Origin of the sequence: Pseudoalteromonas sp. TB41, assembly GCF_000497975.1 — a bacterium.
In the GTDB taxonomy this organism is placed as follows: Bacteria; Pseudomonadota; Gammaproteobacteria; order Enterobacterales; family Alteromonadaceae; genus Pseudoalteromonas; species Pseudoalteromonas tetraodonis.
In genome coordinates this window covers 1-57,671 of sequence record NZ_AUTH01000078.1, presented here as the reverse complement: position 1 = coordinate 57,671, position 57,671 = coordinate 1, and the positions used below count along the sequence as shown (strand labels likewise).

Genomic DNA, 57,671 nt, shown 5'->3' with positions numbered 1-57,671 from the left:
GCTAATAGTAGCTGTATCTATTTTGGCACCAATGGCCACACTCGCAACTTGTGCTGATTCAGCAAATACTTTTTGCTCAGCCGGTTTTTCACTGGCCGTTTCGGTTTCAGGCGTTTGGTTATCTGTTGCAGCCATGGCTGCTTCTTCAGGCTCAGCAGTGAGCGTTGGCTCTACTTCTTGCTCAATAATACTTTGTTGAACTTCAGGCTCTGATGTTACTTGTTCGGTAATAGGAGCTGGTTTTTGCTCATCTGGGGAAAGGATTTTAGGTGCTGCAATTGCGACACTGCTCAGCAGCTCCTCATCAGCATCTGTTGCGTTTTCACTCTCTGCTGATGCTGCAGTATCATCGCTTAACGACACAATTGCTGTTTGTTGCTCAGTAGAATCGAACTGCTCATTAGGATGCTGCGCCCCTTGATCAGCATTCACAGCGCTAGACAGGCCGTAAATAACCGCTGCAGAGGTCATAATCACCAACATAGAAATACTCACAATCCGACGCCAATGCCACTCATAGCTCACGCTGGGTTCGCTAACCTGTGGTTCACGTTTTACATTTGCTGTTATTACTATTTTTTGACTCATTTTGACCCTCAGCGGCTCCTAAACTAACTTAAGCGAGAAATTAACCATTGGCGCACAGCTTGTAACTCTTGTGTACAAACCTGATGCCCCATAGGGTATTCTTGCCAACTCACATCCATGTTATGCGTTGATAATACTTCAAACGCACTTCTACCCGCGCTATGCGGTACAACGTCATCTTGGCTCCCATGAGCCATAAATATATTTAGCTGTGTTTGCTTTGCTTCATCAGCCAATTTATGTGGCACACACATATAGGTTGATAGTGCCATAACGCCAGCAAGCTTTTGCTCTAAACGCGGGGCTAAATGTAGCGATATGACGCCACCTTGTGAAAATCCCGCTAAAATAATTTTGTTCGCCGGTATGCCGTTAGCCATTTCTTGCGTTATTAATTGCTCAACTTTTGCTGCAGACTCCCTAACCCCTTGTTCATCTGCACGTTTGTCTAAATCCATCGATTTAATGTCATACCATGAGCGCATCTGCATACCGCCGTTAATAGTAACGGCCTGCATAGGCGCATGCGGAAATACAAAACGCACACCTAGTTCACTGGGTAAATCGAGCTGTGGCGCTACTGGGGCAAAACCGTCACCAGAATCACCCAAACCATGTAGCCAAATAACCGTGGCTTTATGCGTTCCCTGAGCTGGGTATTGAACAAACTCTAAACTCATAGCGATGATTGCCACTTAATTTCTTGACCCGCTTGACGTGTTGACGCTTCATTGATGAAACTCCAAAACTCTGCGCCTGAGCGGTTATCAATCCATTGACCATCACGCATTTCAAAATGGTGACCGTTAAATTTTGTTGCCACCCACACTTGATGCAACGGTGCTTGCTTATTAATCACAATTTTACTGCGATCTGGAAAAATAATTTCTAAAATACCTTGAGCCGATTCATAATCTAAATCTGCTTCACAATCATCAACTTGTTCTTCAATTGTGAACATAAGAGCTTCTGCTAACTGGTGATATTCGTGATCAGTCATCGTTAATTTCCTTTGCAGGCAAGACGCCTAAATAATGGGTGCATGTTTGTACAGCTAGTGTAACAGGAATAAAATCATCCGCGAATAGCTGCATTTTTTAGATATTCTGTTACTCTGCGATTATAAAGCCAGCAACCGTATTAATCTAATGAAAGCGACATATACCTTACAATTAAAACAACTATTAATCAGCACCGTTTTGTTGTGTGCGTTAGCTGGCTGTGGTCAAAGCGGCCCGCTGTACTTACCAGAGCAGCCTACTGAACAAAATCAGCCAACAGACACCCCCAACAAGCAAACACCTATTGAGCAAAAACAGGAGCAGTAAATGGATTTTTTTAATTATAAAAACAACCAACTATTTGCTGAAGATGTCAGCGTAGCAACGATTGCACAGCACTATGGTACACCGTGTTATGTGTATTCAAGAGCGACGTTTGAACGCCATTATTTAGCGTTTGCCAATGCAGCTCAAGATCATAAAAGCCTAGTGTGCTACGCCGTTAAAGCAAATTCAAATATTGCAGTATTAAATATACTGGCGCGACTTGGTGCGGGTTTTGACATTGTTTCAAAAGGCGAGCTCGCGCGGGTCATCAAAGCGGGAGGCGCAGCCAATAAAGTGGTGTTTTCTGGGGTTGCTAAAACCGCTGACGAAATTGCTTATGCGTTAGAATTAGGTATTAAATGTTTTAACGTTGAATCAATCTCAGAGCTTGAGCGCATTTCAGAAGTAGCGTGTGAGCTTAATCTAGACGCGCCAATTTCTATTCGTGTTAATCCTGATATTGATGCTAAAACACACCCGTATATTTCTACTGGCCTAAAAGAAAACAAATTTGGCATTGGTATCGAAACCGCGTTAAGTGTGTACCAACATGCTGCGTCGTTACCTGGCTTAAATATAGTTGGGGTTGATTGTCACATTGGCTCACAGCTGACACAAACCAAACCGTTTTTAGAGGCGCTTGATAAACTACTGGCATTAATTGATGAGTTAAAAAATGCAGGTATTGAGTTAAGCCATTTAGATATTGGTGGAGGCCTTGGCGTAACCTACGACGACGAACAGCCTCCCCACCCGAGTGAGTATGCAGCACAAGTAACACAGCGCCTTACTAATTATCGCCACCTTGAACTGATTTTTGAACCAGGGCGAGCTATTGCCGCCAACGCTGGGATTTTAGTGACTCAGGTTGAGTTTATTAAGCAAAATCAAGACAAGTACTTTGCGATTGTTGATGCGGGTATGAACGACATGTTGCGCCCATCACTTTATCAAGCGTGGCAAAAAATTATTCCTGTCTCGGTGCGTGATGACGAAACACCTACCCACAACTATGATGTGGTTGGGCCGGTGTGTGAAACCGGTGACTTTTTAGGTAAAGACCGCCCTCTAGCACTCAAACAAGGTGACTTATTAGTGCAGCGAAGCGCTGGAGCATACGGCTTTACAATGAGTTCAAATTATAACTCACGCCCACGGGTTGCCGAAATAATGGTAGATGGTGAGCAACATCATCTTATTCGCGAACGCGAAACCATCGAGAGCCTGTACCAAGGTGAGAAAATTTTACCATAAACATTTTTGTTACCTAGCTGCTCTGTGGCATGATTAGCGCAGAGCAAAACCGAATTAGAGCGCTATGTTAGTTAATTTTTCCAAAATGCACGGCTTAGGTAACGACTTTGTTGTGATTGATAATATTACACAAAACGTTTTTTTATCCCGTGATCAAATCAAAAAGCTGGCCGATCGCCATTTCGGCATTGGGTTTGACCAATTACTGATGGTTGAAGCCCCTTACTCACCCGATCTCGATTTTCACTATCGGATTTTTAATGCCGACGGCCACGAAGTAGAACAATGTGGTAACGGCGCCCGTTGCTTTGCCCGCTTTGTGCGCATGAAAGGCTTAACCAATAAACATAAAATTAGCGTTTCAACTAAATCTGGTAACCTCACCCTGTATATTGAAAAAGACGGCCAAGTAACGGTTAACATGGGACACCCTAATTTTGAGCCGAGTAAAATCCCGCTTAAAGCAACCAAACGTGAGCTGACTTATATTATTCGTGCAGAAGAACATACCGTTTTTAGCGGTGCTGTTTCTATGGGTAACCCGCATTGCGTCATGGAAGTAGACGACATTGAAACGGCACAAGTGAGTACCCTTGGCCCGTTGCTTGAAAATCATGAACGTTTTCCACAGCGCGCAAATATTGGCTTTATGCAGGTTATTTCTCAAGAACACATTAAACTCAGAGTGTGGGAACGTGGTGTAAGCGAAACACTTGCTTGTGGTACCGGTGCGTGTGCCGCTATGGTGATTGGCTTTATTCAAAACAAGCTCACCAGCACAGTGCAAGTTGATTTACCCGGCGGTAGCTTACAAGTTCGCTGGAGTGGCGAAGGCCACCCTGTGCGTATGACAGGCCCCGCTGAACATGTATTTGATGGGCAAGTTGCACTATGAGTGAATTAACTAAACAGCAAGTAATAGATTACTTACAACAGCACCCTGATTTTTTAATAAATCAACCTGCGCTATTAGCGCAACTTGAGTTACAACAGCAAGTTCAGGGTGCGACTTCGTTAGTACATATTCAGCAACGTCAACTACGTGAACATAATACTCAGTTAAAACATCAAATCGAGACGATGACCAAGCATGCCACGCAAAATGAACTCGTGTACCGCTTGTTCAGTCAATGCCATCGTCAGCTTTGGAGCAATTACGACTTTAATACTTTGGCAAGTAACTTACGCAACATTATTTGCATGAGCCCGACTATTAATGAGTGCAAACTCGTAAGATACGACAGCGCGTTTGAGGGCTTAGTAAAGCATAGATTGTCAGATAGTAATCATTATTTAGGGCGGGTAAATCAGCAAGAGCGCGACTTACTCTTTAACGATGATACCCAATCGACCGCCCTGTATTTAATTGGCGAACCCACTAACCCCTACGCAATTTTGGCTTTTGGCAGCCACGATGAGAACCACTTTGAGCCCTCACAAGATAACTTATTTGTGTTAGATTTTGTACGCTCATTACAAATACGGTTACTGGAACTGGCATGAGCGACGACACGCCAAATATTAGCGACTTAAGCGATAGCTGGCGTACACCCATTACATTATTTAGTGATTACTTAAAATTTGAACGCCAGTATTCAGCGCACACCGTCAATCAATATGTTAGCCAATTAGGTTTTGCCGCCTTGTATTTTAATAAGCTATGCGACAATTGGTTTGCCGTACAAAGTGAGCACATTCGCCGTTACAGCATGGCGCTGCGCGCTAAGCAACTGAGCGGCAGAACAATCAGCTTAAAGCTAAGCTGCATTCGAAGTTTATATAAGTTTTTAAAAGCAAAAAATATTACTGAGCAACCGCATTACCATAACCCCGCGCAAGGGATAAAAGGCCCTAAATTTGCCAAGCCTTTACCTAAAAATCTTGATGTTGACCAAATGGCACGTTTACTCGAAATCCCCGATGACGATCCACTTGCCATTCGAGATAAAGCCATGATGGAACTCATGTATTCATCAGGTCTGCGCATTAGCGAGTTAGTTGGTGCTAACATGCAGGATATAAACGCCCGTAATGGTGAAATACTGGTACGTGGTAAAGGTGCAAAAGAACGGCTAATACCGGTTGGCTCTAAGGCCCTTGAGGCATTAAAGAAATGGCTCGCGGTTCGGCCGCTATTTATGGGCGCAGACGAACACGCGGTATTTTTAAGTAGTAAAAAAAACCGTATCTCTGTGCGCCAAGTCCGTTTGCGAATGCAAGAATGGGGCATTAAACAAGGTATAAGCTCACAAGTGCATCCGCATAAATTACGCCACTCATTTGCGTCGCATATTTTAGAATCGTCTGGCGATTTACGAGCAGTACAGGAGCTATTAGGCCACAGTAGTTTATCTGCAACCCAAGTTTATACTCATTTAGATTTTCAGCACTTGGCTAAGGTGTACGACAACACCCATCCACGAGCTAAAAAACGAACCGATTAGGGTAATAACCATGATCCGATTTAATCGCGCAATTTCTCCTTTTTCTGTACTAAGCTTTGACTTAGACGACACCTTATACGACAACCGCCCAATCATAACCGCAGCCGTTCAGGCGCAAATTGATTATTTAAATGCGCTGCCAGGCTATAAAAAACAGGGGCCACAGTTTTGGCAACAATGCCGTGAGCGAGTTGTTCAACACCAACCTGAACTCATTGATAACGTCACTCAGTGGCGTAAACATACCCTACGCTTAGTTTTGTCTGAGCTTGGTTTTAAAGACGATGAAGTAGAGCATCATGCACACAGTGCTTATCAAGCATTTGCTGATGCGCGCAGTAATATTGAAGTGAGCGAAGACGTACTAACATTGCTTGATAAACTAAGCCAGCACTACAAATTAATTGCCATTACTAACGGTAATGTAGAGGTTGAGCGTTTTAATTTAAAAGATAAGTTTGAACTGGTGCTGCAAGCTGGCCTGCACGGTAAAGCTAAACCACATACGACCTTATTTGATCAAGCTGCAACACATTTGCGTATTAACAACAGTGAAATTTTACACATAGGTGACAGCCTTGATAGCGATGTGCAAGGTGCTAATAACGCTGGCTGCCAGTCTGTGTGGTTAAATAATCAAGCACAAGCCTATGCCTACAAAGGACTTGCTGATATTGAAATAACCAACATTCATGCGTTAACCCACTTAATTGGTAAATAAACTATGCTTGTTTTATTGGCTCAATTGAATATAAATCAATCATAAGATAGGTTAGGGGTAATTACTTAACAATATCTTATAATAACAAGGACAGCGTATGACGCTTACAAACTACTTAACAACGCTCGCGAATGAGCCTAAAAGCATTGCTTTTGCTGATACTATGGCCGTTATTGATGAGCATTATACTTTTACTGCATGCAGCTTTAGTAACCATGGGTTGTTGAGCTCTGCGAGTGAGAATAACGGTTCATGCAAGATTTTTGCATTTGCAAAGCTCAATGGTCTTAGTAAGCAAAATACATTAGATTGTTTTGGGGCATTTTATCGCGAAGATGTGCTAAACAACCCAGATGCAGACGATCACATGAATATTCGCACCTTTATGTTAGCGCCTGAAGCTACCCCATTTTTAGGTGTTACCTTTGATGGTACGCCATTAACAGCAAAAAAATAACGCTCCAATCAGCGTTATTCAGCCACTATTAGCGGTTTTTCCATAAAGTAACGAGTGCCATTAAGTGGGTAATAATCAAGTTGATATTTAACTTGGTAACCCCGTTTTTCATAAAAAGGTTTGGCTTGAAAGTCTAAGGTGTCAAGCTGAGCCTGAACGGCACCCATTTCAATTGCTGCATTTTCAAGTGATGTTAATAACGAATCAGCCAAGCCATTGCCTCGTACCGATTCATCGCACCATAACCAGCTTATTAGCAACCAGTTACCAAACACATGACCGCTTATGCCTGCAACTAACTCACCTTGTTTATCGAGATATTTAAAGCCAAGAGGTTGACGCTGTGCGTCGAAGTGCTGAGCATTAAACTCAAGCATGTGCGCGCGCAGTGCTTGATTTAATTGCTCAGAATTATCGGGATGTAATAGGTACATTGGATGATTCCAAATAGACCTATATTAGCAAATACCTGATATTAAAACAGGTTGTTTTGCCCAAAGGGCACTTCGAGCATATTACTGGAAATTTTTTCCGGTTGACCACACATTTCATCATAAGCACTGGTGTGCCTTAGCATCATTTGTGCATAGGCGATATCTTCAAAGCGTTTTTGAATATGTAATGGGCTTAGTGCCTTCACAAATTCACCATTACTTTCTTGTACATAGTATTCAACATTATTAATGACAACAGACACTTGGTACAAGGCCATTTCCAGTGAATGAACAACCACTTTTTGTAATGGCTGATGCTTTTTTAGTTCTGAAAATTGAATACCCATAGTAACCTACCTACTGTTAAATTAACTGTCCAAGTAATCAATACGCAGCTTTGCTATAATCGCGATCAATATTTTTTAATTACACGGCATTATGGATACAAAAATTCGACTTGCTAAATACATTGCTCATGCCGGTATTTGCTCACGAAAACAAGCGTCGCGCTTGATTGATGAAGGCGTTGTCATCGTTAATAATCGCCCCGCTAATCATATTGATCATGTGGACGAAAACGACCGTGTTATCGTTAATGGCCACGCCATTAAAGGCCCAGCCGATTTAGTGTACTTTGCCTATCACAAACCGGTAGGGATTGACTGTAAACTCAATCATCACGACCCCAGCAGCCTTATCCATCACCTGCCTCAACTTACCCGTGTTTACCCTATTGGCCGCCTTGATAAAGATTCTCGTGGTTTAATTATCTTGACCAACGACGGAGACTTTTGTAATCAACTGATTCATCCAGACTTTCATCAACCCAAACGCTACTTAGTCACTGTGAATAAACCATTAGACGCGCATTTTTGTGAAAAAATGGCAGCAGGCGTCCCCGTTGATAAGCAAATAACACGACCTTGTGAAGCAGTTAAAATAGCGAGTAATCAATTTAGTATTGTTTTAAAACAAGGGCTCAACAGGCAAATACGTAAAATGGCGCATTACTGTGGCTACACAGTCATTGATTTATACCGCGTACAGATCAGTGAATTATTATTAGATAATTTAAACCTCCCAGAAAACCACTTTATAAAAATTAACAAAAACGATATTTTAAGCCAATAAGCTCACATTAATCCCCTTCCTTTAGCGTGATTAAAAAACAAAAAATAAACTTGCAAAAATAGATTACAGGTGTAGTCTTAAATAAAAGATTACACTTGTAGGCAATAAAATGATCGAATTATCAAAAGCAGAATTTGAAGTGCTGGATGCACTCTGGATTAACTACCCCGCCACAGCCAGCCAAATTATTGAGCGTTTAAGTGACGATAAACAATGGCACGAAAAAACCATTAAAACCTTATTGGGTCGTTTAGTAAAAAAAGGCGCGCTTAGCTTTGAAAAAGACGGCCGCCAATATATTTATACGCCATGTATTGCCCGTGCTGATTATACTTTAAAAGAGAGTAAGAACTTCATAGAGCGCTTTTTTAGTGGTCGTATTGCCCCTTTGGTAAGTGGCTTCGCTAAATCGGAGCAACTCTCTCAGCAAGATATAAACGAGCTTAAAAAAGTCATTGATGACTGGGAAAAGAATCAAAAGTAAGGAGTTAGCATGGCGATTCAAATAGGATTTAATTGGCTCATTGAGCAGCAGCTATTATTAAGTCTGTTGTTTGCAGGGTTTGTTTTACTGGAGCGCTTTGGCTTAAAAACCCTTGGTTCACGCTTTGTGTATAAATTAGCTTGGTTAATACCTGTATCAGTTCTGTTGGCTAATTTACCTAGTGCAATTAAGCCACTGCAAAATAGCGGCATTAGTTACCATTTAATCACGCCTAATCAATCACTTACAAACAGCTTGAGTGTTAGTTGGGCGCTACTGTATGTCATTATTACCACGGTCTTATTAATTGCCGCTGTTGTTACCCATACCCGATTTGTTAAAGGCCTACAGCTCACTGAATTAGCGAACTTTAAGCAGGTAATAACCGGAGTAAAAACTTATACCAGTGCTCAGGTGGCTACGCCCATGGTCATTGGTGTTTTTAATAGCAAACTGGTATTGCCGCACAATTATAATACTCAGTTTGATAATACTACTCTGGCGCTTATTCTAGAGCACGAAAACGTGCATATAAAGCGCAAAGACAACCTTATAAATGTGCTGCTATTACTGGCTACAATTTTATTGTGGTTTAACCCTCTGGCTTGGATGGCTTACGCAAGCTGTAGACGTTTGCAGGAGCTAACTTGTGATGAACGGGTACTAAGCAATAAAACCACACAGCAACAAATTTTATACAGCAAAGCCTTAATAAACTGCGCTGCCAATGCGCCAGCGGGTCTGATGGCTTATTCACACTACGGAGATAAAAAAACCATGTTACAACGACTTACTAATATCAAACATAACGGCGCACATTCGCGCCTAGCAAAAGGAAGCGTGTTACTTATCGCTGCGAGCTTGCTCAGCGGCTTAGCTGTAGCAAAGCAACCTGAAGCATCAGCTAAAAAAGAAACATCTATCGCTCCCGTAATGCGAATCGAACCGCTTTACCCAAAACAAGCGGCGGAACAAGGCATTAGCGGTTCAGTGGTATTAAAATACGACATAACCCCAGCAGGCAAAACAGCTAACATTACTGTTGTAAAAGCTGAACCAGAAGCAGTCTTTAACAAAGAAGCAAAAAGAGCACTGATGCAATGGCAATATACACCTTCATCAATGGGACAACAAAACGTACTAATACAACTTGATTTTGCACTCAACAGTACAGTTAAAAAAAGTGATTTAATAGAGCGAGTTAACATATCGCATTAATGGGAATAGGTGCTTAAGACTATAAAGCAAGCACCCTTTTAGGCTGCTTGCTTTGTGGTTTTTGCTTATTCTCGTTATAAACTGACGGCGATCATGCCAATAGCGGTGCCTATTCCCACCAGCCAAGTGATCGAGCGAATAATATCGAGGTTTAAATAATAAAAAGTACAAAATAAAATACGCGCTACAATATGCGTCATCGCTAAAGTTTCGGTTACGGCATTAACATTGTTTGTGCCTAATACAGCAGCCAAAGCAACGGCAAAAACTGCTAACGATTCAAACAGTTTTGATGAGCAGCCAGCGCCCGTGCTCCGAGTCCTGTAAGTTGTGTTTGTTGTTGCCGCGGATGTTTATTATCGTAACCACCGAGCTTATTCATTTCTATAATAGCTGGGATTCTCGCAACATAAGGCATAGTCACTGCCATTAAGGCGCAAACCAATAAAGTCGTCATTATAATTCTCAAGTTATTATTTATGACCCAAAATAACACAGCAAATAGAAAAAAGCCGCCAAATATAAATAACCTGAGCTCTGGCGGCTAGCAGTAACACCCCTCACACTATAGCCGATTTAAGCAGTGCGTCACTGTGGCAAATTGTCGCAGGTGATGAATATTCATTATGCCTTTTTGATGGTCGCTTTAATGCCAGAGTACTGCTAAATTACTCCTCCACTTATTGTATGTTGTTTAAGATGATTTGGATTTTACTGACTATTTTTGCCGCATTTATGCAGTCATGGCGTAACGCTCTGCAAAGTAAATTAAGCACTCATGTGAGCATTGCTGGCGTTACATTAGCCCGCTTTATTGTGGCAAGCCCTATTGCTGGGCTGTATTTATATGCGCTTTATTATTACCAAAATGCTCCCTTTCCTTCATTTAACCCTTTATTTATTAGCTACATTATTGGTGCCAGCATAGTGCAAATTATTGCCACGGGACTCATGGTTAAATTATTTAAAATGAATAATTTTGCTGTAGGCGCCGGGCTAGCTAAAAGTGAAGCGCTTATGGCGGCCATACTCGGGTTGCTGTTTTTTGGCTCAACGCTTTCATTACTTGGTTGGTTTGGCGTGTTTATTGGTGCAATTGCGGTATTGCTATTAAGCGGTATCGCCAATGTGAAACACTTTAGCTTAAAAACCGCCTTAACAGGGCTTGCTTGCGGTACTTCGTTTGCGTTGTCATCGTCATGGATCCGCGAAGCAAGTTTAAGCTCAGGTATAGCTTTTCCTTATGCACCCGCGTGGGTTTTATTGCTTGTTATTAGTTTACAAACACTAATGCTGTGTATTTATATTGCCTTAAAGGAACGCGATACATTTAAAACTATGTTTCAGCATAAGGGCATGACTTGTACGGTGAGTATATTTAGTTGCTTGGGATCAATAGGTTGGTTTAGCGCAATGAGCTTGCAACATGTTGCCTATGTAAAAACGCTCGGCCAGATAGAAGTATTTTTTACGATGTTAATCTCTATTTTATGGCTAAAACAACCGCTAAAACGCCAAGATAGCGCTGGGCTATTATTGATTGCAGTGGCTGCAATATTGGTAATGCTGCCGAGCAGCTAAAAAAGCGCAGGTATCAACCTGCGCTTATTTTTTAATAACTAATGACTAATGACTAATGACTAATTTTTAGGGTGATCACACCACAAATAATCATTAACACACCAGCAATACGACCAAACGTGGCGGCATCACCGTAAAATAATATACCCACTAAAAACGTACCTGCTGCGCCAATACCCGTCCATACCGCATAAGAAGTCCCCATAGAGATTTGCTTTTGCGCTAACCAAAGCATAAAGCCACTTGCGACCATAAACGCGATTGCAATTGCAATGCCTTGCCAACGAGTTTCAGGGGTTTGAGAAATTTTTAACCCTATAGGCCAGCCAATCTCAAGTAACCCAGCAATAATTAAATACATCCACGCCATTAAATATCTCTCTTTTTCAATATCACTTCATACAAATCGTGACGGCGGTCTTTTAAATTACGCACTGTCCCTTCACTGTGTAGAATTTTTAACTTATCCATATCTAAGTCGCTAAATAATAACATTTCTGTATTGGTGGTGGCTTCATTTAGTGTGGCATCGTGCGGAAATGAAAAGTCCGATGGGGTTAGTACCGCCGACTGCGAAAACTGCACATCTAAGCTTTCTACTTCAGGTAAGTTACCCACAGAGCCTGCAATAACCACATAACATTCGTTTTCAATGGCACGTGCTTGGGCACAATGGCGTACACGCAAGTAACTGTTTTTAGTGTCAGTCCAAAATGGCACAAATAAAATATCCAAACCTTGGGTGGCCAAAATACGTGACAACTCAGGAAATTCGACATCGTAACAAATTTGAATACCTACACGGCCTGCATCTGTATCGAATACAGCAATTTTATCACCGCCTTGGATCACCCAATCATTTTGTTCATGCGGGGTAATATGAATTTTACGTTGCTCGTCTATTTTACCGCTGCGATGGCATAAATAACTAACGTTATATATTTTATCGTCTTCGGCAAGCGGCATTGAGCCGGTAATAATGTTGGCGTTGTATTCTATCGCCATACGCGACATGGCGTTTTTAAAAGTCTCAGTGTATTCGGCTAAATACCGAATTGCCTCGGTTTGGTTACTTTGTTCGGTTAATCCCATCAGTGGCGCATTAAAAAACTCAGGGAATAAAATAAAATCGCTTTTGTAATCAGATACCGTATCAACAAAGTATTCAACTTGCTTAAGCATTTCTTCAACCGATTCAACACAGCGCATTTGCCATTGCACAGCTCCTACGCGCACGATTGATTTAGTTGACTCAATAACGGTGTCGGTTGGCTCATACATAATGTTATTCCACTCAAGTAATGTGGCATAACCGACCGACTCCTGATCTTCAGGTAAGTATTTTTTTAATAATCGTTTAACCTGAAAGTCATTGGCTAATTGAAAACTGAGTATAGGGTCATACAGCTCTTTTTGATCGACCTTTGCAATGTATTCCATCGGGGTCATTTCACTGCTGTGATTGTAATAACGCGGAATGCGGCCACCCGCTAAAATAGCGCGTAAGTTATACTGGCGACACAATTCTTTTCGCGCATCATATAAACGGCGCCCTAAACGCATGCCTCGGTATTGCTCACTAATGGCAACATCCAAGCCGTATAAAGCATCTCCTGTGGTATCGCTAAATACACGGTCGTGGCCATCGGCAATATCTTCATAGGTATGCGGGTTTGAAAAACGCGCATAATCTACCTGTACACTCAGCGCTAAACCCACCAGCACGCCGTCATCCACAATACCGATTTGCCCTTCAGGGAACTGATCGATGAGTCTAAAAATAGTATGGCTTGGCCATGCTCCGCCTAGGTCGGGGTAAGCTTCGTCCATCAAGGTTTTAATTTGTGGGTATTGTTCTCGGGTTAAGTTACAAATTTCAAGATGGGTTTTTTCTGCCGACATACGCAACTCCTTGGGGCATGTAAGAATCAAAAAAGCTGAACACATGCTCAGCTTTATTAGGTTTATGCGTTTTTATTCGCGCTTTGCGCTACTTTAAACTGCGATAAAAAAGTGTGGTTACCCGCTCTTTAGGTAACCAATTAGCATATTCAAGGCCAAGTTCTGACAATGGATCTGCTTTAAGTACCTGCTCTAAACTGGCGTCATTTTGCATTGCTTTTAGCATAACATCTTTCGCTTTTTGCACCAGCTTACGATACGTGATCAGTCCTGAACGGTCACTTAGCGGGCCATGCCCTGGAATAACTTGGGTTTTATCATCAATCTGATTAATCACATCATCAACCGCCGCTAAAACACCATCAACGCTACCCCCGCTGTCTACATCAACAAACGGCAGGCTGCCAAAGTTAAAGTAAATATCGCCCATGTGCACAATATTATCATTATTGAAAAAAATCACCGCATCGCCATCGGTATGGGCATGTTGATAATGCACAACATGCGCTTGCTCATTATTAAAGTGCAGTGTTAAATCATCACCAAAACTAATTCGTGGTAGGTAATCCGACCCTTCGCCATGTTTTTCTTTTAGGCGTTTATGTACATTATTGTGGGCAATAACATGGGCTCCGGCTTTAGCAAAGTTTTCGTTACCACCGGTGTGATCGCCATGATGATGAGTGTTAATTACAAACTCTGCACTGCCTGGCTTTAAGTCGCTAATGGTTTTTTTAATATCGTCTGAGAGTTTGGCAAACTGATCATCAATGATATATATGCCATCATCCCCTACGCTGGCTGCAATGTTGCCACCTTGTCCGTATAGGACGTATACATGCTCGCTCAGTTGCTTAGCTGTAACTGGGTTGTCATCCGCCGCCGCGTAGTTGCTTAGTAGTAAACTGGTGATTAATGCCGGTAGTAATTTTTTCATTGTTGTAACCCTATAATTAATAATCATGGTTATAAAACGTGATAGCAACTTATTTAGCTCACTCTGCATCCAAAGCTAGTCGTTGATAGGCACTATTTCAATTTGATGCATGAATGTTTGCGGTAACAATGGGGTGTGCTTTCCTTCTACATATTCATCAAAACCGGCTCGATAAAACTCAGAAAGCGGGTGCCCTGATTGCCCTCCAGGCACTGTTAAAATGGCACTTTCTAAATATCCAGGCTGGGCAATAAATCGCTGCGATGCGCCAAAACTGGTTTTTTGTACGGCAGGCATATAGCTATCACCAAAGCCTGGAGCGGTAGGCATATTTAGTAGCTTACTCAATAGAGGTATTTGTTTAGCAAATGGGTGTTCAATCGCTAATTCGTTTACTTTACCCCATTGCCAGTTTTGAATGTTATTACCAAACTTTGCTGTTAACTGCGCGAGAGTTTGCTCAAAAGCTGCCTGTAATTGCTGCTCCCAATTCGTAAATTGCGGGTTAACCCAACTTGTTGGCTGAGCCTTTATTAACTGCCAAACAGCAGGCTCTAAATCACGTTTCACATATTTTAATGTGCCATCTTGCTGGTTGAGTGTTGTCTCAATACTGCTAAATAAAATATTAATCAGTTCATCACGATACGTCTTTACTAAGGTATACCCTATTGATTGCGGGCAAGCGCATTGCTGCCAGTTTTCGAGGGCATTTATATGATCTTTATAGCGCGTGGGCTGCTTTTTTAACTGCTCAAGCAATAAGGCATGCCAAGGCATTAAAAATCGTGCTTGGTTATCTAACTGCAACTGATAAAAATCACTTTCATTAAAGCGTTGTTTTTCAAATAACCTATCGCGAATTTGCGTTGCACGTGCTCCAAGCGCATAGCCGCCATTACCAAAACGGACGTTATCATCAGCAGATACCACTCGAGAATTACCTGTCCACAATCGCCCGTTTTCAGGATTTTTAATAAAAGGTCGATCGATTTCGTTTTGCTGCCAAAGCGCGGAGTAATCTTCTTCTTTTACGGCTAATTCACTAGGTGTTGTTCGCGCAGGTATGCCGCCCATATTTTTCCATGCTGCATTTCCTTGGTCATCGACCACCAGCAGGTTTTGCACAGGAATGCCTACGTCACTTGCAATATCAAGCGCATCATCAACACTCTGTGCTTGCTCAAGCTGTAATAGCTGCATATTAACGGCGTATGGTTGATGTGCAGCCCAGCTCAGTGCATAAGGCTTTTCATTAATGTATTTTACCGGACCGTATTCACTGAGCGTAAGAGAGTAACTTTCTACTTTGCCACTGGGTAATGCAATAGGCTCATCTACTTGCCACATTTTGCTATCGCTATTAAGCGCAATCCAATCGGCGGTATCTAAATACCCGTTGGTAAACCCCCATGCAACGTTGTTATTTGTGCCTACTACAATCGCCGGCGCTCCCGGAAGCGAGACACCCGTTACCTGCATGGGTTTATTATTTAATGAATAGTTTAATTGGGCTCGATACCAAATAACCGGCACAGCCATTGATAAATGCATATCATCAGAGAGCATCGCAGCCTGAGTGTTGGTTAAATTTGAGGTGACCGCCCAATTATTACTACCCACTTCTAAGTTAGCGGTAATGGGTTTAATCGCGGTGATTGGTTGCGATAAAAGCTCGGGGATTGGGTTATTCAAAAGAGCGAGCTGACTGCCATCCAATGCGGCTTGATATTGGCTAGGCTGAGTTAAAAAACTTACCATTTCAGCACCGTACTGCTGCTCTATTTGAATTAAAGCTTGGTCGCGCTCAAATGTAGATGACTGTAAATCAAGGTACATGCTAAAAATAACTAATAAACTGTCTTCACTTTGCCAAGGCTTTTGCTCGGCCCCTGTGATTAAATATTCAAAACTTGGGTACCCTACTTGTGCAAGGCCTTCATTTACACCTTGGGCATAACTGCGTAGCAGCTGTTTGTCGGCCTTCGGGAGGGTTTTTAAAATAGCTTGGCTGCGTTTACGTAATTGGTGAAAACGCATTTTTTTATCAAGCCCAAGCGCGGCTTCACCAAATAGTTCGCTTAGCTCACCGGCCGCATTACGACGTAATAAATCCATTTGAAAAAAGCGGTCTTGCCCATGCGCATACCCTAAGCCATAGGCAGCGTCATGACGAGTAGTTGCAGTAATAACGGCTTGGCCAAGCGTATCACGAGCGACTTTAACGGGCTGTGTTACCGCATCGCTTCGGCCTTTACCATCAAGGGCTGGCAAACTTAAGGTCAAAACGCCGTAAACAATTGCAGTACTGGCGAGTGCTAAAACCACAACAACCAATAGCAACCGTTTGATTACTTTAAACATAAACATACCCTTTAACTATTTCAATAAACTATTATTAGCATATATTCATAATCGTTCTATTAAAAACGCTACGAAAAGCGGGTAAAGGGTGAAATAAACATCAAAATCCACGATAATACACAGTTCATGTATTGTGCAGACCTAGTTGAGATAAAAATGACTGAAAAAACATTTATTAAAGGTAAAGACCGCGATTTAGAATCGTCTATCTCTACCATGCAAAACAAGCTAAAAGCGCTAAATATTAATATTGAAGAAGCGCTGTGGCTTAACCCTGTAGCAAACTGTTATTCAGTTCATATAAAAGATAGCGACTGCGGTGTGATGTTTACTAATGGTAAAGGTGCCACTGATAAAGCCTCTATTGCCTCTGCGCTAGGTGAATATTTTGAGCGTTTAAGCTGTAACTACTTTTTTGCTGATTTTTACTTAGGCGAAGAATTTGCCAATGATGACTTTACTCATTATCCAAACGAGAAATGGTTTAAAGTTGAAAACGATGAAATACCACAGGGTATTATGGATGAGAGCTTATGGGATTATTTTGACCCAGAGCGTGAATTAACCGCATCACACCTTTATGACTTTAACTCTGGCAATTTCGAACGTGGTATTTGTTCTGTACCGTACACTCGTCAGCGCGACAACCAAGACATTTACATTCCGGTGAATGTGATTGGTAATATTTTTGTTTCTAATGGTATGAGTGCCGGTAATACTAAATTTGAAGCCCGTGTTCAGGGATTATCTGAAGTATTTGAGCGCGCTATTAAAAACCGCATTATTGCCGAAGGTATCAGCTTGCCAATCGTGCCTGAAGAGGTGGTAAAACAATACCCTAAAATTCATGAAGCTTGTGAAGAGCTGCGTAGCCATGGCTTCCATTTACGCATTGCGGATGCATCACTAGGCGGTAAATACCCAGTAATGAGTGTCACGCTTATAAACCCTGTTGATGGGTCAGTATTTGCTTCTTTTGGTGCCCACCCTTCATTTGAAGTAGCGCTAGAGCGTACCGTTACTGAATTACTGCAAGGTCGTCGCCTAGATCAACTAGACGTATTCCAACCTGCTACATTTGATAACGACGAAGTCGCTACTCCTGAGAACATTGAACTGCACTTTATTGATTCAAGCGGTTTAATTTCACATGACTTTTTCCGCTCTGAAGCAGATTTTGAATTTGTACATTGGGACTTTAGTGGTTCAACTGAGCAAGAATACAACTTCTGTACTGATTTAATTCATAGCATGGGTCACGATATATATATTATGGATTACACCCACTTAAACGTGTATGCATGTCGTATTTTAGTTCCTGGTATGTCAGACATTTATCCAGTAGATGAGTTAATTTGGCGCAACAATAATGAAGGCGCTAAATTCCGTGAAGACTTCTTATCGCTTGATCAGTACGATAGCGAACAATGGATGGAAATTTACGACAACCTCGAAGAAGCAGGCCACAGCGATATTATTCGCGCAGCTGAATTCATTGGCTTAGCAACCGACGCCGATACACCTTGGCACACACTACGCATTGGTGAGCTTAAAGCACATTTATGCTTAGCGGCGGGTAATGAAGAAGCTATTGACTGGGTTGATTGGATTTTGCATACCGGCCAAGTAAACGACGAAGCGATGCGTCACTTTCGTTGCTTAAAAGCAATCCTTGAAATTAAATATGATGACGAGCGCGAATATGCAAGTTATCAAGATGCATTAGGTTTAATGTTTGGTAGCGACAATGTCACGCTTGCTATTGAAATTGCTGAAGGTCGTAAATTATTTAACGGCTTAACTTTCCCAGGCTTATCGCTTGAGGGTTTTAAAAAGCATGCAGCACTTCTTGATGGTTACCGCAAATTACACGTTGCAAAGCAACAGCATTGGGCGCGCGAAGTTAGCGACTCATAACCACACCTAAACTACTAATTATAAAAATAAAATGGCGCATTTTTAACTGCGCCATTTTTATTTCTTCGATAAATTGACTATAGTTAGCCTGTCTTGATTAACAACTTAATTACATTCTATGTCCCCGCAGCGCAAAAACAAACGCACCCGAATTAATAACGCTAAGCTGACTTTTTTATTATCGCTGGTGTTGATAATCACTATCAGCTTGGTGCTTGATCACGTCAATTATCACCGTGAGAAAGATGCTTATCGATTACGCACTCTGTCGCAGGTAAGTACCTATAGAGCACAACTTGAAGCTGTATTAGTGTCTAATATTCAACTCATTCGTGGCTTAGCTATTGCTGTTGCCGCTGAGCCAAACTTAGATCAAACTCGCTTTGAACAAATTGCAGCCCCACTTTTTGAAACCTCAAATGAGCTACGTAACATTGGCGCGGCGCCAGGCATGGTAATAAAAATGACCCATCCGCTTAAAGGTAACGAAAAAGCGATAGGTCTTAATTTTTTGGAAAATAAAGCACAGCGCGAAGATGCCATTAAAGCAAGAGACACGAATACGATCGTGATGGCAGGTCCACTTCAGCTTATCCAAGGCAGCGAAGCCTTGATTGCGCGCGTACCAGTATACTTGCCAGAAAATAACGCCTTTTGGGGATTGCTCTCAGTGGTACTCGATATAGAAAAAGTTTATGAAAACTCGGGGATTATTGAACTACAGCAAAATTATAATATAGCAATACAAGGACGTAATGGATTAGGTAAGCAAGGTGAGTTTTTTTTCGGTGGCCCCTCTATTACTGATCAAGACCCTCTAGAATTTACTTTAAACTTTCAAGGAGGTGTTTGGCAGCTTTATGTTATACCCAAGCAAGGCTGGCAACCAGTGAGTTCTTCGATCTGGCCTTTACGGTTCATTATTTTAACCGTGTTAGGCTTGCTCATTTCTGCCTTTTTGTTTTATCTAAAAATACTCAACCGTGAACAAGAAAGCGAAAGAATGCTTGAGGTGATGAGTAATTTAGCACAAGTCGGTGCATGGTCGTTTAACTTAGAAAAAAAACACGTGTTTTGGTCAGATATGACTAAAAAAATATTTGAATACCCATTAGATGAGCAACCAAAATGGTCAGAAAATTTAAACTATTTTAAAGAAGGTGAAAGTAGAGAAAAAATCGCTAAACTGGTTGAAAGAGCAATTAAGCATGGTGAAAGTTACGAAACTGAGCTTGAAGTGATCAATGCAAATGGTCAGCCTGTATGGGCACTTGTTCACGGTGAAGCTGAACATAAAAATGGCCGTTGTGTAAGAATATTTGGTTCATTACAAAATATTGATGCCCGTAAAAAAGTAGAATTAGAAAATCGCAAAATTGCTCGTTTTAACGAAACCTTGGCCTCCTTAACGGTGAGTGATGAAATATTAAATGGCAAACTAAGCCAATCTAAAGAATTAATCACGCAGTCTATTTGCCAAGCCCTTGAGGTAAACTGCGCCAGTATAAAATTGTTTAATCAACAAAGAACCCAGCTAATTCAATTTGCGAGTTTTAATCGTTCAGGTAGCGAAAATAATATTCCGTGGCTGCAAGAAACTATTCCTGACTTTTTTACCGCAATAGAACGAAAAGCGATATTTTGTGTTGATGATGCTCAACAACATCCCTACTTAGCCCCTATCAAAGAAAGCTACCTTCAACCGTTTTCAGTCAAGGCGATGCTGTGTGTTCTTATTCCTGCAAGCAGTGGCTCTATTGGAATAGTTTGTGCTGAGCAAGATATAGTTAGAACATGGAGCCATAATGAAGAAAGCTTTTTAATTGCTGTAGGGGCTTTAATTGGCAGCCTTTACTCTAGCCAACAACGTATAGAAACAGAGGCACAACTAGTCAAGGCAAAAGAAGCCGCAGAACAAGCTGTGATTGCAAAAAGTGAGTTTTTAGCCAGTATGAGCCATGAAATTCGCACACCCATGAATGGGGTGTTGGGAATGCTTAATATTGTTAAAGCAACCCAATTAGATCAACAACAAAAGCATCATATTAAACTTGCGCAATCATCTGCAGAGTCATTATTAGGAATTATTAATGATATTTTAGACTTTTCTAAAATAGAGGCTGGCAAGTTAGACATTGAAAATATTCAATTTAATTTACCTCGCTTACTGGGTGAAGTGGTTGAGTCATTTGCATTAAAAGCCGAACAAAATAACACCACGTTAATTTTGGATGCAACACATATCACTAGCAGCGAATTTATTAGCGATCCGAATAGATTACGTCAAATTTTAAGTAACTTAATTGGTAATGCCGTTAAATTCACCCAAAACGGTGAAATATTGGTAACCGCTAAAATAGCCCACACACTTGACGCCACAGTTTTAGAATGTGCAATCGCTGACTCAGGTATAGGAATCAGCGCAGAGAAACAGCCCCATTTATTTGACTCATTTACTCAAGCAGACACATCAACCACACGCCAATATGGTGGCACAGGCCGGGGTCTTGCTATTGTAAAGCAGCTTTGTGAGCTCATGGGTGGCGAAGTGAATGTGAGCAGTACACCAAATAAAGGCAGTACATTTTCCTTTTTTATAAAGATAATCCCTCAATTAGTTCAACAGCACGAAGCATATCAAGCAATTAAAAATAAGCGTATTTGGGTTATTGATGATTGCTTACTCAATACCACTATTGCCAAAAAACAATTAACTCGCTGGGGGGGCAAGGTCAGCACGATTTGCGATTACCTGTCTATAAGTGACTACATTAATAGCCATGAAGATACCCCACCAAACATTGTGCTCGTTGACAGTGCTTTATTTGAACCATTATACGAAGCTCAAGCACTCGCACTTAAGCAGTTTTTAATAAAAAGTAACAGCCATTTAATTATTATGGCTCCCATGAGTTATACAAATAAAAACGCGACCTTACCATTAACCGAAGAAACCCTCGTATTTAAACCACTCACCCCTTTTGATTTACAAAATGCGCTGACTGCAAAAAGCACTATCGAGCAAACACACGTTGATACACAACTAAAGTCGCTTGCTGCCACTGAGGTTATGACAGATACACTGGCGGCGCATGTTTTATTAGTAGAAGATAATAAAATTAACCAAGTTGTTACCGCTGCTTTTTTAAAACAGTTGAACGTGACATTTGAGATTGCTGAAAATGGTGCTGAGGCAGTTGAAAAGTTGAATCAAAACCCAGCTAACACTTATCAATTAATATTAATGGATTGCCAAATGCCTACGATGGATGGCTACCAAGCAACTATTGCCATCAGAGAAGGCAAAGCAGGTAAGGTAAATAAAAACATAACAATAATAGCGCTTACCGCAAACGCAATGCAGGGTGATAAAGACAAATGTTTAGCCACTGGTATGGATGATTATTTAACTAAACCCCTCAATGCCACAACTCTTCATTCTAAGCTCCAGCAATGGCTTACAAGCAAATAACAGTGTAAGCTAAAAATAGAATTTATTAGGTGAGATAAGGTATGCAATTGCAATTATCAATGGAGCAACAACGCGTTATTGGTTGTTTATTAGAAAAACAAAGCACAACACCTGAGCACTACCCTTTATCGTTAAATGCATTAACAAATGCCTGTAATCAAAAATCGAATCGCGCGCCAGTTGTTAATTATATAGAAGAGCAAGTTCAAACAACCGTTGATGAATTAATCAGTATGCGATTAGTCACTGTAAATGAAGGGCTGTCTGGGCGAGTTAATAAATACGATCATCGTTTTTGTAATACTGAGTTTAGTCACCTGCAATTTGATCAACAGCAAAGGGCGATTATTTGTTTATTATTATTGCGAGGCGCACAAACACCTGGCGAATTAAAAACACGCAGTAGCCGCCTTGCCGACTTTGCTCATATTGATGATGTTGAAAAGTCACTTGAACAACTAATTCAAAGCAATCATGTTAAAAAGCTGCCGCGCGAATCAGGTAAACGGGATTGTCGATATATTCATTTATTTGCAGATCAATCATCTGTGAACGAGGCTTCACTTGAGGCACAAACACACACTGATGATATAAAAAACACTGAGCTAAATGACTTACTTGCAGAAATTGATGAGCTAAAAGTCCAGCTTAAACAAATAAAAGCTCACTTAGGGCTTTAATTCATAAATATGAAATCACATAATAGTTGCTCTATGTAGAGCGTAAAAATTATTTAACTAAAGGAGCGGGCCATGCGCGCCGAGATTATGGCTGAAATGAAAGTTCAGCCTTCGATTGATGTAAACGCTGAAATTAAACGCCGAGTGGATTTTATTAAAGCACGTTTAAAAGCGGCATATTCAACCTCACTTGTACTAGGGATCAGTGGTGGTGTAGATTCATCGACCTGTGGCCGTTTGTGTCAACTTGCTATTGATGAGCTAAACCAAGAACACCCTGACACTCATTATCAATTTATTGCTGTACGCCTACCTTATGGCGTTCAAGCTGATGAAAGTGAAGCGCAAATGGCGGTTGATTTCATTAAGCCGAGCACCCGCATGACAGTAAACATTAAACCCGCAACCGATGCTCTGCATGAGCAGACAATGGCAACTCTCGCGGGTACCGAACAAACACTCCCTTCGCAAGATAAAATCGATTTTATTAAAGGTAATGTCAAAGCACGTCAACGCATGATTGCGCAATATGAAATAGCCGGCTTTTGCCAAGGCTTAGTGGTCGGTACCGATCATAGTGCTGAAAATATTACGGGTTTTTACACTAAATTTGGCGATGGTGCATGCGATTTGGCTCCTTTATTTGGCCTATCAAAACGCCAAGTTCGCGCATTAGCAACCACATTGGGTGCGCCTGCGCTTTTAGTTGAGAAAGCACCAACAGCGGATTTAGAAAGTGATAGACCTGGACTAACAGACGAAGAAGCACTTGGCTTAAGTTATGAAGAAATTGATGACTTTTTAGAAGGTAAAGCAGTTTCAAGTCATGTAGAAGAAACGCTAATTGCAATTTACCAGCGCACGCAACATAAGCGCCAGCCTATTCCAACAATATACGATGCTTTTTAAATCAATATTATAAGCGTGATTTAACTGATCGAGCCGCTTGTATTTTACGTAAACATGACGTGAAAATAAGTGGCTTAAATTTTTAAAAGTTAACCTTAACGCTTGCCAACAGAGAGTTTTATATTTTATGACACCCCCTATTTTGATTACTGGTGCAGCACAACGTATAGGGCTTGCGCTGGCAAAGCACTTTATAGCCCAAGGGCAAGCGGTCATTATTACTTATCGGACCCGTCATGAGGCTGTTGATTCGTTGGAACAACAAGGAGTTACCTGTCTTTATGCTGACTTTAGTACTGATGAGGGCATTAATACTTTTATTACGTTGCTTAAATCACACACTGACTCACTCAGGGCGGTTATTCATAATGCATCAAGCTGGGACTGTGAAGCTAACAACCCCCACTTTGAGCAGCTGTTTGACAATATGATGCGCATTCATGCAAAAACACCGTACTTGGTAAACTTACACTGCGCAGATTTACTATTAAATTATCAGGCGTCGCATGCTAAACCCGCTGACATTATTCATTTGACTGATTATGTAGTGGAAACAGGCAGTCCAAAGCATCTTGCTTATGCGGCCAGTAAAGCCGCACTGGATAACTTAACTAAATCATTTAGTGCTAAATATGCACCTAACATAAAAGTAAATTCAGTCGCACCATCATTAATTATTTTTAACCAACATGATGATGAGCAGTATCGCGCTAAAACTTTAAAAAAATCATTAATGGGTATCGAACCTGGATGCCAAGAAATTATTAATAGTATAGACCTACTACTGAACAGCCATTACATCACAGGGCGTGCTTTACCTGTTGATGGTGGTCGCCATCTTAAGTAAGTCCTAATAAAACTGAGAAACTTATGCATAACGAATTAAAAGAAAGCTATCAAAAAATTATAACTGCTGTAGGTGAAGACGCTGAACGTGAAGGGTTACTTGATACCCCAAAACGCGCTGCAAAAGCGATGGAGTACCTTACTCAAGGATATCGTCAAACGCTTAACGAAATCACTAACAATGCGGTATTCACCTCTGACGCTGACGACATGGTATTGATACAAGACATCGAGCTTTACTCTATGTGTGAACATCATTTACTCCCTTTTATTGGCCGCTGTCATATTGCTTATATCCCTGATGGCAAAGTATTAGGCTTATCTAAGTTTGCGCGTATTGTTGATATGTTTTCGCGTCGTTTTCAAATTCAAGAACAGCTTACCCATCAAATTGCAAAAGCGGTTGAGGAAGTAACCGGTGCAAAAGGTGTGGGGGTAATTGTTGAAGCAAAACACATGTGTATGATGATGCGTGGTGTAGAAAAGCAAAACTCAAGCATGCGTACCTCGGTAATGCTAGGAAACTTTAGAGCCGATCCGAAAACACGTAATGAGTTTTTACAGCTGATCAAAGGATAATGTATGGCAAACGCAATTATTAATGTAACTAATTTACGACTACGCACATTTATTGGTTTTAATCCTGATGAGCGTGAAAAAAAACAAGATGTGGTCATTAACCTTGAAATTCACTACCCTGCTGATCAAGCTTGTGAAACAGATGAAGTAGACCAAGCACTTAACTACAAAGTGATTACTAAAGAGGTGATTAGCTTAGTGGAGCAAGGACACTTTTTATTGTTAGAAAAACTAGTTGCTGAAATTCTTGCTGTTTGCCACTCACACCCAAGTGTTAATTATGCTAAGGCTCGAGTAGATAAACCTCATGCGTTGCGCTTTGCCGATTCGGTTTCTTTAACCCTCGACTGGCACAAATAATCCAACGGCAAGGGCTATTACCGCTAAATAACGTAACCCCTTGCCGAGCGTTACCAGCACTAAAAATGTAGTAAAGCGAACTTTAAACACGCCGCCAATAACGGTTAGTGGGTCGCCAACGATGGGCAGCCAAGCAAACAACAGGCTATAAACACCATATTTATTAAACTGCTGTTGTGCTTTTTTAAGCCCTTTTTCAGACACTGGAAACCATTTTTTATCTTTAAAACGCAATGCCTGCGTCCCTAACCAATAGTTAACACAACTGCCTAGTACATTACCCAAGGTTGCTGCGAACCAAATTAGCCATAAGTTAGTATTGCCTTGCATGATCATGCCACCCATCAATACTTCAGAGGAGCTAGGTAATAACGTGGCAGATATAAATGCTGTAAAAAATAATGTTATATAGAGCATCTTTCCCTTATGGCTAAAAACTAAACCCAGCAATTAGCTGGGTTTGACGATTTTTTAACTTAAAACCAAAGCGCTGAATAATAAAAACAGTTATTTTATCAAATTTAAGCTAAGGGGATAATTAAACTCTTTGCCATCGTTGGCTTTCACGCTTGCGATAACCACCATCACAAATGAAAAAATAGCCACCACAGGTAACAGTAGTAAACCAACCGCTGCAAAAATTAGTAAAAAACAAACAAAATAAGCTATAGCCATAGTAATTTGAAAATTAAGGGCTTTTTTGCCATGTATATCAACAATTGGCATTTCATCTTTTTTAATTAACCAGATAATAAGAGGGCCGAGTACCGACCCAAATGGCACAATAAACCCCGCTAATGCACTTAAATGACATAGCAGTGCCCATGTGCGGTCATCTTTATTGACGACTTTAATCTCTTGATTTTGTTCCATTACACTCTCCCTTCTCGTTTTTATTTTGCGCTAAAATAATATTCACACTCATTAGCCACCTTAATGTAAATGCTTATTTATCCAATGCAAAGCATTTGTGTATATTTAAAAATAAAAAAGCGCAGCAAATAGCTGCGCTTATTGATATTGCCAGACCAGTTACTTATTCACACCCGCTAAATCAAGCATAAAAGCATAATTTAATGCAGTATCTTCTAAGCGTTTGAAGCGACCTGATGCACCTCCGTGCCCTGCTTCCATATCGATTTTAAACAGTAGCTTGTTATCATCTGTTTTGTAATCTCGCAGCTTAGCCACCCACTTTGCAGGCTCAAAATATTGTACCTGTGAATCATGTAAGCCAGTAGTAACTAACATATTTGGGTAATCTTGCTTACTGACCTGATCATAAGGTGAATACGATAACATATACTCATAGTATTCTTTCTCGTTAGGGTTACCCCACTCACCGTATTCGTTGGTTGTAAGTGGAATACTTGCATCAAGCATCGTGGTCACTACATCAACAAATGGAACCGCAGCCACCATACCTTTATACAACTCAGGAGCTTGGTTTGCCACTGCCCCCATTAATAAGCCACCCGCACTGCCACCTTGAGCAAATATTTTATCTTTTGCACCATACTTTTGCTCAACCAATGCCTTGGTAACATCTACAAAGTCGTTAAAGGTGTTCTTTTTAGTCAGTAGTTTACCGTCCTCATACCAAGGGCGACCTAACATTTGTGAACCGCGAATATGCGCAATGGCAAATACAAAACCCCGTTCGAGCAAACTTAAGCGAGCGCTAGAAAAGGTAGGGTCCATGGTCGCGCCATACGAGCCATAACCATATTGTAGCAGCGGATTAGTTCCCTCTTTTTTAAACATGTCTTTGCGATAGACTAGGCTTACCGGTACTTTAATACCATCTCGTGCAGTGACAAAAATTCGCTCTGATGCGTAATTATCTGCACTAAAATCACCGAGTACTTTTTGTTGTTTAAGTAATGTTTTATTGCCAGTAGCTAAATTAACATCATACGATGAAGCGGGTGTTGTCATACTGGTATAATACACACGTAATGTATCGCTATTTAAATCATTGTTACCGTAGGTGCTAATTGTATAAGCACTGTCGTTAAAACTAAGCGGTATCTCTTTACCCGTGGTTAAGTTACGAGCAATAATAGTCGACTGACCCATTTCACGCTGCTGATACACTAAGTAGTCGTTAAATAAGTCGATGCCTTCTAATTTTATATTATCGCGAGCGGGGATCACCGTTTGCCAATTAGCTTTATCGCCAGCTTTATCAATATCTACTTTCATTAACTGAAAGTTGACTGCGTTTAAATTAGTGACAATGTAGTAAGTATTACCCAGCTTAGAAATTCCATACTCCAGATCCGCTTCACGTTCAATCAAGCGTTTTGGCATAGCTTTAACATCATCAGCACTTAAAACCGATACACCTGACGCAGTTGTACTGCTGTGCCAGATATAAATTTCTGAATCGTCTTTGCTTTTGCTAATACCCATGTAATAACTAGTATCTGTTTCTTCATAAACGAGTTCATCTTCAGCCTGTGGGGTACCGAGCGTATGACGATAAACTTGGTAACCTAGTAAAGTTTGTAAATCTTTTTTTATGTAATAAAGCGTTTTGTTGTCGTTTGCCCAAACAACACTGCCATTCGTGCCTTTAAGCGTATCTTCGAGTAATTTACCAGAGCTTAAGTCTTTTATTTTTATATTATAAATACGACGACTTACGGTATCTTCACCATATGCCATTAAATTGCCGTTTGGACTTACATCTAAACCACTTACGGCATAATAATCATGTTCCTTAGCTAGCTCGTTTACATCTAAAATAACCTGCTGGTCAGTGCCTGCAAAATCACTACTACGTACATAAGTTGCGTATTCGTTATCACCGCGAGTTTGTGATGAATAATAATAGTCACCGTTTTTAACTGGCACTGAATCATCGTCTTTTTGAATTCGCCCTTTTAGCTCTTCAAATAACCTAGTTTGTAACGTTTTTGTATGCGCAAGCATTGCATCTGTATAAGCATTTTCAGCCTCAAGGTAACTAAGTACCTCAGGATCTTTTCGCTCATCATCGCGCATCCAGTAATAATCATCGATACGAGTGTCGCCATGAATAGACATTTCATATGGTACTTTTTTAGCAACCGGCGGCATTACTGCGATTTGAGATACAGACTGTTCAGTAGGCGTGTTTTGTTTAACTTCAGGTGCTTTATTACAACCACCTAAAATAGCTAACGATATTACGGCAAGCGTAAACGAAGTGTGTTTCATTAATTTAAATCCCTGTTGTTTTTATTATATTAAATATACCTAATATTAAACACGACAGAAATTTAGTTTGTGAAGCTATGTAAAAAGGGAGCCGAGAAATTCTTTTTATATAGTTAAGACTTCAGTTATCCTAACAGTAACGAAGCAGCATTAAATAGTCTCTTCCTGCTGCTAATCAATAAGGACAATAATGAATAACGATGTAATTAACATTTTAACAATGGCTAAGGTCATTCAAACAGCGGTTGCACCCGTTTTTTTAATTACTGGTATTGCAGCAACGCTCGGGGTTTTATCTAATCGCTTGGCGCGAATTACAGACAGAGCCAGACAGTTAGAGCGAAAATTAAAAGTTAGCACCGATGAAGAATTTAACTTGTCTCTGACTACAGAGCTTAGAGCACTCCTTAAGCGCTCTCGCTGCATACACATTGCATTTAGTTTAAGTGTATTAAGTGCACTATTAGTTTGCGCCGTGGTTATGCTGTTATTTTTATCTCACATACAGTCGATTAATTTAGGTGTCACTATTGGCAGCTGTTTTGTTGGTGCCATGGCATTACTGATATGTGCATTTATGTCATTACTCGGTGAGGTGTTCTTGGCAACGCGCAGTATGCGTCGAGGGATGATTTTCGCAGATATAGATATAAACGAATAATAAAAAACCCCGAGTCAATCGTGCTACTCGGGGTTTTACTTATTTAAAACAGATTACTGTGCAGTGTAAATAGTTTCTAACACTTCTATTTTAGCTTCTTTAATCAAACCAGATTCTTTTAGCTGCTTTGATGCAACTAAAATATCTTGACCATCATTTACAGCTAAAACAGCAATTTTAGTGCCTGGGAATAAAGATACGACCTTCAAACCTGCAGCCGAAGCAACATCGCTTGCACTCATACCATCTTTTAAAAGAATAGTAATATTACCTGATAGTGACGTTAGGTTATTAGTAAAAATATTGCGAACTAATGTTCCTTTTGTGACCACATCAGACGATTTATCTACGCTTACTACTGTCATCTCACCTTTTTGCATAACGACATGCTCTTCTGAAGCAACACTCGAAGGCACTAAACGTAAGTTCTTTTCAATTTTGTAAGAACCAAAATCCGCTTTATCAAACTTTAATTTAGCTACTTGTTTCTTAGGAAGCTGAAGCTCTTTATCTGAGCTAGTGTTTGCTGTTGCCCCAAACGAAATACACGCAGCAGCACCTAATACGATTAATTGTTTAACTTTCATTTTATAATCCTTACTCTTGATCTGCATGACCGAATGCACGAAGAGATACACCCTCTAAAACACTCAATGCTACGTTGTTAGTAATGCCTGTTACATCTAAAAAGTTATCAATATTATCATCAAGTGCAAAACTATCCGCGCTCGTATCAAGTAAGCGAATAGTCCAAGTACCTTTCGTCGATTCACCATAAAATGCATTCGACATGATTACTGCATCTTTTAAAATATAGCCTGCATTAAAACTAAAGTCGCTACTAAGTGCAGGAAGAAATAGTGCCTGTTTAGATGAAAGCAACACACTTCTCGTGCCAGCTGGTGAGGTAACTTCGATAGCTAAGTCGCTACCGGCAGATGTTTGTGTCCCATCACCGAGACCGAAACCCATTTCTGGATTACTTACATCAAATTTAAATTGCATTGCCTCAATGTTTAATTCTTCTGTAACTACAATTTCTTGCGTTAAACCTGTAGCACTGTTATCAGGAATCTCTAGTGCCAAAGCATTATCAGCAACCACTGAACCAACACCGTTCCAAGTTGTAATAACTTGTTCACCTAAGTTGGTGTCATAAGCTTTAGCCATTTTCACTGCTTCACCGGCATCAACACGACCAAAGCCATATAAATTGTTAAAACTATAGCCCGCAGCATTCTCAACCCAACCATCATGCGCAACAAACTCACCTGCACCTACAGTTAGATTAACAGTAGCATTATCAGCATCAATTAGTGTACTTGTTGACGCTAAGATATGACGCACATCACGCCAAGTTAGTTCAGGATTAGCCGAAAGAATAAGTGAGACTACACCTGATGCATTTGGCGCAGCAGACGATGTACCGTTAAATGTAGATGTATAGTTACAACTTGCGTTATCTTCATTACCAGGATAGTTAAATGGGAACTGGCTTATAGCAAACTCTTCTCCATATCTCTGAGTATAGCTTGCAACTGCACCACTATTAAAGCCTGAGTAGCCATTAATACAAGTCATCTGATCCGTTGTTACCATAGCAGGAGACCAACGACCAAATTCACCAGCTGGCGCTGAAACCATTAAGTTAGCACCTGCCGTAGAGTAACTTGTATGTTTGCCATTAGCGTTCACGGCAGCAACACTTAAGTAGTAAGGATGACCTTGGCTAGGCTCAAAAGCACCGTTATAACAAGTTAACCCTAACTCATTTGCACCATTATCTGCACATAATGTTCCTTCATTACGATCACCATCAAATGAATTTCCGCTCGATTTAATGTTAAGCGCGCCTTTGCCATCACGCAGGTTTAGGTTTGGGTATGACTCAATAGCTTCATCTAATTCTGAATAAGCTATAAATGCCGGGACTGTAATCCCGTAACTACGGTTGAATGCAGAAATATTTTCTGTTGTGCTAATGCCGCTTCCAGGGAAACCATGCACCATTAACTCAGTTTGTGGGATTTTGTCACCACCAAGGTAATTCATACCAATTAAGCCAGTATCCGGTGCAACACCACGACCGCCTTTGCTATTCCAACCTTTTGCAGCAATCAAACCAGCAACACTTGTACCGTGATCACCACTGTTTGACATACTAGTAGGGTCTGTACGGTCAGCCGCATCAGCATTTAAGTTTAAAGAGCGGTTTGGTAATACATTGTCTATCAAATCTTCATGACGGATTTCCATACCCGAATCGATTACAACTGCAGTTGCACCTTCGCCAGTAACACCTTGAGCATAAGCATCAACAACATTCATATCCTCACCAGCTACAAGCTCTGTTGCTTCTGATTGAGCAAAACTAGCGTTAACATTGGCTTGTGCTTCTTCTTCTGTATTACCAAATAGGCTAACGTATAAATCAATTAAGCCTTGTTTCATCTCATCACTAAGCGAGTAAGCTTTCTGACCTGTATTGTTTAAGTGCCATTGCTGATTTGCAAGAGGATCTCCAATAATTCCTGAGATATTAATTTTCGCAGAGGCCGTTTTACCGTTTGCCGTTACTGTGTAATCAATAACCGCATCTTCACCAGAAACAGGAACATATGTAAATGATGTACCCTCTACCGTTAACATGCCATGGCTAAACTTAAACACACCATCTTGCGCGGTAATTTCTTCACCATTTTCAGTAAAACTAAAAGTAAGTGCGTCACCATCATTATCACTTGCTTTAAAGTCAGCAGTAACTGGTACCCATTGTTTTAAATCAGTAACGACAACGTCACTCGCTTTTGGTGCTACATCAGTAACAACTGGAACTTTACTGTTATTATCATTATCGCTGCCACCACACCCTGATAGCGAAATTACTATCGCTGCAGACAACGCTGACAGCTTAAAAATATTATTTTTCATAAATGCTCTTCATTGGTTATTTTTATGACACCTGAATGTACACAATCAAACAACAAGCAGCAACACTGCATTTACAAACATTCACAATAAACCGTAAAATAATATCAGCCCGATTAAAATCCCGTTAATAATATCAAAGTAATAATCTATGCTTTCCCTTGAACTAAAGCCTAAGCTAATATACAAAGATAATTAAAGAACCCTCAAAGGAGTAGAGTAAAGTGAAATTGAAGCAAGTATTTATCGGGGCATTACTATCTACATGCGCACTTAGTGTATCTGCAAATTCTGCATTTAAAGAGCCGAGTGATGCAATTGAGTATCGCCAAGCTGCATTTTCTATGATTTCAGTTCAAATAGGCGATATGGGTGCCATGCTTAAGGGTAAAATTCCTTTTGATGCAGAGCAATTCAAACAGCGTGCAAATAACGCGGCGGCATTATCTAAAATGCCTTGGGAGGCCTTTTACGCAGGCACTGAAAAAGGCGATACATCAGCACTTCCTGCGGTATGGTCTGAAAACGATACTTTTATGAAAAAAGCGACAGCGTTTCAGCAATATGCTGATGAACTTGCTGTAGCAGCTCAAACAGGTGACAAAGCGGTCATTGGTAAAGCATTTGGTGCATGGGCTAAAGGCTGTAAAGATTGCCATAAGCAATTCAAAGACTAATAAATTCTGTGTATTAAACAATAAAAATGGCGCTGTATTAGCGCCATTTTTTTAACTAAGCAGATAACTTAAAGGCTCACTTCCCCAAGTACTCATTAATAAAATCAGTAATAGTAACAATAAAAACCATGCAATCCATGGTGACTTTGTCTCAGGCTCTGAGCTTTGTGTTGGCAGTGCTTTATTGCCGGTGATCATTGCTTTTACTAAAGGCTTGCCTTTAATTTTGTAAGCAATAATAGCCACAACATGCAAAATAATCGCATAAAATAAAATATCAAAATTGATATGGTGCAGCCAGTTGGCAAAATCAATCGTATCACTCGATACATACTGCGCTAACGGGCCATCAGTTAAAATGCCATCACTGCTCATTAAACCACTAACCAGTTGCGTAATAATCAGTATAAAAAATAATAACACCATATAACTACCTGGTGCAGAATGGCCCACATCATTTATTTTTTTGCCACTAAAAGAAGCAAGCACCGACTTAGGAGAATGCAGTAATGCCGATATTCTTGCCGTTTTACTGCCTATAAGACCCCATATAATCCGCGTTGAGATAAGCGCTAAAGTAAAAAAGCCAACCACAAAATGTAGCTCTATCATGCCCTCTTCAGCACTAAAATAAAGCGCAGCAATACTCAATACTAATAACCAATGAAAGCTTCTTAAAAAGCCATCCCACACTTTTACCTTGAACATTGCACCTTCCCTAAAAAACAGTATCATCTAAAACGCTAACTATTTTAGCATCTTAATATTAAGGTATCCTAATGAGTCTTTCTACCAGTGCGCAGAGTAAAACACATGCAGTCCATTAAAAAACCGATACTAAAAGGCTTTTTAGATATGCTGCCATTATGTTTAGCCGTTATTCCTTGGGGGATTTTATGTGGCTCGTTGGCAATACAAAATGGCTTTACCCCTTTTGAAACTCAAGCCATGTCGCTACTGGTATTTGCAGGCTCGGCGCAGCTGGTTGCAATTGAGCTCATTGCTGGTAATACCCCTCTATTAACCATTTTATTTACCACGTTTATTATTAGCTCTCGCCATTTTTTATATGGCTTGGCGGTTCGTCACAAAGTGATTGAGCAACCCATGCGTTGGCGCCTTCCAGTCAGCTTTGTCTTAACTGATGAACTATTTGCTTTTTCGCATCACCCTCGCGCCTACCAGACTCAAACGCGCCTAGTTTACGCGCTCAGCGCAGGCTTTAGCTTTTACATTGCTTGGAATATTTGGACACTTATCGGTATTGTAGCCGGTACTATGCTCCCTGATCTCACCAACTTAGGACTCGACTTTGCGATTGCTGCAACCTTTATTGCTTTGGTTATCCCAGGAGTTAAAAATTTAGCCACTCTTGTCACGGTCATTGTTGCAGGGATCTGTGCTACTTTATTAAAAAGCACAGGCTTTGAGCTGTGGTTAGTATGCTCAGCACTATTAGCAATGAGTGCAGGTTACGCTGTAACTAGAATAGTAAAAAATAAGGACGCTAAATCATGATGACGACTATTTTACTTATGGCATGTATTACCTTTTTTACCCGTTATTTATTCTTACACCGCGCGCTACCATTTAAAGTAGGGCCTAAAATGCAGCAGTTTTTGAGCTTCAGTGCACCTGCGGTTCTAACAGCGATTTGGGTGCCGATTGTATTTATAAATGATGGTGGCATTAATCTAAATTGGCAAAACCCTTATTTAAGCGCAGCGATTGTAGCCATTATAGTTGCTTACAAAACACATAATATTTACCTAACAACACTTGCTGGTATGGGGTTATTTTTGATTTTAAATTAACAGTAACGCCATAGCAGTGTTCACTATTTCGACTTTGTTAATCACCAAGCAAAGGTTAGACTATGCCAAATAAACAAATAATAGCTTAATAATATGCACCCATTTCATCAACTAAGTGCTACTAGCCTGCAAGGCCAACCTATCGATTTTAAAGAGTTTGTAGGTAAAGTTGTGTTAATAGTAAATACCGCAAGTGAGTGTGGATTCACCTATCAATACGAGTCATTGCAAGCATTACACGAAAAGTATGCCAGCCAAGGTTTAGTCATTATAGGTTTCCCGTGTAACCAATTTGGCCAGCAAGAACCCGGAGACGCGAATCAAATAGCGCAAGGTTGTTTAATCAATTACGGAGTTAGTTTTTTAATCGCAGAAAAAGTGAACGTTAATGGTCAGCATACACATTCGGTTTTTCGCTATTTAAAATCTGTATTGCCGGGGTTTTTGACACGAAAAATTAAGTGGAACTTCACAAAGTTTTTGATTAATGCAGATGGCTCACCGATTAAGCGCTACGCGCCCTTTACTAAACCTGAAAAACTAGAAAAAGTAATTGAAAAAGCATTGCTCGCAGCTAAAGTTTGAGGCTTAAAAATTATAAAGAGGCATAAAGCCTCTTTATTACCAACCCACAGAGCTCTAAATACTAACTAAGTAGCAGTTAAAAGCTAATATGTCGGCACTGATTTGTACTAGCGACAACCTAATCAATATAATCGTTTAAGTCATCTTCACCTAGGTTTTTACGCAAGCGTTTTTGCTCAAGGTAATCCTCTAACTTTCTTTTCACCTTTTGCTTTTTCTTGTCGTGTTGATTACGCCCGACCATTTCGTATTCGTCTTCAACAAAATCATCATCTAGCGCATCGTAACTAAATGTCTTACCCACAACCCACTCCATAAAGTGTTTGAGACCAATTACGGATTCTTGTATCGCGATAATTGGTGAAATTAAAATGTTCAACGCAAATTCATTGTACAAATTTACGTCAAAATAAAGCCACATCGCTATCCTAAATAGTCTCTGTGTCAGTATTGTGAATAAATAGCGCTAAATTTGAATTGTGGAAAGTGAGAGTTTTTTATCGTATCGATAAATTTTATTTATTATCATTTAACTGTTGGTTATTTTGACCAAATTTTAGCTTTTTTAATAACTTTACTTTCAACTTCAAAGCACCTTAAAAATCACAAACCACTGTTTTTAAACACTAAAAACTATTGGCGCCAAACTTGTTATAAGTTAATTATCATCATCAAAAAACAGAGAATAAACATGAAAGAATTATTATTAGTTAGCGCAATTATGTGCGCCCCCGTCGCCATGGCTCATAACGATAACAGCTCTTCAATTACATTTAGTAACGACGAATGTAAAGTTGAGTTTAAAAACGATGTACGTATAAAGCCAAGTGAATTAGAAATTTTTAAAGCCAACAATCAACGTATGACTTTTACCACTCAAGGTGAGTTGTCGATCAATGGCGAGCAAGTAGCATTAAATAGCGCTCAGCGCCAAGCACTGACCAACTACACAGATAATTTACGTGCGCAATTACCTGAAGTAGCCAACATTGCACTTGATGGCGTTAAAATTGCGGGCGTTGCATTAGAAGAAGTCGCCAATGCATTTAATATTGATGGCCTCGATAACATTGCTACCTTAATGGACGATATTCAACAAGAAGTAGAGGGTACCTTTTACCAACAAGGTACATTTGTCATGGGCCAGCAAAGCTTCACTCAGTTTGGTGAAAACTTTGAACAGCAGTTTGAACAACAAATAGAAACTGCCGTTGAGTCGGCCGTAATGCAATCAATGGGCAGTATTTTAGTAGCATTAGGCTCTGAGCTAATGGGTTCAGGTGGCGACATGCAAGCCTTTGAAGAGCGCATGGAAAATATGGGCGCACAAATAGAAGAAAAAGTAGAGCTCCATGCAAAAAAACTTGAACAGCGTGCAAATACACTGTGTGGTGACTTTGTTGAAATCGCACAACAAGAAACTCAACTTGCTGCGCAAGTGCCTGCATTAAAAGGCTATGAGTTATTTACTATAAAACAGCACTAACTGCTCAGCATTTTAATTAATCTCCCTTTGCGGCATTTGCTTTTAAGCTATGCCGCATTTTGCGTTTTTTACCCCCACCAGTCCCATTTAACTCAAATAATAGACTGTTGAGCGGATCTGCTCTTGCTGTGCAGAGGCATTTTGTGGCTTCATAGTAAAATACAAACCAAAGTATAATCTTCACTTCGCTCTAGATCACTTAGAATGCCGTCCGAGCTGATGATTGTAAGCCCAAATTGCAACATATTAAAACCACCTCTTTTTAAGTTTTAAATTCTTGAGGCGGTGCGATCCCCAGTTAGACGCGTTTTAAAACGCAACTAACTCCAAAGTGCCTAGTAACCTAGGCACTTTTTTTATAATTTAAAAGCCTAGCAACACTCTTTTTTATCGTTTCTTTAATGCTCTTCTCTGATAAATAATTAACCACCTATAAATAGCATGTTAAATCTTTTAACGAAGTAAAACCCACCCCATTAATACAAAATAATTTAATCTGAATAACCATTCAAAATAATCTATTTATAAACATATTAAAATTAAAAAAACTGCAAAAACCCCGTATAAAAGTGATATAGCACACGACTATAATGAATAAATATACAAAATCAAAAAAAACGCCATTAAATAGCAAATCAAAAAAAACACTTTCAGATTAAAAAAACTAATACTTCACCAGCAATTTTTATCGCTTTATTTTTAACCAGCCTACGGGCAAAATGCACACGTTTTCAACAGACACAACCTTGGAGCGAATACAATGAACCCAATTAATACATTAAACCAAACAGCCACAACTCACGTTGCAGTTAAACCAACTAATCGCAAAGCGAGAATGTTAGCTAAACTTAACCGTTACGGAAAAAAATTAGCACTTGGCGGTGCAATTCAATACAAATAATCACCCAACCATGATTTTTGTATTGTTGCAGCAAACACCCAACCACTAAATGAAGTTTCTTCTTTAGCTCCATCTGTTTGCTGCCAGCTCCCTCCTCATAGCTAAAAATCATCTTTAATTTTCATAATTTACAAAAAAAACCGCATTTACGCTCACTTTTTAAGCAAACGATCTTTTTGCTATTTACACAGGCAACTCACCTAAGTATTATCCTGCATCACGACGTGGAGAGATGGCAGAGTGGTCGAATGCACCGGTCTTGAAAACCGGCAGGGGTTTATAGCCCCTCTAGGGTTCAAATCCCTATCTCTCCACCACTTATTTGTATTAATTGGTTTTTTCCGATTGATAACACGCTGAATAATGCGTCGGAGAGGTGTCCGAGTGGCCGAAGGAGCTCCCCTGCTAAGGGAGTATAGAGTTTGTAGCTCTATCGAGGGTTCGAATCCCTCCCTCTCCACCATTACTGATTACAAGCCACTTAATTGTGGTTTTTTTGTGCCTAAAATTTAATAGCCTCTATTAATTCGCACTTTGTATAAGGCCGTCGCGAGCGCATGCTAATAAATTAAACAAATTGTATGGTGTCACAACTTAGTGCATTATAAATGGTACTTTAAACCAGCTTAGGTTTAACCATGGCAAAGCTAATATTACTACTATGTTGTTTGGGTGCCTGTGCTGCTAGCATGGCAAATGAAGTGACGGTTTATAAATGTACCATTAAAGGAGTGCCTACTTTTAGTCAAACTCCTTGCGCTGAAGACGCTCAAGTGATCACGCTTAGAAACGTCAACATCATGCAAACAAATACGCCACAATCTGAGAACACACCAGTTGCCGATACTTCTGTTGACGATTATCTAGCGGTGCAACAAATAGAGCGTGATATTGTGCAGCTTGAGCTTAAGATTAAACAATACCAACAAGAATACGCACAAAAAAAACAGCAAATCGATTACATGACCCAAGATAAAGCAAATCGCTTAGGAGCCAGCTCAATTGCGAATGCCATTACCACTGAAACGGCGGCACTTAAGCAGCGATTTGACCCACAAATCAAGCAAGCACAACAACAAATAGAAGCACTCACTCAAAAAAAACAGCAGCTTAGTCAGCAACCTTAAGTATGTGCTTCACAACATCAATAAATGTTTGTATCTCTGACTTTGTATTATATATGTGAGGTGAAACACGGATGCCGAGTTTACGCACATCAACACTTATTTTTGCAGTCTCTAATGCTGTTAATACACTTTGCTGATGCTCAGAAAACTGCAAAATAGCGGTGCCACTACATTGCTCTTTAGCGCTAGGTGACATTAAAAAAGCGCCCAATTGCTGCTGAATTAACTCAAGTAACATCAAGTTGTGCGATCTCACTTGTTCAACGCCAAATTCAACAATATATTCAATACTATGAGCGGCAATAATATAAGGAAGTACCGAGGGCGTACCGCCCCAAAACCTTAGTGTTTTAGCGTTATATTGAAAATGCGCAATATCAAACTCGAATGGGTTTTGATGTGAAAACCAGCCAACATCTTTTGGTTCACATTGTGTTATTTGCTTTGGATTTACCCACAAATAAGCAGCTCCTGGCCCTCCGCATAGCCACTTCACACTTGAACCAATCATAAAGTCAGCATTTAACGCCGTTAGATCGACAGGGATAACCCCTGCCGATTGCGCCACATCAATTATTGAGAGTGTATTCGTGACTTTACTCAGCGCCACAATATCGTTTATGGGAGCTTGTACACCCGTATTAGAATAAACATGGCTAACAAATACCCCATCAATCTCTGAAGTTAAATATCGCTGCCATACCTGTCTATCACTCAAGTCTTCATGCTCAGGGATGTAGCGTATTTTTGCACATTCAGGCAGTGCTTTTTGCATTACAAACCCCATACTGGGAAAATCAGCCTGCGCCATTAATACTGTACACTGTGGTTTATTAAATACGGGGTGTGACATAACCAATTTGGTTAAACCACTGGATAAATTAACCTGAGGACAAAATTGCTCACTAGGCGCATTAAACAACTGCCCTAATGCCTCAGTAAATCTTTCAATGGCGGGTAACCACTGTTGCCATGGCTCTTTTACACTTTCTTGCCAAGGAGTAAAAAAATGTTCAGTGGCATTTTCTAAGCTCGTTTTTAATGGGCGGCCAACAGAGTGGCTTAATAAATAACAACCCTGTGGCATACAAAAATCATTTTTAGCCATATTAATTAATCCACTGTTTTAGCGTGTTTAAATCATCAAAGCGCGTATTTATGTCGTCACGCTTTGCCGCGGCACGCCTATCTCTTAACTTAGCTAATGAATCGAGCAGTACCGGTAAAGGTGGTCCACTGGCAGTTACTTTGCTTATATGCTGTTGTTGCATTTGCAGTGACGGTTGGGCAATAAACTTCTCAACCAACTGATTATGATGACCGATAGCGGTGTCACCATGTAATTTACACACTTGTATAAATAGTTTGCCGTGCTTTTGAAACCACTCTGTGTGTTTATATTGCTCGGCTTTTAAGAAGTCATCCATAAAGCTTTGCATACGCATGGCTTCTCGCAATATTTGTTGGTCCTCTGGCATCATATATAAAAATTTATCCACCAGCATTTGTGAGTAACTCGGCTCATTGGCACTGCAAAGCCCTAACAGCATATCAATAACATTAATGCCGGCAAAATCTCCCGCATTTGCACCACGGTAAACCTCTTTACCTACCCGGTAAGGCTTGTAGTATGGGCGTACACAATTAAAAAAACGCTCGGTATCAAGTTGAGTATACAAGGCATTATTCGACGCTATTACATCAATAAGTGCCGTTTTAACCACCTCAAGTAGTTCAGCCGTGACTGGGTGTGAAATACCTAATGGCAGTATTTTTAGTAAAGCATCACTCGCGCGCTTATACGCTAAAATACCTTGGGTGTTGTAATCTAAAAACAGAGCTTCATCATCAAGATTTGTAAACCGTTTATAGGTGCCATTAATGGCTTTATTATGAGTGGTTAAATGTGCGGTGGCAAAACGAGGAGTTACTCCAATAGAAGCACCAATATGCATAGCAAGCGCCGATGCTTCTATCAGCGGTGAACTATTCTCTCTGCTTGGCTCTGTAATTTCATGTCTACGACAAGCCGCCATAAACAAACCGACATTACCAAGTAAATCAAATGCGCTATCAAATCCTTCGTCGGTATTACCTTCAGCTAATAAATCGCTGATCAACGCATTACCGTGCTCTTTCAAGGTCTGCTTTAAGTTATCCCCAACCCCTTCAACATTTGCTTTATCATCTTGTTGCCAATACAACTCTTCTAACTGAGAGTTTAGAGCAACAAACTCAGACCTAATCCAATTATCAAATTTAGCGGTGTAAGAACTCATAACTTTATCCTGTTATTATTATTTTTTAATGCTAGCAAAGATCCCAGAGGTTAAAACGCTAAAAAAAATAGTAAAAGCAGTTATTGTTAGCAATAATCACTATTACTAGACAAATAATTAATAAGATTCTATAGCCATGTTAGATAATAAAGATCAGCAGCTACTCGTTGCCTTGCAATCGCAAGCCCGAATGTCGGTATCAGAATTAGCCAATACCATTAATCTCTCGGATACTCCTACTCTAAGGCGCATTAAAAAACTTGAGCAAGAACAGGTTATTATTGGTTATCACGCAGCTATTAACCCTAAGTCACTCAATCTTAATGTACTGGTTTATGCTTTCGTGCGACTGTGTCAAAACTCAGTGAGTGCGGCACAACAGTTTGAACAACATGTAGAAAAACTACCGCATGTACTTGAGTGCTCAGTGATCTCAGGCAGCCACGACTATTTATTAAAAATTATCTCTCAGGATTTAGAAAGTTATGAGCAGTTTGTAAAGCACCAACTGGGAAGCTTAAGCTGTATCGCCAACATAGAATCAACCGTTGTATTAAAGCAGTCATTTAGTAAAAAACAGTTACCACTTTAAAAAATAATACTATTTAGTACTGATTCGCTATACTGAGATTCAACTATAAAAATAATATTAAACAAGGATGCATGTGAAGATTTTTCGTTCAACATCCAGTTCTTCTGCTTTTTACATATTGTTTGCGGTGGCTTATTTTGCAACTGGTAAGTTATTAACTAATTTTGCCTTCCAATCACAAGTAATCCCTATCTGGCTCCCTGCAGGTATTGCCCTAGTTGGCTGTTTTATCTGGTGGTGGCGTTTTATTCCGGCATTATTTATTGCCTCTGTCGCCTTTAATTTAAGTACCGGTGATAACGTTATTACTGATCAAGTTTTAATTGGCAATACATTAGAGCAGGTGTTACTAATCGGCTTTGGTGCTGTACTACAAGGGATGATTGGCGCAGCTTTTTTAAAATACTGGCTAGGTCATCCGCTGTTTTTAAAGAAGCGCCAATCAATAATTTATTTTATTTTTATCGTTGGTATTGTCGTTAGCCTAATATCGGCCAATATTGGCGTCTATGCTTTAAGTCAGTTTAACCCTGCTTACAGTATTGATAATCATTGGAGAAATGTTACTTTTTGGTGGCTTGGTGATTCTCTTGGTGTGCTGATCGCAACTCCTTTTATATTGGCGTTATTACAACCTAAATTTAAACGACATTACTTCACCCCACTACCTACCATCGCAGTTTGCTCGGTATTATTCATCTCTGTAGCTTTAACCACAAAGCTATATAATCAAGAGAGTTATTCAAATGCGATACAAATTGCCAAACGCGAAACATCTATCATTGAAAACAGTTTACTGAGCAATTTAAACCTCAGTCAAATAACCGTACAAAGCCTTGCAAGCCAAATACAATCAACACCGACTTTAAGCAAGCAAGAGTTTGATATTTACAGTGCTCAACTATTGGCTGAGCATTCATTTATTAAAGCATTTTCATGGAACCGTAAAATTAACCAGGCTCAGGTCAGTGACTTTAACAAACAGCTTAATGAAGTTTATACTGCATACAGCTTTGAGCCGAGCATTAAAGGCGCCCCATTATCAAACAACGATCCATTGGTGATTATCACTTATATTGCTCCTTTGTCAGAAAACCAATCCGCCATAGGTTTTAATCTCAACTCTCGTAAAGATCGTCGTGAGACTTTACTCGATCCACGTATCAAAAATCGCCCTGTCGGTACTAAAATAATTCAATTAGTTCAAACACAGCGACCTGAACCCGCGTATTTATTATTTTCTCCTGTGTATCAACAAAATAATGAGATTGCATCAATTAAAGGCTACGCAACAGGTGTATTTTTAGTAAAAAACATACTTGCTCAGTCGCTTACCCAAGCACAAAATAAAATGTTTAATATCGCTATTTATGAAGCTAATGCTACCATCCCGTTTTATTCAAATGCCGAAAATATTCCAACCAAAAGCAATAAGCTTACAACTATCGAAATTAATTTTGCAGGACAAACATGGTTCGTTGATTTAACCATTAAAGATGAATTTCTACCGCATCAAACTAATAACATGACACTCTTTTTGCTTATTTTACAGGTCATTGTCAGCTCACTCATTTTACTGATATTACTGTTGTTTAATCACCAACACCTTGCACTTTCACGTTTGGTAGCAGAGCGTACTCGCTCTCTCGTTAAGGCTAAACAGCATTCTGATTTGGCAAATCAAGCTAAAAGCCGGTTTTTAGCAAATATGAGCCATGAAATTCGCACCCCACTTAACGCTGTGATTGGCTTTTCAACCCTAGCTAAAAATGAAGATAGCCCTGAAATTCTTTCTGATTATTTAAATAAAATTAATTTAGCGTCTAAATCATTGTTAAGTTTAATCAATGATGTACTCGATATCTCTAAAATTGAATCACAAAAGCTCACCTTAGAAGTCGCCCCTTTTGATTTGAATGCGCTTCTTGCTCGGATCAGTAGTATGTTCGAGCAAAGCGCAGAACAAAAAGGCATTCACTGGAAAGTTGATAACCAATTACCAACCGATATTTGGTTTGAAGGTGATGTTATGCGAATTGAGCAAATTTTATTAAACCTGTGTAGTAACGCCATTAAGTTTACCTATGAAGGTGAAGTAAGTGTTAGCGCATACAGCAAGGAGATCACCGATAGACGTCGTCAAATCACCTTGACTATTAAGGATTCGGGTATCGGTATTGCGCCATCAGAGCAAAGTAAGTTATTTGATGCGTTCACCCAAGCCGATAGCTCAACATCACGTAAATTTGGTGGCACAGGGCTTGGTTTAGCAATCGCAAAAGAACTTAGCTTATTAATGTCTGGAGATATCAGCGTACAAAGCGAGCCAGGTAAGGGCTCTACTTTTACTCTGTCTGTCGAGTTAAATACATGTGCAGCGCAACAAGTAACGGCAAAGCACATACACCAGCATGTTGACTTAAGTAAACTAAAAATACTGGTTGCAGAAGATAACAGCGTCAATCAATTAGTCATAAAAGCAATGCTTAGCTCTTTAGGGATTACCCCAACACTGGTTGAAAATGGCGAATTAGCAGTAGAACAAGTTAAAATAAATGACTTCGATTTAGTATTAATGGATTGCCAAATGCCGATTATGGACGGTTACCAAGCCACAGCATTGATACGGAAAACTAAAAGTACTGAGCAATTACCAATTATTGCCTTAACTGCTGATGTAATGCCTGAAGATAAAGCCAATGCCTTAGCAATTGGTTTTAACGAACATCTTGCAAAACCTCTCGAACTCGATAAGCTTATACAGTGCCTATCTCAATATATTGCGCCAGATAAACCATAAAGATTTATCGAAAACAGAAAACCAAATATGGCTGTCGCAATATTACCAAAATTAATCAGCAACCCACTTAAAAAATAGTAGGCAAAGCATTATGAGCCACTTTTCACATCAATGGTTTAATAGCATCAACCAAATTGACGCAACACAATGGCATTATTTTTTTGGTAGTGACCCTTTTACTCAACACGCTTTTTTATATGCACTTGAGCAAAGCCAATGTGTAAGCGCAAAAACAGGTTGGCAGCCTCACCACTTAGCCGTTTATGAAGGCGATAAACTAGTTGCCCTTGCCCCTGGCTACTTAAAAGCGCACTCCTACGGTGAATATGTATTTGACTGGGCATGGGCTGAAGCTTATGAAAAAAATGGCTTAGATTATTACCCTAAATGGCTGTGCTGTATTCCCTTTAGTCCGATTGAGGGTCAAAGAATACGTATTATGCATAGCAATCCAAAGTTAGTGTATGAGTATATAACAGAGCAACTTAATACCCACTGCGCAAAACAAGCCTGGTCAGGCTGGCATGTAAACTTTTGCGATAAAGCACAAGCCTCACAGCTAAATGATGCAGGTGCCATGCTGAGAACCGGGGTACAGTTTCAGTGGTTTAATAATAGCTTTGAAGATTTTGACGATTTTTTAAAAACCTTTAATGCCCGTAAGCGCAAAGCAGTAAAAAAAGAACGCGCTAAAATAACACAGCAAAATATCACCATTGAATGGTTGGAAGGTGAGCAAATCACCACAACAGTGATGCAGCTTTTTTGTGAATTTTATCAACGTACTTATTTAAAACGCTCAGGCCATTTAGGCTACTTAAACAGTGAGTTTTTTAGTTTGCTACACGCTTTAATGGCTGAAAAATTGCTCATTATGCTAGCCAAAAAAGACCATAAAGTGATTGCCGCCACATTAAGTTTAATTGGTGACAATACCCTTTATGGGCGTTATTGGGGAGCAAGCGAAGAGGTTGATTCTCTTCACTTTGAGCTGTGTTACTACCAAGGCATTGAATATGCGATTAAGCATAATATTCACTGTTTTAATGCCGGTGCTCAGGGTGAGCATAAAATAGCACGCGGCTTTCAACCCATCACTACTTATTCTGCTCATCATATTATTCACCCCGATTTTAATCATGCTATTGCAGATTACTTAAAACGCGAACGCCAGCATATCGATATTTATAAACAACAATGCAGCACTTTATTGCCGTTTAAAAATGAGTAACTGATTATTTGCAGGCATCGCAGTATCGCTAAGTAACTTAAGCCCAGATTGCACTGCAAGTTGCTCAACCGCTTCGAAATCACGAATACCACTAAGCGGATCGCGACTTTGCAATAAACTATTAAATTCATCATTACTGGGGCTGGTAAACTCCCTTTTATATTTGAAAGGGCCATATACACACACCACCCCTTGCTGGTTTAAGTGCTGATTTACTCCAGCAAAAAAACGCGTAATTAACTCCCAGCTCACTATATGAAAAGTGTTAGCAGTATATATCGCATCCACTTTATTTACTGGCCAAGGATCGTTTAGGTCAAGTAATAAAGGCGGATGCAAGTTTGCCAGTTGCACCTCATCATGCCATAACTTTATTCCTTGATGATTAACCTCTCGATCACTGGTATACCATTGTAAATGTGGCAATTTTTTGGCAAAGAAAACGCTATGCTGACCCGTCCCCGAGCCTATTTCAAGTACCGACCCTGCATTTTGCAATGCAGGCTGCAAAGCCTTAAGTATATGATTTTTATTATTTTCGCAGGCTTGTGAAAACGGTTTGGTCATACTGATGCACCTAAATTGCAAATGAATGCACAATAGTAAAACAAATTTCAGCTATTTTGTCGTGAGTAAATTAACCAAAATAATAAAACAACTTTAATTTCAATACGTTAAATTACATTTTCCGAGCTGGTACGCTATATGCTTTTATTAAATTACTCACTTAATGAGTACTAAACTACAAAAGGATAACATTATGTATATTTCACCCTATACCGCCGTAGACGCTGTAATGGCAATTACCGATAAAAGCCTAGATAAAACGAGTCATGAAACAGATTGTAGAGCAACGGTTATCGACTTACTTTCTCATGTAAAACACACTCAAAAGGCACAAAACAAACATGAAACAGACCAAATATTTATTCTTGGCTACAATTAAAATTCTGTTTAGCCTTATAACTGGCTGTTTATATAAATACATTATTTAAGTCGACTTAAAATCCGTTTAAGTCGACTTTTTTAGTTTTAATCCCACTTGTTAACTTGCCTTGACGCCCCCTACTTTTTAGCTATACCGTTGTAAATAGCAATAACAGCACCATATCTTTTTATATAGCGTAGTTTAATGTCATATATTCTCTTTTTTAGGAGTACTAATGAGTAACTTTAGAACAGAATCAGATAGCATGGGCACACTCGACGTGCCCGCTGACGCACTTTATAAAGCACAAACCCAACGCGCCATTAATAACTTTACGATTAGCAACCTCACCATGCCACAGCAATTTATTATTGCTTTAGCGTATATAAAACAAGCCGCAGCATTAACCAATTTAAAGCTGGGCCATTTAGATAAAACAAAAGCAAATGCAATCGAGCATGCCTGCCAAGAAATTATTGATGGTCAGCATTATGAGCATTTCCCTGTTGATATTTTTCAAACGGGATCAGGTACCAGCTCAAATATGAATGCCAACGAAGTTATTGCAAGTTTGGCTTCAAAACATGCTAATCAACCTATTCACCCTAACGACGATGTGAATATGGGACAAAGCTCGAATGATGTTATTCCCACTGCAATCGCCTTAAGCAGTGCTATCAGTGTTGATAAAAAATTATTGCCAGCACTAGCAAACTTAGCCGACGCCTTAGAGCAGAAAAAAGCAGACATCGGTCATATAGTTAAAACTGGGCGCACTCATTTAATGGATGCAATGCCAGTGACCTTTGAGCAAACACTCAGCGCATGGCAATCGCAGGTAAAGCACGCAGCCAGCGGTATTGAGCATGCACTAATACGTGTTTGTGAGCTGGCTCAGGGGGGAACAGCGGTCGGCACCGGTATTAATGCCGATCCACAATTTGCTACGCTATTTGCCAAACAGCTAAGTGAAAAAGTAGGGATTAACTTTATCCCCAGTGATAACTTTTTTTATAATATTGGCTCGCAAGATGCCATTGTGGCTTTATCAGGGCAGCTGAAAGTCTATGCCGTTGCGCAAATGAAAATAGCCAACGATCTACGTTGGATGAATTCAGGGCCGCTTGCGGGACTTGGTGAAATAGAGCTTGAAGCATTGCAGCCTGGTTCATCCATTATGCCTGGCAAAGTGAACCCGGTGATCCCAGAAGCCGCTGCAATGGCTAGTGCGCAAGTAATCGGTAACGACGCCACAATTACCGTAGCAGGCCAAGCTGGCAACTTTGAGCTTAACGTAATGCTACCCGTGATTGCTTATAATATCCAGCAAAGTACAGAGATACTTGCTAACAGTGCGCAAGCACTAGCGGATAAAGCCATAACTAGCTTTAAAGTTAATCAAGCACAGATTGATAAAGCGCTGACTAAAAATCCTATTTTAGTTACTGCACTCAACCCAGTTATTGGCTATGAAAAAGCAGCAAAAATTGCCAAACAAGCTTACCAGCAAGCAAAGCCAATTATTGATATCGCCGAGCAAGAGACAGACCTATCTCGCTCAGAATTAGAGGCATTACTCAATCCAGCTAAATTAACCCAAGGTGGGTTAATGTAAAAACGCCGTTAATGGCGCTTTAATATATTGATAGTAGAGTTTTTATTGCCGTAATGGATGCACCGTGTATGATAGTGATGAATAATTCATCACTATCAGGAACGATTATGCGTACTCCATTACTCGCTCTACTGCTACCGTTTTGCTTAACAGCTTGCTTAGAAACCACCTCAAATGAAACTGAGCAAACTAAAACCAATGCGGTAGAAAACACGTCTACGCCGATACCACAACAAAAACTACCACAAGAAAATAACCAAAATAAAATAGCACAGCAACTACCGGTTGATGCTGCAAAAGAAGTGTCGCTTGATGATATTAAAACAGCAAAAAATAAATTAAATAACCTCATAGCAGATAAACAATGTTCAACTAGTTCACAGTGTAAAGTCAGTGCTATTGGTAGCCGTGCCTGTGGTGGACCAAGTGATTACATTGTGTACTCTACACAAAGCGCACCCCAAGAGCAGGTTTCAGCCCTAAGCGATACTATCACTCAATTGGAAAGTACCTATAATGCGCAAAAAGGCATGATGAGTATTTGCCAACATTTAACTGCGCCAAGCACTCAGTGTGTTGAAAATAAATGTGTTAAACTTGAAGGCTCTGCGGTAAGTGTATTTTAAGGATTAGATTATGAGTTGTTTGTCATCCGTAATTAAGCTATCAGCTACCTGTGTTGTTATGACTATGCTGCTTAGCGGTTGCAGTAGTGCACTAACATCAAGCAAAGCTCAAAACGCGAGTGAATCTGTTTTAAATACTCAACTTAATGAGCTTACAAGTAATAAAAGCTGCACAGCCAGCTATCAATGTAAGGTGTTAGGTGTTGGCTCGCGTGTCTGTGGGGGGCCGAGTAAGTATGTTGTGTACTCAACATTAAATCACTCTCAAGAACAAGCAGAGCAATTAGCGCAAAAAATCACCGAGCAAGAACAACTAGATAATGCAATGCTTGAGTTCAAAGACTGTTCACCAGTGCTAGAAGTCCACTCTTTATGTATTGATAATCAATGTAAAACAGTTAACTACCAGTAGCAGTTCGTTTCGGTGTTAATCTAATAGTGGTATTAACACCGAAATAACCACCACCATGAAAATACACACACCTGCCTTAAAAATGTATTCCAGTGGCATTTTTTTCTGTACCCAGTAAGCATATATAAAACGCACGAAGTAGCTTGCCGCCGTGCCAAATAAAGCAAACATAAGTAAGTAGGCAATCAATAAGATATTCACAGCGGCACTTTTTTAGAAAATAATAGCCCCAGTGTAAGTATTTTACATAAAGAAGGCAAAAGGGTTACTTAGTCTTTTTTGTATGCTCAATGAGTAACTCTGCTACCTGTTGCTTTACCGCTCTTTTATCATCTACTGCCACTTCAAACCGGCTAGCCAATTGCGCTATTTCGTCATCATTTAAATTAAACGATAGTCGTTGCCGTGTTTTTTTAGACTTTACATCAAGACCTAAAATTTTACGGATCATATCTGAGGGAGTGAGCTCTTGATCGATAGCTTGTTTTTTTATCGACTTTTGTACCTCACTACTCAAATCAAATGCCATTTGCGTGGCGCGCACAGCTTGCTCTTGGCGCAACCACTTGTCTTTAGCATCACTCACTGGGCATCTCCAGGAAACAAATCAACAATATCGCTAATTGGGCGAGTTAACGTCAGTGAGACTTCTGTTTCACCTCCCTCCCAAATCTCTATATTAACGCTATGTCCTTCATCAGGAGAGGCTAAGCAAATCATTTCGCATGGTTCACCACCTTCTTGCTCATAGCGAGGCAGCGTTTGGCCACGAAAGTCTTTATTATGAAAATAACATACATAAGGCGATTCACTTTGTTGATAGCTTTTCGCTAAAAATTGCATAAAACGCTCAGGGGTATTTTTTACCGTGATATGTGTTAATGACTCTTCATCAAAAATACGCGCAAATTCATCAAGACCAAAGATCTCTTCAACTTCATCACGCTGAATTTTTATAGAGAAGTTTGCCCACTGTTCACCATCATTTTGCTCTATTTGTAAAAACACCACTTGGCCAGTGTTAGTTTCAAGTACAAATTCAGTATCACTGCTGTGTTGGTACTGATACGTTTGCACATCAATAACGCGCAACGTTTGACCTTTAAGCCATGAAGGATAAGCAAACGAATCAATGACAGTAAACATGTCGCCTTTTTTAAGGTCACTCGCATGATTAAGCTGACGTTCTGGCTTTTTTTTAGATTTGAAAAAATTAAACATATAAGGTGCCTCTGTAAGCAAAAAAGGTAACGGAGCGAAACTCGGTTACCTTTTTGATATGGTTCTAAATGTTAGCTATTTTGCTTCGCTTTAATGCGCGCTAAAATATCAGCACTTTTTGGATTGGTATCACCAATACCTGCTTCAGCCATTTTAGCTTTTAAATCGTCGCCATTAACATCTGCTTCTAGAGACTTTGCAGCACCTAATTGATCTGTACGGTCTTGTTGGCGTTGCTTAATACGCTCAAGCGACTGACGCGCCGATGTCATTGATGAATTATTAGTATTAAGCGTGCTGTTTACAGCCATTGTCGCTTGCTGAACGCTTTCTGTGGTTTTAACCATAGTAAGCTGACGCTGATTTTCCTTAATTGATTTTTCAGCATCTTTTACTTGCTGCTTCAAAGTCACTATGTGATTACTAAAGCCCGCTAACACTTGCTCGTGCTCAGCTTTCTCAGCTTCAAAGTCACCAATTTTTTCTGCAATTTCTAATGCTAATGCTTCATTACCTTTTTCAAGGGCTTGACCTGCATAAGCTTCATGCTCAGCAATTGATGCATCTACTGCGCTAATTTTACGCTTAGTTTGCATTTCTTTAGCCATTACTTCTGTTAGGCTTTTTTTAGCACGGTGTAACGCATTTTGTGCATCAGCAATTTCTTGCTCAAAAATACGAATACCATTGGCATCAACAATTGCTTCGCCTGCTTCACGTGCGCCGCCACGTACTGCTGTAAATAATTTTTTTAAAATACTCATAATCTTAACTCCACTAACTAGCTACTAATCGTTTAAATATAAGGTCACGGCTTCTAGTGCATCTATAGCGTTATCAGCTAATGTCACTAGTTCGTGGGTAACATCATCTAGAGATGAATTTACCGACAGTGCACCAAAAATCGCGTATTTATTATCGATCTTAGCAAATGCACTCAGTGGAATTGGCACGTTTAAACGCAGTAGTGTTTCGTTTAACTCGTTGCGTAATTCACTTTTTACTTCATTTTCGTCAAACAAGTAGCTAATACATAGTAATTGCTCTTGTGTTTGAGTAACAAAAATTGGAAGCTCGTCATTTCCATCAACAATGACTTGTAAAACATCTTGCTCACCTGGATTGGCAATCAAGAAAGACTCAAAGTTAGCACCCTCGGTTTCAAAAGACGCTAATTTTATTGAAAGTTCATTTAATTCCATGTCTCTGCCTTTTCGTCGTTTGACATATTATGTCTGAGTTAAGATTCGCACGGTCGACATATTATGTCAACCATGTTTTATTAATTTTTATACAATTCACTTTCTATTTGCCAAGCTGCTCGGTAGTAATCATACAAGCGACCAGAACCTAACCTATTGACTTCAATATCGTTCACTTGTTCAAAATAGTTATTTGGAAATGCAAAACTCGCTAATAAATATTTTTTACTAATCCACCGAGATGGCACTGGCATATCAGTTATATTGCTAATACGGGCACTAGGTGATTGCCCCATTTTAGTCGCAATAGTCCATCCCCATTGACCAAACGAAGGAATGTTTTGCTGATATTGCTCTACATAATCAAAACCTGCGGCTTTCACCGTTTTAGCAATACTTAAAAATGCCTTTTTCGCATGATAAGGCGATGTTGACTGTACCGCCATAGCACCATCAGGCGCTAATAATTGGCGTACATGATTATAAAAGTAATCGCTGTACATCTTATTAAGATCAGGGTGATTAGGGTCTGGCAAATCAATTAAAATAGTATCGAACTGCTTTGACTGATCCAGTAGCTTTTCGACTTCTAAAAATGCATCGCCCACAATAATATTTGCTCGCGGGTCATGCATCGATTCATTATTGAGTGCTACCAACCGCTGTTTAATCTCTTCTGGCGGTGTGAATTTATCGTCTTCATGGCCAAATAAATTCAGTAGCTGGCCATCTAAATCAATTAGTGTGACTTCTTTGACTGGCCACTTTAATACATCACGCATGGCTAATCCGTCACCACCACCAATAATCAAAACACGGTCATGACGATTAGATGCGAGCATTGCAGGATAAACAAGCATTGAGTGATATATTTGCTCATCTACACTAGAGAACTGCAAACGACCATTTAAATATAGATCAGTAATTGGCTGAGGCTGATTTTTACTTAAACGCTCTGTTAGCACCACATGTTGATACTTAGTCGACTGAGAGTAAATAACTTTATCTTTGTATAGTACGTTACTTAGGTTATCCATCCAGCTACTACCAAACTGCAAAATAAAAGCGAATAACACCAGCAGTAATATATGGCAAACCAATAGCAACTTAGCAAAGCGTACATAGCTATGGTAACGCCATAAAAAGGCAAGTCCGGCAATAATGTTAAATAGCGCTGTCCAAGCGGCGGCTTGCATTATTGGCATCGCGAGCATAATACTCACCCAAATTGCCGCGCCAATACCAGCGCCAATATAGTCAGCCCCATATATAGTGCCGGCGTTATTTTCTAAAAAACGTCCATAAACATGCTGGCGAATACGCGCAATAAGCGGTATTTCCATACCAATAAATAGCCCTAATATTAAGCCAAATACATAAGGTAAAAAGCGAGACCACTCTTGCAGCTTTTGAAACACGTAACCATTAAGAATAACGTCAGGTGGAATATTAAAAATACTTGAGAATAAATGAGGGAGTGAATAACTCACGGCAATAATGCTGGCAATGGCTAATATACAGCCCATACCTATGAGCGCAATAATACTCTCTAGCCAAGCAAATGCGGTGAAGGCATCTTTAAACCAACGCGCTAAAAATGCACCCATCCCCATAGCTACAATCATAGTGCCTATCATGGCGTAAATTGCACTCTCAACTGAGCCGAGTACTCGGCCAGCATAATGAGAAAGTAAGTATTCATAAATAAGGCCGCATCCTGCGAGTACGGCCATAACAGTGATCAGTAAAATATCATGCCCAAGTAAATTAAATTTACTTGGGGAAGCTTGAGTTGATGACACGTGATTATGCACCCAGTAGTGTGGCCATAGTGATCCCGACAGCAAATGACACAGCTGCAGAAATAGCGGCAACACCCACATTCTTTTGACGATTCACTTCATCTGAAATATTACAGCCAGCAAGAATGATTTTAATCGTCAGTAAGTGCAGTAAAATGAAAGCAACCAAACAAACAACGGCGCTTAGCGCCCAGTAAAGTAAACTCGCATTAATATTGTCAGCAGCATAAGGAGCAATGCCTGTTGCAGCAGTAATGGCTAATGCACTACCAATTAAAAAGCCTGCATAACGAACACCTACTGCTAAATTACCATCAATAATAGCCTGCTGTAGGCAGTCGCCACTTTTATTGGTGCGCTTAAATAACTGCACGCGATATTGGCTTACTAACAGCAATACCACACTACCAATGACAAACGCAGCAATAACAATAGGAATGCCATGCCAACCTTCAGTAGCAACCCACAATAGGGCTGAGCGGATAACCACTGCAACACTTACTACATGGCCAAAATCAATAATTGACGCAGTAACGTTACCTTTGACTATTTCGTTATGTAAGCTCACTTTACGCAGCGCCACTTTATCTTGAAAAAAGTGACCCAGCTTTATAAGCAGAATTGCTAATGCACCATAGCCAAGCATTAACAGAGCTTCTTTTTGTAACGTAGCAGCAAAAGCACCACTACTCACGCCCGTTAACACAATCGCAAGTGCTACCAAACCAGCGGCAAAGCTTATTCCAAATGCAAAGTTATCGCGCTCGGTAATTTCATCATTGGCGTGTAAATTAGATACCCAACCTTTAATATACTTTAAGCTCACAAACAGTAAGATGATAATTGCAAAGTCCACAGACAGTGCTTGCAAAGACCACATAGTTATTCCATTAAATTCATACATATTATTCTAACTCCAACGTTATTCTTTACTTACCACGACTTACGCCGCGCGAGGTTCTGCTACTGCTGTTACGAACCGATCCTGAATTATTGCTATAACTACTCGCTCTTGAGTAACTGCTGCGACTTTTAGGCGGCGTATAACTGCTGCGACTCAAACCTGATGCACCTGTTTTTTTACTCGCATAAGGACTAGTGAACTGCTTGCCTTGGCGTTGGTAAGATTGTCGTGTACGTGTTTCTAATGCACTTTGGGTTTTTATTTGTTTAGGGCTTGAGTAACGAGTACGACCATAGTCATTGTAGTAACTATACTTACGGCGTTTACTCCAACTTCCGTATTCAACTCGGTCAAATACATCACCCAAAATACGGTACATGCCGTACCATTGCCAAAAGCTAATACCGCTACTATTCGTTTGCCAATTACCATAGTTAGGATTACCTACCATTTGGTTACCGACCCCTTCGCCTTCAGCTTTTTGGCTTATAGCACCAACTCGTGCCAAAGAACCATTCGACATATCCGCAAGCATATTAATAGGATCGGTTAAGGCATCAGAAAATAACGTTGGCTTGGCGGCTTCACGCAATAAATCAATATTGTATAAAGTGTCTTCGTAAGGAGGAATTAAGTAATTACCCTTAATATCATCAAGGCGTTGGGTTAAGCCACTATAAAGGGCTCCCTGGCGTGTGGCATCAAGGCTAACTACATCAACAACCTTACTGAGTTCAGGTTGCTGTTGTTTAAGGATACGACTGTATTCTTTAAGAATAATCGCATTACGTATACTACCATTATCAAGTGCTTTACCAAGCTGAGTAAGCTCGACATCGGCCTTTTTAATGGACTCTTGAATTGTTTGTTGTAGCTGTTCTTCTTTAGATTGACAACCAATCAGTGCTGTAAACAAACAAAACAGGCTGAGAAGTTTCCAAGCTTTTATATTCGACATTCATGTCACCTGATTTACTAAATTATCCTAGATAGTTTTACACAGGACAGTTATTAAACCAACAATGAAATTGCAACAAGATGATAATTTAGGGACTAGTTTAAAGGTGCAAGGAGAATAACTGAGATCAGTAAAGGGAGAATGCTGATGGAAAGGCACCAGTTAAAAGGAAGAAACAATACCAATTCGCTTAATTAAGCGGTCTATTTTCAGGCAGGAAAAACGGATTGATAGCTAGGCAAAAAATTCGCTATTTAGTTGTTCTAAATGAGAATTTTTTAACGCAGATAGCGACACGTTTAGCCCCGCAAAATGATTGAGGATTATTGCGGATTGGTATAATCCTTCATGCCTTCATTATGACTCTCCACGCTGTTCTGCCACTACATGCTACTGCGCTGTCGCTAAGAAGTAGGACAGTTACTCTAAAGACAAGTCAGTGTTAAGCCCTCAGTTATAAGTTTTGAAGTATTTCACCTCGAACCTGCATTTTCACTTTCCTGCAGACGTAAAAAAGCGCGACTATTTCTAGTCGGGCTTTCTCTTATTTGGAGCCTGGTAATGTCCTACTTTCACATAGCAAATGCTACACTATCATCGGCGCTGTTTCGTTTCACTACTGAGTTCGGCATGGGGTCAGGTGGGTCCAAAACGCTATTGTCACCAAGCAAATTTGGTGTAAGTTCGATTTAATCAAGCTTACTAAAATTTGGAATTTCTGATAATAAAGAGTAATCAAGTAATCTACTTTAGTCTATTAACTTCTTTGCTTAAACTATCACATAAAACGCGTTTGGCGTTGTATGGTTAAGCCTCACGGGTAATTAGTACAAGTTAGCTTAATGGCTCACACCACTTCCACATCTTGCCTATCAACGTTGTAGTCTTCAACGGCCCTTCAGAGACTTTAAAAGTCTAGTGAGAACTCATCTCGAGGCCTGCTTCGCGCTTAGATGCTTTCAGCGCTTATCAGTTCCGAACGTAGCTACCGGGCAATGCCATTGGCATGACAACCCGAACACCAGCGGTTCGTTCACTCCGGTCCTCTCGTACTAGGAGCAACCCCTCTCAATTCTCAAACGCCCACGGCAGATAGGGACCGAACTGTCTCACGACGTTCTAAACCCAGCTCGCGTACCACTTTAAATGGCGAACAGCCATACCCTTGGGACCGACTTCAGCCCCAGGATGTGATGAGCCGACATCGAGGTGCCAAACACCGCCGTCGATATGAACTCTTGGGCGGTATCAGCCTGTTATCCCCGGAGTACCTTTTATCCGTTGAGCGATGGCCCTTCCATTCAGAACCACCGGATCACTATGACCTACTTTCGTACCTGCTCGACGTGTCTGTCTCGCAGTTAAGCTGGCTTCTACCATTACACTAACCGTACGATGTCCGACCGTACTTAGCCAACCTTCGTGCTCCTCCGTTACTCTTTGGGAGGAGACCGCCCCAGTCAAACTACCCACCAGGCACTGTCCGTAACCCCGATTCAGGGGCCAACGTTAGAACATCAAAACTACAAGGGTGGTATTTCAAGGACGACTCCACAAAAACTAGCGTCTCTGCTTCTAAGTCTCCCACCTATCCTACACATGTAGGTTCAATGTTCAGTGCCAAGCTGTAGTAAAGGTTCACGGGGTCTTTCCGTCTAGCCGCGGGTACACAGCATCTTCACTGCGATTTCAATTTCACTGAGTCTCGGGTGGAGACAGCGTGGCCATGGTTACACCATTCGTGCAGGTCGGAACTTACCCGACAAGGAATTTCGCTACCTTAGGACCGTTATAGTTACGGCCGCCGTTTACCGGGGCTTCGATCAAGAGCTTCTCCGAAGATAACCCCATCAATTAACCTTCCGGCACCGGGCAGGTGTCACACCGTATACGTCATCTTGCGATTTTGCACAGTGCTGTGTTTTTAATAAACAGTCCCAGCCACCTGGTCACTGCGGCTCCAATCAGCTTAGGGAGCAAGTCCCATCACCAATCGGAGCGTACCTTCTCCCGAAGTTACGGTACGATTTTGCCTAGTTCCTTCACCCGAGTTCTCTCAAGCGCCTTAGTATTCTCTACCTGACCACCTGTGTCGGTTTGGGGTACGATTCG

General features: G+C 40.3%; 60 protein-coding genes, 2 tRNA genes, 2 rRNA genes and 1 pseudogene (1 of these 65 running past the window's edge). 35 read left to right on the top strand and 30 right to left on the bottom strand.

The window, feature by feature from the left end; all coding sequences use genetic code 11:
- The 3 genes in view from L641_RS0111690 to cyaY are tightly spaced (at most 23 nt apart) and all read right to left on the bottom strand, a layout consistent with a single transcriptional unit that may run on beyond the window.
- On the bottom strand, positions 1-588 hold the 5' portion of the coding sequence (locus L641_RS0111690) for a DUF2914 domain-containing protein (protein WP_016900215.1). Its footprint begins 318 nt before the window's first position; only the first 588 of its 906 coding nucleotides appear in the window; its start codon is at positions 586-588; its stop codon lies off the left edge, out of view.
- A 23-nt stretch (positions 589-611) separates the two neighbouring features.
- Positions 612-1,268 (bottom strand): dienelactone hydrolase family protein, encoded by a 657-nt coding sequence (locus L641_RS0111685; protein WP_024601983.1) that lies wholly within the window; start codon positions 1,266-1,268, stop codon positions 612-614.
- Entirely contained in the window at positions 1,265-1,588 is a 324-nt protein-coding gene (gene cyaY / locus L641_RS0111680; RefSeq protein ID WP_013463729.1) for an iron donor protein CyaY, read from the bottom strand. The genes L641_RS0111685 and cyaY overlap by 4 nt, the downstream gene beginning before the upstream one ends.
- Positions 1,589-1,736: 148 nt before the next feature.
- On the opposite strand from cyaY, the gene L641_RS0111675 reads away from it, so the two are divergent.
- The 7 genes from L641_RS0111675 (at position 1,737) to L641_RS0111645 (ending at position 6,792) form a co-directional block, all read left to right on the top strand.
- A complete protein-coding gene (locus L641_RS0111675) occupies positions 1,737-1,916 on the top strand; it encodes a lipoprotein (protein ID WP_013463728.1) in 180 nt (59 codons plus the stop codon).
- The gene (gene lysA / locus L641_RS0111670; protein WP_024601982.1) at positions 1,917-3,170 is read left to right on the top strand and encodes a diaminopimelate decarboxylase; all 1,254 of its coding nucleotides are present in this window, start codon (positions 1,917-1,919) and stop codon (positions 3,168-3,170) included.
- Positions 3,171-3,234: 64 nt separating this feature from the next.
- Positions 3,235-4,065 carry a diaminopimelate epimerase gene (dapF, locus tag L641_RS0111665; protein WP_013463726.1) on the top strand — a complete coding sequence of 277 codons (831 nt, stop codon included), beginning with the start codon at positions 3,235-3,237 and terminating at the stop codon, positions 4,063-4,065.
- The gene (locus L641_RS0111660) at positions 4,062-4,673 is read left to right on the top strand and encodes a DUF484 family protein (protein ID WP_024601981.1); all 612 of its coding nucleotides are present in this window, start codon (positions 4,062-4,064) and stop codon (positions 4,671-4,673) included. Before dapF ends, L641_RS0111660 begins: the two co-directional genes overlap by 4 nt.
- Entirely contained in the window at positions 4,670-5,614 is a 945-nt protein-coding gene (locus tag L641_RS0111655) for a tyrosine recombinase XerC (RefSeq protein WP_013463724.1), read from the top strand. Before L641_RS0111660 ends, L641_RS0111655 begins: the two co-directional genes overlap by 4 nt.
- Before the next feature lie 10 nt (positions 5,615-5,624).
- Positions 5,625-6,335: an HAD-IA family hydrolase gene (locus L641_RS0111650; protein WP_013463723.1), complete on the top strand. Its 711-nt coding sequence runs from the start codon at positions 5,625-5,627 to the stop codon at positions 6,333-6,335.
- A 97-nt stretch (positions 6,336-6,432) separates the two neighbouring features.
- Positions 6,433-6,792: a HopJ type III effector protein gene (locus tag L641_RS0111645; protein WP_024601980.1), complete on the top strand. Its 360-nt coding sequence runs from the start codon at positions 6,433-6,435 to the stop codon at positions 6,790-6,792.
- 14 nt (positions 6,793-6,806) lie between these two features.
- On the opposite strand, the gene L641_RS0111640 is transcribed toward L641_RS0111645, so the two are convergent.
- Positions 6,807-7,226 carry a GNAT family N-acetyltransferase gene (locus tag L641_RS0111640; protein ID WP_024601979.1) on the bottom strand — a complete coding sequence of 140 codons (420 nt, stop codon included), beginning with the start codon at positions 7,224-7,226 and terminating at the stop codon, positions 6,807-6,809.
- 41 nt (positions 7,227-7,267) lie between these two features.
- Positions 7,268-7,573, bottom strand: coding sequence for a DUF6482 family protein (locus L641_RS0111635; RefSeq protein ID WP_013463720.1), 306 nt, complete (start codon positions 7,571-7,573; stop codon positions 7,268-7,270).
- A gap of 91 nt (positions 7,574-7,664) precedes the next feature.
- Between L641_RS0111635 and L641_RS0111630 the strand changes: the two genes are divergently transcribed.
- From L641_RS0111630 to L641_RS0111620, 3 genes are all read left to right on the top strand, one after another.
- Positions 7,665-8,357 (top strand): pseudouridine synthase, encoded by a 693-nt coding sequence (locus L641_RS0111630; RefSeq protein ID WP_024601978.1) that lies wholly within the window; start codon positions 7,665-7,667, stop codon positions 8,355-8,357.
- A gap of 109 nt (positions 8,358-8,466) precedes the next feature.
- Positions 8,467-8,841: a BlaI/MecI/CopY family transcriptional regulator gene (locus L641_RS0111625; RefSeq protein WP_016900222.1), complete on the top strand. Its 375-nt coding sequence runs from the start codon at positions 8,467-8,469 to the stop codon at positions 8,839-8,841.
- Positions 8,842-8,850: 9 nt separating this feature from the next.
- On the top strand, positions 8,851-10,059 hold the full coding sequence (locus tag L641_RS0111620; RefSeq protein ID WP_024601977.1) for a M56 family metallopeptidase: 1,209 nt from the start codon (positions 8,851-8,853) through the stop codon (positions 10,057-10,059).
- Positions 10,060-10,133: 74 nt separating this feature from the next.
- On the opposite strand, the pseudogene L641_RS22320 reads toward L641_RS0111620, so the two are convergent.
- Positions 10,134-10,516 (bottom strand): annotated as a pseudogene (locus L641_RS22320) (MAPEG family protein).
- 242 nt (positions 10,517-10,758) lie between these two features.
- On the opposite strand from L641_RS22320, the gene L641_RS0111610 reads away from it, so the two are divergent.
- Positions 10,759-11,640 carry a DMT family transporter gene (locus L641_RS0111610; RefSeq protein ID WP_024601976.1) on the top strand — a complete coding sequence of 294 codons (882 nt, stop codon included), beginning with the start codon at positions 10,759-10,761 and terminating at the stop codon, positions 11,638-11,640.
- 52 nt (positions 11,641-11,692) lie between these two features.
- Here L641_RS0111610 and L641_RS0111605 read toward each other — a convergent pair whose 3' ends face one another.
- The 4 genes from L641_RS0111605 to L641_RS0111590 all read right to left on the bottom strand — a co-directional run bounded on the left by L641_RS0111605 (position 11,693) and on the right by L641_RS0111590 (position 16,843).
- Positions 11,693-12,010, bottom strand: a complete 318-nt coding sequence (locus tag L641_RS0111605) for a multidrug efflux SMR transporter (protein ID WP_010392612.1) — start codon at positions 12,008-12,010, stop codon at positions 11,693-11,695.
- Entirely contained in the window at positions 12,010-13,542 is a 1,533-nt protein-coding gene (locus L641_RS0111600) for a bifunctional GNAT family N-acetyltransferase/carbon-nitrogen hydrolase family protein (protein ID WP_010392609.1), read from the bottom strand. Before L641_RS0111600 ends, L641_RS0111605 begins: the two co-directional genes overlap by 1 nt.
- Before the next feature lie 88 nt (positions 13,543-13,630).
- Complete coding sequence (locus L641_RS0111595; protein WP_024601975.1) at positions 13,631-14,479, bottom strand: MBL fold metallo-hydrolase; 849 nt, start codon at positions 14,477-14,479, stop codon at positions 13,631-13,633.
- Between the two features lie 75 nt (positions 14,480-14,554).
- Positions 14,555-16,843 carry a penicillin acylase family protein gene (locus tag L641_RS0111590; RefSeq protein WP_024601974.1) on the bottom strand — a complete coding sequence of 763 codons (2,289 nt, stop codon included), beginning with the start codon at positions 16,841-16,843 and terminating at the stop codon, positions 14,555-14,557.
- Between the two features lie 156 nt (positions 16,844-16,999).
- Here L641_RS0111590 and ycaO point away from each other — a divergent pair, with 156 nt between their 5' ends.
- The 7 genes from ycaO (at position 17,000) to folX (ending at position 25,606) form a co-directional block, all read left to right on the top strand.
- Positions 17,000-18,760, top strand: a complete 1,761-nt coding sequence (gene ycaO, locus L641_RS0111585) for a 30S ribosomal protein S12 methylthiotransferase accessory factor YcaO (protein ID WP_013463710.1) — start codon at positions 17,000-17,002, stop codon at positions 18,758-18,760.
- Between the two features lie 118 nt (positions 18,761-18,878).
- Entirely contained in the window at positions 18,879-22,232 is a 3,354-nt protein-coding gene (locus tag L641_RS0111580; protein WP_024601973.1) for an ATP-binding protein, read from the top strand.
- A 47-nt stretch (positions 22,233-22,279) separates the two neighbouring features.
- Positions 22,280-22,912: a YceH family protein gene (locus tag L641_RS0111575; RefSeq protein WP_024601972.1), complete on the top strand. Its 633-nt coding sequence runs from the start codon at positions 22,280-22,282 to the stop codon at positions 22,910-22,912.
- A 72-nt stretch (positions 22,913-22,984) separates the two neighbouring features.
- Positions 22,985-23,821, top strand: coding sequence for an ammonia-dependent NAD(+) synthetase (nadE, locus tag L641_RS0111570; protein ID WP_013463707.1), 837 nt, complete (start codon positions 22,985-22,987; stop codon positions 23,819-23,821).
- Positions 23,822-23,948: 127 nt separating this feature from the next.
- Positions 23,949-24,668 carry a dihydromonapterin reductase gene (gene folM / locus L641_RS0111565; RefSeq protein WP_013463706.1) on the top strand — a complete coding sequence of 240 codons (720 nt, stop codon included), beginning with the start codon at positions 23,949-23,951 and terminating at the stop codon, positions 24,666-24,668.
- Positions 24,669-24,691: 23 nt separating this feature from the next.
- Positions 24,692-25,246 (top strand): GTP cyclohydrolase I FolE, encoded by a 555-nt coding sequence (gene folE, locus L641_RS0111560; protein WP_008108996.1) that lies wholly within the window; start codon positions 24,692-24,694, stop codon positions 25,244-25,246.
- A gap of 3 nt (positions 25,247-25,249) precedes the next feature.
- Complete coding sequence (gene folX, locus L641_RS0111555; protein ID WP_013463705.1) at positions 25,250-25,606, top strand: dihydroneopterin triphosphate 2'-epimerase; 357 nt, start codon at positions 25,250-25,252, stop codon at positions 25,604-25,606.
- Here folX and L641_RS0111550 read toward each other — a convergent pair.
- The 3 genes from L641_RS0111550 to L641_RS0111540 form a co-directional block, all read right to left on the bottom strand.
- Positions 25,583-26,023 carry a YqaA family protein gene (locus L641_RS0111550; RefSeq protein ID WP_013463704.1) on the bottom strand — a complete coding sequence of 147 codons (441 nt, stop codon included), beginning with the start codon at positions 26,021-26,023 and terminating at the stop codon, positions 25,583-25,585. The genes folX and L641_RS0111550 overlap by 24 nt on opposite strands.
- 90 nt (positions 26,024-26,113) lie before the next feature.
- Positions 26,114-26,479: a DUF4870 domain-containing protein gene (locus tag L641_RS0111545; protein ID WP_024601971.1), complete on the bottom strand. Its 366-nt coding sequence runs from the start codon at positions 26,477-26,479 to the stop codon at positions 26,114-26,116.
- Positions 26,480-26,638: 159 nt separating this feature from the next.
- Complete coding sequence (locus tag L641_RS0111540; protein ID WP_024601970.1) at positions 26,639-28,810, bottom strand: oligopeptidase B; 2,172 nt, start codon at positions 28,808-28,810, stop codon at positions 26,639-26,641.
- Positions 28,811-29,000: 190 nt separating this feature from the next.
- On the opposite strand from L641_RS0111540, the gene L641_RS0111535 reads away from it, so the two are divergent.
- Entirely contained in the window at positions 29,001-29,471 is a 471-nt protein-coding gene (locus L641_RS0111535; protein ID WP_013463702.1) for a DUF2721 domain-containing protein, read from the top strand.
- 53 nt (positions 29,472-29,524) lie between these two features.
- Here L641_RS0111535 and L641_RS0111530 read toward each other — a convergent pair whose 3' ends face one another.
- Together L641_RS0111530 and L641_RS0111525 are read right to left on the bottom strand one after the other, a co-directional pair.
- Positions 29,525-30,058: a hypothetical protein gene (locus L641_RS0111530; protein WP_024601969.1), complete on the bottom strand. Its 534-nt coding sequence runs from the start codon at positions 30,056-30,058 to the stop codon at positions 29,525-29,527.
- A 10-nt stretch (positions 30,059-30,068) separates the two neighbouring features.
- Positions 30,069-32,402: a S8 family serine peptidase gene (locus L641_RS0111525; protein WP_024601968.1), complete on the bottom strand. Its 2,334-nt coding sequence runs from the start codon at positions 32,400-32,402 to the stop codon at positions 30,069-30,071.
- A gap of 221 nt (positions 32,403-32,623) precedes the next feature.
- Between L641_RS0111525 and L641_RS0111520 the strand changes: the two genes are divergently transcribed.
- Entirely contained in the window at positions 32,624-33,076 is a 453-nt protein-coding gene (locus L641_RS0111520) for a cytochrome c (protein ID WP_013463699.1), read from the top strand.
- Between the two features lie 51 nt (positions 33,077-33,127).
- On the opposite strand, the gene L641_RS0111515 is transcribed toward L641_RS0111520, so the two are convergent.
- Positions 33,128-33,784 carry a cytochrome b/b6 domain-containing protein gene (locus L641_RS0111515; RefSeq protein ID WP_013463698.1) on the bottom strand — a complete coding sequence of 219 codons (657 nt, stop codon included), beginning with the start codon at positions 33,782-33,784 and terminating at the stop codon, positions 33,128-33,130.
- A gap of 105 nt (positions 33,785-33,889) precedes the next feature.
- Here L641_RS0111515 and L641_RS0111510 point away from each other — a divergent pair, with 105 nt between their 5' ends.
- From L641_RS0111510 to L641_RS0111500, 3 genes are all read left to right on the top strand, one after another.
- Positions 33,890-34,594, top strand: coding sequence for an AzlC family ABC transporter permease (locus L641_RS0111510; protein ID WP_024601967.1), 705 nt, complete (start codon positions 33,890-33,892; stop codon positions 34,592-34,594).
- Complete coding sequence (locus L641_RS0111505) at positions 34,591-34,890, top strand: AzlD domain-containing protein (RefSeq protein ID WP_016900234.1); 300 nt, start codon at positions 34,591-34,593, stop codon at positions 34,888-34,890. The genes L641_RS0111510 and L641_RS0111505 overlap by 4 nt, the downstream gene beginning before the upstream one ends.
- A 93-nt stretch (positions 34,891-34,983) precedes the next feature.
- Entirely contained in the window at positions 34,984-35,475 is a 492-nt protein-coding gene (locus tag L641_RS0111500; RefSeq protein ID WP_013463695.1) for a glutathione peroxidase, read from the top strand.
- A gap of 118 nt (positions 35,476-35,593) precedes the next feature.
- Here L641_RS0111500 and L641_RS0111495 read toward each other — a convergent pair whose 3' ends face one another.
- Complete coding sequence (locus tag L641_RS0111495; RefSeq protein WP_008108975.1) at positions 35,594-35,779, bottom strand: hypothetical protein; 186 nt, start codon at positions 35,777-35,779, stop codon at positions 35,594-35,596.
- A gap of 387 nt (positions 35,780-36,166) precedes the next feature.
- Between L641_RS0111495 and L641_RS0111490 the strand changes: the two genes are divergently transcribed.
- The 5 genes from L641_RS0111490 (at position 36,167) to L641_RS0111470 (ending at position 38,989) form a co-directional block, all read left to right on the top strand.
- Positions 36,167-36,961, top strand: coding sequence for a YggN family protein (locus tag L641_RS0111490; protein WP_013463693.1), 795 nt, complete (start codon positions 36,167-36,169; stop codon positions 36,959-36,961).
- 760 nt (positions 36,962-37,721) lie between these two features.
- Positions 37,722-37,862: a hypothetical protein gene (locus L641_RS23390; RefSeq protein WP_008113257.1), complete on the top strand. Its 141-nt coding sequence runs from the start codon at positions 37,722-37,724 to the stop codon at positions 37,860-37,862.
- Positions 37,863-38,088: 226 nt separating this feature from the next.
- Positions 38,089-38,179 (top strand) — tRNA-Ser (locus L641_RS0111480).
- A gap of 53 nt (positions 38,180-38,232) precedes the next feature.
- Positions 38,233-38,325, top strand: a tRNA-Ser gene (locus L641_RS0111475).
- A 175-nt stretch (positions 38,326-38,500) separates the two neighbouring features.
- Positions 38,501-38,989, top strand: coding sequence for a DUF4124 domain-containing protein (locus L641_RS0111470; protein WP_013463692.1), 489 nt, complete (start codon positions 38,501-38,503; stop codon positions 38,987-38,989).
- Here L641_RS0111470 and L641_RS0111465 read toward each other — a convergent pair.
- Positions 38,973-40,097, bottom strand: coding sequence for an aminotransferase class V-fold PLP-dependent enzyme (locus L641_RS0111465; RefSeq protein ID WP_013463691.1), 1,125 nt, complete (start codon positions 40,095-40,097; stop codon positions 38,973-38,975). The genes L641_RS0111470 and L641_RS0111465 overlap by 17 nt on opposite strands.
- Before the next feature lies 1 nt (position 40,098).
- Entirely contained in the window at positions 40,099-41,268 is a 1,170-nt protein-coding gene (locus tag L641_RS0111460) for a monodechloroaminopyrrolnitrin synthase PrnB family protein (RefSeq protein WP_016900237.1), read from the bottom strand.
- A 136-nt stretch (positions 41,269-41,404) separates the two neighbouring features.
- Between L641_RS0111460 and L641_RS0111455 the strand changes: the two genes are divergently transcribed.
- From L641_RS0111455 to L641_RS0111445, 3 genes are all read left to right on the top strand, one after another.
- A complete protein-coding gene (locus tag L641_RS0111455) occupies positions 41,405-41,860 on the top strand; it encodes an Lrp/AsnC family transcriptional regulator (protein ID WP_010392556.1) in 456 nt (151 codons plus the stop codon).
- 73 nt (positions 41,861-41,933) lie between these two features.
- The gene (locus L641_RS0111450) at positions 41,934-44,660 is read left to right on the top strand and encodes an ATP-binding protein (RefSeq protein ID WP_024601966.1); all 2,727 of its coding nucleotides are present in this window, start codon (positions 41,934-41,936) and stop codon (positions 44,658-44,660) included.
- Positions 44,661-44,751: 91 nt separating this feature from the next.
- The gene (locus tag L641_RS0111445; RefSeq protein WP_024601965.1) at positions 44,752-45,891 is read left to right on the top strand and encodes a GNAT family N-acetyltransferase; all 1,140 of its coding nucleotides are present in this window, start codon (positions 44,752-44,754) and stop codon (positions 45,889-45,891) included.
- Here L641_RS0111445 and L641_RS0111440 read toward each other — a convergent pair.
- A complete protein-coding gene (locus L641_RS0111440; protein WP_024601964.1) occupies positions 45,868-46,458 on the bottom strand; it encodes a DUF938 domain-containing protein in 591 nt (196 codons plus the stop codon). The two genes, L641_RS0111445 and L641_RS0111440, sit on opposite strands and share 24 nt — an antisense overlap.
- A 193-nt stretch (positions 46,459-46,651) precedes the next feature.
- Here L641_RS0111440 and L641_RS0111435 point away from each other — a divergent pair, with 193 nt between their 5' ends.
- From L641_RS0111435 to L641_RS0111420, 4 genes are all read left to right on the top strand, one after another.
- Positions 46,652-46,837, top strand: a complete 186-nt coding sequence (locus tag L641_RS0111435) for a hypothetical protein (protein ID WP_013463685.1) — start codon at positions 46,652-46,654, stop codon at positions 46,835-46,837.
- Between the two features lie 217 nt (positions 46,838-47,054).
- A complete protein-coding gene (locus L641_RS0111430; RefSeq protein WP_024601963.1) occupies positions 47,055-48,434 on the top strand; it encodes a class II fumarate hydratase in 1,380 nt (459 codons plus the stop codon).
- Positions 48,435-48,541: 107 nt separating this feature from the next.
- Positions 48,542-49,060 carry a hypothetical protein gene (locus L641_RS0111425; protein WP_024601962.1) on the top strand — a complete coding sequence of 173 codons (519 nt, stop codon included), beginning with the start codon at positions 48,542-48,544 and terminating at the stop codon, positions 49,058-49,060.
- 10 nt (positions 49,061-49,070) lie between these two features.
- Positions 49,071-49,472, top strand: coding sequence for a hypothetical protein (locus tag L641_RS0111420; protein WP_008113277.1), 402 nt, complete (start codon positions 49,071-49,073; stop codon positions 49,470-49,472).
- Between the two features lie 15 nt (positions 49,473-49,487).
- On the opposite strand, the gene L641_RS0111415 is transcribed toward L641_RS0111420, so the two are convergent.
- The 10 genes from L641_RS0111415 to L641_RS0111370 form a co-directional block, all read right to left on the bottom strand.
- The gene (locus L641_RS0111415; protein WP_008113278.1) at positions 49,488-49,673 is read right to left on the bottom strand and encodes a hypothetical protein; all 186 of its coding nucleotides are present in this window, start codon (positions 49,671-49,673) and stop codon (positions 49,488-49,490) included.
- 64 nt (positions 49,674-49,737) lie between these two features.
- Entirely contained in the window at positions 49,738-50,058 is a 321-nt protein-coding gene (locus L641_RS0111410) for a hypothetical protein (RefSeq protein WP_008113280.1), read from the bottom strand.
- Complete coding sequence (locus tag L641_RS0111405; protein WP_024601961.1) at positions 50,055-50,693, bottom strand: hypothetical protein; 639 nt, start codon at positions 50,691-50,693, stop codon at positions 50,055-50,057. The genes L641_RS0111410 and L641_RS0111405 overlap by 4 nt, the downstream gene beginning before the upstream one ends.
- Positions 50,694-50,764: 71 nt before the next feature.
- Positions 50,765-51,457, bottom strand: a complete 693-nt coding sequence (locus tag L641_RS0111400) for a PspA/IM30 family protein (protein WP_008113282.1) — start codon at positions 51,455-51,457, stop codon at positions 50,765-50,767.
- Positions 51,458-51,481: 24 nt separating this feature from the next.
- Positions 51,482-51,895, bottom strand: a complete 414-nt coding sequence (locus L641_RS0111395; protein WP_024601960.1) for a DUF2170 family protein — start codon at positions 51,893-51,895, stop codon at positions 51,482-51,484.
- A gap of 80 nt (positions 51,896-51,975) precedes the next feature.
- Positions 51,976-53,697, bottom strand: coding sequence for a polyamine aminopropyltransferase (locus L641_RS0111390; protein ID WP_024601959.1), 1,722 nt, complete (start codon positions 53,695-53,697; stop codon positions 51,976-51,978).
- Positions 53,698-53,701: 4 nt separating this feature from the next.
- Positions 53,702-54,601, bottom strand: a complete 900-nt coding sequence (locus tag L641_RS0111385) for a DUF350 domain-containing protein (RefSeq protein ID WP_013463678.1) — start codon at positions 54,599-54,601, stop codon at positions 53,702-53,704.
- 25 nt (positions 54,602-54,626) lie between these two features.
- Entirely contained in the window at positions 54,627-55,559 is a 933-nt protein-coding gene (locus L641_RS0111380; protein WP_010392530.1) for a hypothetical protein, read from the bottom strand.
- A 553-nt stretch (positions 55,560-56,112) separates the two neighbouring features.
- Positions 56,113-56,227, bottom strand: a 5S ribosomal RNA gene (gene rrf, locus L641_RS0111375).
- A 135-nt stretch (positions 56,228-56,362) separates the two neighbouring features.
- Positions 56,363-57,671, bottom strand: a 23S ribosomal RNA gene (locus tag L641_RS0111370); the annotation flags it as partial.

Coding starts and splice junctions, on each gene's coding strand:
- L641_RS0111685 (WP_024601983.1), bottom strand. CDS start 1,268: ATGAGTTTAGAGTTTGTTCAATACCCAGCTCAGGGAACGCATAAAGCC.
- cyaY (WP_013463729.1), bottom strand. CDS start 1,588: ATGACTGATCACGAATATCACCAGTTAGCAGAAGCTCTTATGTTCACA.
- L641_RS0111675 (WP_013463728.1), top strand. CDS start 1,737: ATGAAAGCGACATATACCTTACAATTAAAACAACTATTAATCAGCACC.
- lysA (WP_024601982.1), top strand. CDS start 1,917: ATGGATTTTTTTAATTATAAAAACAACCAACTATTTGCTGAAGATGTC.
- dapF (WP_013463726.1), top strand. CDS start 3,235: ATGTTAGTTAATTTTTCCAAAATGCACGGCTTAGGTAACGACTTTGTT.
- L641_RS0111660 (WP_024601981.1), top strand. CDS start 4,062: ATGAGTGAATTAACTAAACAGCAAGTAATAGATTACTTACAACAGCAC.
- L641_RS0111655 (WP_013463724.1), top strand. CDS start 4,670: ATGAGCGACGACACGCCAAATATTAGCGACTTAAGCGATAGCTGGCGT.
- L641_RS0111650 (WP_013463723.1), top strand. CDS start 5,625: ATGATCCGATTTAATCGCGCAATTTCTCCTTTTTCTGTACTAAGCTTT.
- L641_RS0111645 (WP_024601980.1), top strand. CDS start 6,433: ATGACGCTTACAAACTACTTAACAACGCTCGCGAATGAGCCTAAAAGC.
- L641_RS0111640 (WP_024601979.1), bottom strand. CDS start 7,226: ATGTACCTATTACATCCCGATAATTCTGAGCAATTAAATCAAGCACTG.
- L641_RS0111635 (WP_013463720.1), bottom strand. CDS start 7,573: ATGGGTATTCAATTTTCAGAACTAAAAAAGCATCAGCCATTACAAAAA.
- L641_RS0111630 (WP_024601978.1), top strand. CDS start 7,665: ATGGATACAAAAATTCGACTTGCTAAATACATTGCTCATGCCGGTATT.
- L641_RS0111625 (WP_016900222.1), top strand. CDS start 8,467: ATGATCGAATTATCAAAAGCAGAATTTGAAGTGCTGGATGCACTCTGG.
- L641_RS0111620 (WP_024601977.1), top strand. CDS start 8,851: ATGGCGATTCAAATAGGATTTAATTGGCTCATTGAGCAGCAGCTATTA.
- L641_RS0111610 (WP_024601976.1), top strand. CDS start 10,759: ATGATTTGGATTTTACTGACTATTTTTGCCGCATTTATGCAGTCATGG.
- L641_RS0111605 (WP_010392612.1), bottom strand. CDS start 12,010: ATGGCGTGGATGTATTTAATTATTGCTGGGTTACTTGAGATTGGCTGG.
- L641_RS0111600 (WP_010392609.1), bottom strand. CDS start 13,542: ATGTCGGCAGAAAAAACCCATCTTGAAATTTGTAACTTAACCCGAGAA.
- L641_RS0111595 (WP_024601975.1), bottom strand. CDS start 14,479: ATGAAAAAATTACTACCGGCATTAATCACCAGTTTACTACTAAGCAAC.
- L641_RS0111590 (WP_024601974.1), bottom strand. CDS start 16,843: ATGTTTAAAGTAATCAAACGGTTGCTATTGGTTGTTGTGGTTTTAGCA.
- ycaO (WP_013463710.1), top strand. CDS start 17,000: ATGACTGAAAAAACATTTATTAAAGGTAAAGACCGCGATTTAGAATCG.
- L641_RS0111580 (WP_024601973.1), top strand. CDS start 18,879: ATGTCCCCGCAGCGCAAAAACAAACGCACCCGAATTAATAACGCTAAG.
- nadE (WP_013463707.1), top strand. CDS start 22,985: ATGCGCGCCGAGATTATGGCTGAAATGAAAGTTCAGCCTTCGATTGAT.
- folM (WP_013463706.1), top strand. CDS start 23,949: ATGACACCCCCTATTTTGATTACTGGTGCAGCACAACGTATAGGGCTT.
- folE (WP_008108996.1), top strand. CDS start 24,692: ATGCATAACGAATTAAAAGAAAGCTATCAAAAAATTATAACTGCTGTA.
- folX (WP_013463705.1), top strand. CDS start 25,250: ATGGCAAACGCAATTATTAATGTAACTAATTTACGACTACGCACATTT.
- L641_RS0111550 (WP_013463704.1), bottom strand. CDS start 26,023: ATGCTCTATATAACATTATTTTTTACAGCATTTATATCTGCCACGTTA.
- L641_RS0111545 (WP_024601971.1), bottom strand. CDS start 26,479: ATGGAACAAAATCAAGAGATTAAAGTCGTCAATAAAGATGACCGCACA.
- L641_RS0111540 (WP_024601970.1), bottom strand. CDS start 28,810: ATGAAACACACTTCGTTTACGCTTGCCGTAATATCGTTAGCTATTTTA.
- L641_RS0111535 (WP_013463702.1), top strand. CDS start 29,001: ATGAATAACGATGTAATTAACATTTTAACAATGGCTAAGGTCATTCAA.
- L641_RS0111530 (WP_024601969.1), bottom strand. CDS start 30,058: ATGAAAGTTAAACAATTAATCGTATTAGGTGCTGCTGCGTGTATTTCG.
- L641_RS0111525 (WP_024601968.1), bottom strand. CDS start 32,402: ATGAAAAATAATATTTTTAAGCTGTCAGCGTTGTCTGCAGCGATAGTA.
- L641_RS0111515 (WP_013463698.1), bottom strand. CDS start 33,784: ATGTTCAAGGTAAAAGTGTGGGATGGCTTTTTAAGAAGCTTTCATTGG.
- L641_RS0111510 (WP_024601967.1), top strand. CDS start 33,890: ATGCAGTCCATTAAAAAACCGATACTAAAAGGCTTTTTAGATATGCTG.
- L641_RS0111505 (WP_016900234.1), top strand. CDS start 34,591: ATGATGACGACTATTTTACTTATGGCATGTATTACCTTTTTTACCCGT.
- L641_RS0111500 (WP_013463695.1), top strand. CDS start 34,984: ATGCACCCATTTCATCAACTAAGTGCTACTAGCCTGCAAGGCCAACCT.
- L641_RS0111490 (WP_013463693.1), top strand. CDS start 36,167: ATGAAAGAATTATTATTAGTTAGCGCAATTATGTGCGCCCCCGTCGCC.
- L641_RS23390 (WP_008113257.1), top strand. CDS start 37,722: ATGAACCCAATTAATACATTAAACCAAACAGCCACAACTCACGTTGCA.
- L641_RS0111470 (WP_013463692.1), top strand. CDS start 38,501: ATGGCAAAGCTAATATTACTACTATGTTGTTTGGGTGCCTGTGCTGCT.
- L641_RS0111465 (WP_013463691.1), bottom strand. CDS start 40,097: ATGGCTAAAAATGATTTTTGTATGCCACAGGGTTGTTATTTATTAAGC.
- L641_RS0111460 (WP_016900237.1), bottom strand. CDS start 41,268: ATGAGTTCTTACACCGCTAAATTTGATAATTGGATTAGGTCTGAGTTT.
- L641_RS0111455 (WP_010392556.1), top strand. CDS start 41,405: ATGTTAGATAATAAAGATCAGCAGCTACTCGTTGCCTTGCAATCGCAA.
- L641_RS0111445 (WP_024601965.1), top strand. CDS start 44,752: ATGAGCCACTTTTCACATCAATGGTTTAATAGCATCAACCAAATTGAC.
- L641_RS0111440 (WP_024601964.1), bottom strand. CDS start 46,458: ATGACCAAACCGTTTTCACAAGCCTGCGAAAATAATAAAAATCATATA.
- L641_RS0111435 (WP_013463685.1), top strand. CDS start 46,652: ATGTATATTTCACCCTATACCGCCGTAGACGCTGTAATGGCAATTACC.
- L641_RS0111430 (WP_024601963.1), top strand. CDS start 47,055: ATGAGTAACTTTAGAACAGAATCAGATAGCATGGGCACACTCGACGTG.
- L641_RS0111425 (WP_024601962.1), top strand. CDS start 48,542: ATGCGTACTCCATTACTCGCTCTACTGCTACCGTTTTGCTTAACAGCT.
- L641_RS0111420 (WP_008113277.1), top strand. CDS start 49,071: ATGAGTTGTTTGTCATCCGTAATTAAGCTATCAGCTACCTGTGTTGTT.
- L641_RS0111405 (WP_024601961.1), bottom strand. CDS start 50,693: ATGTTTAATTTTTTCAAATCTAAAAAAAAGCCAGAACGTCAGCTTAAT.
- L641_RS0111400 (WP_008113282.1), bottom strand. CDS start 51,457: ATGAGTATTTTAAAAAAATTATTTACAGCAGTACGTGGCGGCGCACGT.
- L641_RS0111395 (WP_024601960.1), bottom strand. CDS start 51,895: ATGGAATTAAATGAACTTTCAATAAAATTAGCGTCTTTTGAAACCGAG.
- L641_RS0111385 (WP_013463678.1), bottom strand. CDS start 54,601: ATGTATGAATTTAATGGAATAACTATGTGGTCTTTGCAAGCACTGTCT.
- L641_RS0111380 (WP_010392530.1), bottom strand. CDS start 55,559: ATGTCGAATATAAAAGCTTGGAAACTTCTCAGCCTGTTTTGTTTGTTT.